A 55,221-nucleotide genomic window follows, 5' to 3' on the forward strand; every position below is an offset into this window, starting at 1 on the left:
ACCCATTATCGGCCCGAAACGGAACCAACGGCACAGATTCAACGTCTAATTAGGGTTGGGCGTTTTGGCGTCGTCAAGCAAAGGGCCCCGTGTTCGCCTGTGGCGAACACGGGACTACCGGGGCCAAACGCGCGTTAGAGTAGATGAAAACTCACGAGTAGAAGGGGCAACCATGTTTGAGAGGTTCACGGACAGAGCACGGCGCGTTATCGTGCTTGCGCAGGAAGAAGCGCGCGAGCTTAACCACAATTACATGGGTACTGAGCACATCCTGCTCGGCCTGATTAAGGAAGGCGAGGGCGTGGCCGCCAAGGCGCTCGAGTCCATGGGGATCAACCTGGACGATGTGCGCCGCGAGGTCATCGACATTATTGGCCACGGCTCGCAGCCGGTGACCGGGCACATCCCGTTTACCCCGCGCGCCAAGAAGGTGCTTGAGCTGTCGCTGCGCGAAGGCCTGCAGATGGGGCACAAGTACATTGGCACCGAGTTCCTGCTGCTCGGCCTGATCCGCGAGGGCGAGGGTGTCGCCGCGCAGGTGCTGACCAAGCTCGGGGCCGACTTGCCGACGGTGCGTCAAACCGTCATCCAGCTGCTCTCCGGCTACGAGGGCGGCGACAATCAGAACCCCGAGACCCCGCAGGCGGGCCCCGGCCCGGGCCCGCGCAGCGGCGGCCAGCAGGGTGAGCGCTCCAACTCGCTGGTCCTGGATCAGTTCGGCCGCAACCTGACGGCCGCGGCGAAGGAAGGCAAGCTCGACCCGGTGGTCGGGCGCGACAAGGAAATCGAGCGCATCATGCAGGTGCTCTCGCGTCGCACGAAGAACAACCCGGTGCTCATCGGTGAGCCCGGCGTGGGTAAGACCGCCGTGGTCGAGGGCCTGGCGCTGGACATCGCCAACGGCAAGGTGCCGGAGACGCTGAAGGACAAGCAGGTCTACTCGCTGGATCTGGGCTCGCTGGTTGCGGGTTCGCGCTACCGCGGTGACTTCGAGGAGCGCCTGAAGAAGGTGCTCAAGGAGATCAACCAGCGCGGCGACATCATCCTGTTCATCGACGAGATTCACACGCTCGTCGGCGCGGGCGCTGCCGAGGGCGCGATCGACGCGGCGTCGCTGCTGAAGCCGAAGCTGGCCCGCGGCGAGCTGCAGACCATCGGCGCGACCACGCTGGACGAGTACCGCAAGCACATCGAGAAGGACGCCGCGCTCGAGCGCCGCTTCCAGCCGGTGCAGGTCGACGAGCCAAGCATCGAGGACACCATCCAGATCCTCAAGGGCCTGCGCGACCGCTACGAGGCGCACCACCGCGTCTCCTACACGGACGACGCCCTCAAGGCCGCCGCGAACCTCTCGGACCGTTACATCAACGACCGCTTTCTGCCGGACAAGGCCGTCGACCTGCTCGACGAGGCCGGCGCACGCATGCGCATCAAGCGCATGACCGCCCCGGAGGAGCTGCGCGAGGTGGACGATCGCATCGCGGAGGTCCGCAAGGAGAAGGAAGCGGCGATTGACGCCCAGGACTTTGAGAAGGCCGCTGGCCTGCGCGACACCGAGCGCAAGCTGGGCGAGGAGCGCGCGGAGAAGGAAAAGAAGTGGCGCTCCGACGACCTGGAGGACATCGCCGAGGTGGGCGAGGACCAGATCGCGGACGTGCTCGCGCACTGGACTGGCATCCCCGTGTTCAAGCTCACCGAGTCCGAGTCCTCGCGCCTGCTCAACATGGAGAGCGAGCTGCACAAGCGCATCATCGGCCAGGACGAGGCTGTCAAGGCTGTCTCGCGTTCGATCCGTCGTACCCGCGCGGGCCTGAAGGACCCGAAGCGCCCGTCTGGCTCGTTCATCTTCGCCGGTCCGTCCGGTGTGGGTAAGACGGAGCTGTCGAAGGCGCTCGCGGAGTTCCTCTTCGGCGACGACGATTCGCTGATCCAGGTGGACATGGGCGAGTTCCACGACCGCTTCACTGCCTCCCGCCTCTTCGGCGCGCCTCCGGGCTACGTCGGTTACGAGGAGGGCGGCCAGCTGACGGAGAAGGTGCGTCGTAAGCCGTTCTCGGTCGTGCTTTTCGACGAGATCGAGAAGGCCCACAAGGAGATCTACAACACGCTGCTCCAGGTGCTCGAGGAGGGCCACGTCACCGACGGCCAGGGCCGCGTCGTGGACTTCAAGAACACGGTGCTCATCTTCACCTCGAACCTGGGTACCGGCGATATCTCGAAGCCGGTCGGCCTGGGCTTTACGGGCAACACCTCGACCGACGCCGAGGCACAGTACGACCGCATGAAGGGCAAGGTCCACGACGAGCTGAAGAAGCACTTCCGCCCCGAGTTCCTCAACCGCATCGACGAGATCGTGGTCTTCCGCCAGCTCACGCAGGAGGAGATCGTGCAGATGGTCGACCTGCTCATCAGCCGCGTGGACCTCAACCTCGCCGCGCAGGACATGGGCATCGAGCTTACCGACGCCGCGAAGAACCTCCTGGCGAAGCGCGGTTTCGACCCCGTGCTCGGTGCGCGCCCGCTGCGCCGCACCATCCAGCGCGAGGTGGAGGACGTGCTCTCGGAGAAGATCCTCTTCGGCGAGATTGGTGCCGGCGAGATCATCACCGTCGACGTCGACGGCGATGTGGAGGGCGACGAGAAGAACGCGAAGTTCACCTTCACGCCGCGTCCGCGCCCGCTGCCGGCCGAGACCTTCGATAGCGCCGAGGACGCTGCCGAAGAAGAGGAGGTCCGCGAGATCGACCCGGCGAAGGAGCAGCCGGAGTCTGAGGCTTCGCAGTTCCCGGACGAGACGCCCGAGAACCCGGAGCCGAATGACAAGGGCAACGGCCCCGAACCGGTCTAAGTAAACATCTGCCCCACTGCGGGCCAGAACCCCGGTGCAAGCACGGGCACGAGCGCGGCGATCACAGCCAGGATCGCCACGACGGTCGTGGCCGCGACTTGCCCGGGGTTAATCTGCTTTTCGGGCATGTACTTGGCCAGCCACTGCAGCGCGTCGCCGTAGTTGAACAGCAGGGGTGCTGCGTGCCCGGCGGCCGGGATGTTGCTGATGGGGTAGGAGCTGGCGCGGGCAAGCTTGCCGGCTTCCTCGAAAACGGGGGCGGTCAGGGAGGACAGCGGATTGGATGCCGTGCCGCGTAGCTGGACGAGTTCGTGGGTCACATCGGAGCCGTGTGCCTCGTAGTCCTTGGCCAGCTGGATGGCTTGGGGCGCGGGCACGAGGTCGTCGTCGGGGTTGGTCATGACCATGATGGGCATGGAGACGCCGACTTGGCCGAGTTTGTTGTGGTTGAGGGTGCGGGTGAAGCGTTCGTCTTCCAGGGCAAGCTCGGCAAGCGTGCGACCTCCGGTGAGGATGTCGCCGTGGGGGATGGGGGCGTCGGTGATGCAGTGGTGCTCGAGGGCGGCGAGCCAGCGGTGGCCTTCCTCGGTGAGGTACTCGTCGAGCGCGTCGCGGAACTCAGGGTAGGTGGAGGCGTAGCTTACCGTTGCGTATCCGACGACGGTGTCGAGCATGCCTGCGGTGCCCTGCTGCATCACGGCGAGCGGGTCGGCGGGTGGGGCGCCGGCGAAGGTGGCGCGCACGTCGAGTTCGGGCGCGTAGTCGGCGACAAGTTCGGCGGCTGCAGCGGCCGCGCCCCCGCCTTGGGAGTAGCCCCAAAACGCGATGGCTTCGTTGTCTTTGGCGGTGGCGCGGGCGGCGTCGATAAGCGCGTGGCCCTGCTCGATGCGATTGAGGTAGGTGTGGGTGCCGGGGGTGCCTAGCCCGATGTAGTCGGTGACGACGACGCGGTAGCCGGCGCGCGTGAGCTGGCCGACTAGGGGTGCTTCGTAGTTGATGCCGATGGAGTCGCCCTCGATCGAGGAGAGCATCGCCGTGCCTGCCGACGGCGCACAATGATCCGCCATGCCGCGGGTGCCGGGCGCGAGCGCGATGAGCCCGCGCGCGTGCGGCGTGTCGTAGAGTGCGCCGGAAACTTCGACGGTCTCGCCGGACTCAGTGGTGCTGGTGTAGCGGATGCGCTGGCCTTCGCTCGCCGGGACTGTGCTTGTGGAAATCAGTGTGCCGGGGGCCTCGCTCGCGACCGCCGGTGGCGCGAGCGCGAGGACGGCGGCGAGGGCAGTTGCGCGCAAAAAGGTCTGTTTCACACCTTGGATGCTAAGCCAACATGAGCAAGCTCGCGGCCATAAGCCCCATGCCGCCCATCATCCAGTAAACGGAGACGTGGTGATGGCCAGTCTGGATCGCGTTTGGCATGAGCTTGTCGACGCTGATGAACACCATGATGCCGGCGACGGCGGCGTAGGAAAAGCCCATGGTCTGCGGGCCGAGGAACGGCGAGATCAGCGCGAAGCCGAGAAGCGCGCCCGCCGGTTCCGCGAGCCCGGACAGGGTGGCCCAGCCGGCGGCGCGCCAGCGGCACCGCCACGGCCACGCCCTCCGGGATGTTGTGCAGCGCGATGGCGACGGCGATCGGGATAGCGAGCTTCGGGTCGGTGTAGGCGGCCATGAAGGTGGCAAAACCCTCGGGGAAGTTGTGCAGCGCGATCGCGATGCCGGTCATCAGTCCCGCGCGGCGCAGCGTGGTTGCCTGCGCGGCGGTCGAGGTGCTCGGCTCGTGCGGGTTGATGTCGTCGGGGACCAGCCGGTCGATCACCGCGATCAGTGCGACGCCGAAAAAGAAGGCGGCGATGGCGGACCAGTCGTTGTCCAGCGCCTCCATTGCCTCGGGCAGAAGCTCGACGAGCGAGATGTAGATCATCACCCCGGCAGAGAAACCGAGCGAGCCGGCGAGGAAGCGGTCCCCGATATCGCCCTTGAGCGCCACAAGCACGCCGCCGAGGCCGGTGGATAAGCCGGCGAGCAGCGTGATAGCTAGGGCGGTCGTGAACATGCGATGAGTATAGCCCTAGCTGGGCAGCCGGAACCTGCCGTCTGCGTCTTGCACGGCGAGGCCGTCTTCGAGCAGGGAAAACAGGGCGCGGTGGGTTTGGGCTGGGTGGGGCCAGGTGGCGTCGATAAGCGACTGCTCCACGGGCCCGGTGGCCTCGCGCAGCACGCGCATGATCTTGCCGCGGACCTGGCGGTCGGTGCCGGCGAACTTCTGCGTGCGCGGGGCGAAGTCGGCGGGCGGTTGGCCGGCGGCGAGCCACGCGCAGTCGACCACGGGGCATTCGCTGCATTTCGGCGCGCGCGAGGTGCACACGAGCGCCCCGAGCTCCATGAGCGCGACGGAGAGTTCCGGCCCGTGGGGGATTTCGGTCAGCTCGCGTTTACTCGGCCGCACCTGGGCGACGCCGCGCACCGCACGCGCGTGGACGCGCCGCACGTTCGTGTCCACCACCGGCACGTCCTGGCGGAAGGCGAAGTTCGCCACGGCGCGCGCGGTGTAGTCGCCGATGCCGGGCAGCGCGAGTAGCGCGTCGACATCCGCGGGCACCTCGCCGCCATGCTTCTCGACGATCACCCGCGCACACTCCAACAACCGCAACGCCCGCCGCGGGTAGCCGAGTGTGCCCCAGGCGCGCAGCACCTCGTCGGTGCCCGCCTGGGCGAATGCGTGCGGGGTGGGCCAGCGCGCGATCCACTCCTCCCAGATCGGGGCGACGCGCTCGACCTGGGTTTGGTGGCTCATGACCTCGGAAAGCAGCACTCCCCAAGCGCTCGTGCCCGGCTTGCGCCACGGCAGGTCGCGCGCGTTGCGGCGATACCACGAGACCAAATGCTCATATTGCTTCGAAACTTCCACGATGAGTGACAGAATAAACATATGACTGAACAAACAGAACTCGACCCGTCCACCCCCGCCGAAGTGTGGGCCGCGCTGAAGGCGGGCAACGAGCGCTTCGCCACCGACCAGACTCTCGCCCCGCACCGCGACTCCGCCCGCCGCAGCGCCCTGACCTCCGGTCAGAACCCCTTCGCCGCCGTCATCGCCTGCTCCGACTCGCGGGTACCCGTCGAGCTGCTTCTCGACGCCGGGTTCGGCGACGTCTTCGTCATCCGCAACGCCGGCGGCTGCATCGATTCCTCCGTCAGTGGCTCGGTGGAGTTCGCCGTCGAGGACCTGGGTGTCTCTCTCGTTCTCTTCCTGTCGCACGAGCGCTGCGGCGCGATCGGCGCGGCGATCCAGGGCGTGAACAGCGCGGCCCTGCCGACGAATCTGACTCGCGTGTTTGTGGAGAAGATCGCGCCGTCGGTAATCAGCGCCCAAGCAGACGGCCCGGTCGATAGCGCGGAGATCGAGCGCACCCACGCCAAGGTCACCGCCGAGCACCTCATCGCCCGTATCCCCGCACTCCGCAAGGGCATCGACGAGGGCACCGTCGCCATGGTTGGTGCGCGTTACCGGCTCGAAGACGGCCGCGTCGAGACCGTGTATGAGAACTTTGGCAACTAAGGTGAAGGCATGACACACCAGCGCCCCCCAGCACGGCCCCCGCGGCGGAAGCACGCACCGGAGATCTACATGCGACGACGCGTCCTCGCGCTCGTCCTGCTTCTGCTTGTGGTGGCGCTAATCATCTGGGGCATGGTCGCCTTCGCCAAGGCGGTCGGCGGCTCGGGCAAGGACGAAAACCCGGAGAGCTCGGAGACAGTCGCCACCGCCACCGAGGACGCGCCGGTGACCGAGGACGCGCCGGTGACCGAGCCGACCGTGCCGGAGCCGAGCGACGCGCCCGCTTCGCCTTCTTCCAGCGCAGCACCAAGCGAAGAGGCGAAGGAGGAGGACACCGCCACGGCGGCCGCGCCGGAAAACCCCGGCGAGTGCTCGCTGAAAGACCTGCGGATCACCGCGATGACGAACCAGCCCTCCTACCCGGCGGGCACCGAGCCGGTGCTCTACATGGAGGTGGAAAACCCCACCGAGGTGGACTGCGAGATCGACCTGGAGGCCTCGCCGCTGCGCTTCGAGGTGTACTCCATGGGCACCAACGACCGCATCTGGTCGGACACGGACTGCAACGCGCCGATGCTCACCGGCAGCGAAACCTTCGCGCCGGGTGAGACCCGCGGGTTTGAGGCGCGCTGGTCCGCCACCAACTCCGCGCCCGATGCGTGCGAGAACCGCGCGCCGGTGCCGGCGGGCTCCTACTTCCTGCACGCGGTGATTGGCGATAACGCCTCGGACCCGGTGCCGTTTAACATCACCTAGCGGGGGAGATGGCCGCAATCGCTTGGGCAAGCGTTGCGGCCTCGGTGATTTCCATGCCGTCCACGGAAGCTTCCGCGCCCGCGGGGACGATGGCGCGCTCGTAGCCTAAGCGGGCGGCCTCCTGGAGGCGGCGCTGCAGGTTGGGCACGCGGCGCAGCTCGCCGGCCAGGCCGACTTCGCCGATGACCACGGTCTTCGGCGGCAGCGGGGTCTCGTGCAGGCTGGACCAGGTAGCGAGTGCGACCGCCAGGTCGGTCGCCGTCTCGGTGATCCGGACACCGCCGACGGTGGCCACGTAGGCGTCCTTGTCGTTGGTGCGCTGCCCGCAGCGGGCCTGCAGCACGGCAAGCACCATCGGCACGCGGTTGAAATCCAGGCCGGTGACGACGCGCCGCGGGCTCTTGTTCACCGGATCGACCGTGAGCGACTGCACCTCGGCCAGGATGGGGCGCACCCCGTCCATCGCCACGGTCACCGCGGAGCCGTCCGGCGTGTTGCCGCGGTGGGAGAGGAAGAGCCCGGAGGGGTCCGGTACTTCGCGGATGCCCTCGGAGGTCTGCTCGAAGCAGCCGACTTCGTCGGTCGCGCCAAAGCGGTTCTTGATCCCGCGCAGCATGCGCAGCGAGGAGTGGCGGTCGCCCTCGAAGTTGAGCACCACGTCCACGAGGTGCTCGAGCACGCGCGGGCCGGCGACGTTGCCGTCCTTGGTCACGTGCCCCACGAGCAGCACCGGCATGTTCGTCGTCTTGGCCAGGGTGGTCAGTGCGGCGGTCACGGCGCGGGACTGCGCGACCCCGCCGGCGACTCCCTCGACGCCGCTGGCTTGCATGGTCTGCACCGAGTCGACGATCAAGAGCGAGGGCTTGAGCTCCTGGACGTGCCCGAAGACGACGTCCAAGTTGGATTCTGCAGCGAGGTAGAGACTGTCTTTCAGCGCGCCGGTGCGCTCGGCCCGGCCGCGAACCTGGCCCGCGGACTCCTCGGCGGTGCAGTACAGCGCCTTGCGGCCTTGCTCGGCCCAGCGGGAGGCAACTTCGAGGAGGAGGGTGGATTTGCCCACGCCCGGCTCGCCCGCCATCAGCACGACGGAGCCAGGGACCACGCCGTTGCCCAGCACCCGATCAAGTTCGGTGATGCCGGAGGCGATGGTGTGGGTCGACGCCGCGTCGACAAGCGTGATGGGCTTCGCGCTTGACGCAGGCGTCAGCGGTGCGGAAGGGGCTGGCGCGCTTTCCTGCAGGGTCCCCCACGACCCGCATTCGGGGCAGCGCCCGAGCCACTTCGGCGAGGAGTACCCACACTCGGAACAGGTGTGGATACTGCGCGGCTTCTTAGCGATCTGCTTCGCGCTCCTGCTCGCCCGACTGCAGCGTCGGCGCGGACACAGCGACCTCAACCTCGAGCGAGGTGCTGTCGAACTCGAACTTCACCGGCACGACGCCGCCGTACGCGAAGTCCTGGTTCTCCAGCGAGGTGACCACGTACTGGATGGAGCCGTCCTTGGACTTCGGCATGTTCTTCAGGCCCTCGGCGGAATCCGCGACCAGCGAACCGTTGTACGTGATCGGGCGGGTGCTGCCGAGCGTGACCGGGGTGCCGTCGACGGTGACGGACTCGAGCGTGTGGTCCTTCATGCTGCGGTCCTGGTTGGTCACGGTGAACTTGACCGCGGCCTGGCCGTCCTCGGCGAGGATGACGGTGGCGTCCTGCACCGAGAGCTCCCTGTCCTCGGTGAAGGCGGTGGCGCCGTCGACCGCAGCAACCTGGTTCGAGGTCTGGGTGATCTGGCCGGCGGAGCAGCCGGTAAGTGCCAGTGCGGAGGCGACTGCGACAGCGGCGAGCGGCTTCAGGGACTTCACGTGGGTGTCCTCCATCGTTTATGTAGAGCGCGTAGTTTTCTCCGCTTTACCTTAGCCGGAGCTGGTGTGGTTTTCCCAGTTTCCTTGCCCTTCCCAGGGCCGCCCAGGCCAATCGGGGGTAAACTTTGGTTGCGGTTTTTGGGCCTGCCGGGAGGGTGTGGTGGGCGTGGCGCGAGTAAGCACGTGCGAAAACGCTACGGTGGTAGGGTTGGGCAACGATGACTGAAGGAGCTTCAATGGAATTCAAGGTCGGCGAAGTCGTGGTTTACCCGCACCACGGTGCGGCGAAGATCGCGGATATCGAGCAGCGCGAGATCGGCGGGGAGACCCTCGACTACCTGGTGCTGCAAATCCTCCAATCCGACCTGGAGGTCCGCGTGCCGGTGAAGAACACTGAGCTCGTCGGCGTGCGCGACGTGGTCAACGAGGAGGGCCTGCAGAAGGTCTTCTCCGTGCTGCGCGAAGAGGACGTCGAGGAGGCGGGCAACTGGTCCCGCCGCTACAAGGCGAACCAGGAGCGTCTCGCGTCCGGCGACATTAATAAGGTGGCCGAGGTCGTGCGCGACCTGTGGCGTCGTGACCAGGGCAAGGGTCTGTCGGCGGGCGAGAAGCGCATGCTGGGCAAGGCCCGCCACATCCTCGTCGGCGAGCTGGCGCTGGCCGAGCCGGTGGATGAGAAGAAGGTCGAGGAGATGGAAGAGGCCATCCGCAAGATCATCGATGAGCAGGTCAAGGCCGGGATCTCGATCGCGCCGGAGCCTGCGGACGATGACGAGGATGACCTGGACATGGAGGACCTCTCCTTCGACGACGAGAAGTAGCCGTGTCTCGTAGGGTCGTCGCCGTTGTCGCGGCCGCAGGTCAGGGCACCCGCCTGGGCGCGGATGTGCCGAAGGCGTACGTGCCGCTGCGCGGCCGCAGCCTGCTCGAGCGTTCGGTGACCGCGATGGAGACCGCCGAGATCGTCGACGCGATTCATGTGGTAGTCAGCCCCGCGATGGAGCCGGTAGCCCGCCGCGCTCTGCAGGGCCACGACGTCACCTTCGTCCACGGCGGTGCCGAGCGCGCCGATTCCATCTATGCGGCGCTCCGCGCAATCCCGCTTGCCGACGCCTGCGTGCTCGTCCACGACGCCGCCCGCGCATTAACCCCGCCCGGGATGATCGCGCGCGTGGCCCGCGCAGTCCTCGACGGGGCCGATGCCGTGGTGCCGGTGCTGCCGGTCGCCGACACGATCAAGGAAATCTCCGCCTCTGGTGCAGTGGTGGCCACCCCGGACCGCTCGCGCCTGCGCGCCGTGCAGACGCCGCAGGGCTTTGACCTGCGTAAGCTGCGCGCGGCGAACGAGGCGTACTTCGCGGGTGAGCAGGACTTCGTCGCCACCGATGACGCCTCGCTGATGGAATGGTTCGGCACAGAGGTCGCGACCGTACAGGGCGACCCGATGGCGTTTAAGATCACGACCCCGATCGACCTACGCCTGGCCACCAGCATCACCGACGAGGCCGAGCCGACGATCTTCGAGGTACCGGGCAACTAGGGGCAACTCGCGCGGGTAGTGTGGCGGGCATGACTCAAGACTTTGCCAAGCTGCGCGTTGGAACTGCCTTTGATGCCCACCAGATCCAGGAGGGTAAGCCTTGCTGGATCGCGGGCATTTTGCACGAGGGCGTCGACGGGTGCGAGGGGCACTCGGACGGGGACGTAGTCGCGCACGCGGTGGTGGACGCGGTGCTGTCCGCAGCTGGTTTGGGGGATTTGGGCTCGTTCGTCGGTGTGGGTCGCCCGGAGTACGACGGGGTGATGGGCACCCAGCTGCTGAAGGAGTTGCGCGAGCTGCTGCAGCGCGAGCGCGTGCGCGTGGTGAACGTTTCCGCCCAGCTGATCGGGCAGAGCCCGAAGATGGGCCCGGTGCGCGATAAGGCCGAGCAGGCCTTGAGCGAGGCGCTGGGCGCGCCGGTGTCGGTGTCGGCCACCACCACGGACCACATGGGATTTACGGGTGCGGGCCAGGGGAGGGCTGCGATTGCGACGGCGCTGGTTGAACTAAGCTAGCGGGCGTGACTCAACGCATCTTTGATACCAAAACCCGCACGCTGAAAGACTTCGAACCCCTGCGCGAGGGGCACGTGTCCATTTACCTGTGTGGTGCGACGCCGCAGTCCGCGCCGCACATCGGGCACTTGCGCTCCGGCGTGGCTTTCGACATTGTGCGTCGCTGGTTTTTGGCCAAGGGGCAGGACGTGGCGTTTGTGCGCAACGTCACCGATATTGATGACAAGATTTTAAACAAGGCCGCCGAGAACAATCGCCCCTGGTGGGAGTGGGTGTCTACCTACGAGCGCGAGTTCACCCGCGCCTACGACACACTTGGTGTGCTGCCGCCGTCGGTGGAGCCGCGCGCCACGGGGCACGTCACCCAGATGGTCGACTACATGCAGCGCCTGATGGACCGCGGCTTCGCGTACGCCGCCGACGGCTCCGTCTACTTCGACGTGGACGCGTGGGTCGCCGCCGAGGGGTCCGATTACGGCTCGCTGTCCGGCAACCGCCCGGAGGACATGGCGCGCGGGGACGCGGGCGCGGGCAAGCGCGGCCCGCTTGATTTCGCGCTGTGGAAGGCGGCGAAGCCGGGCGAGCCGAGCTGGCCGACTCCGTGGGGCGAAGGCCGCCCGGGCTGGCACCTGGAGTGCTCGGCGATGTCCACCTGGTACTTAGGTCCCGAGTTCGACATCCACGGCGGCGGCCTTGACCTGCAGTTCCCGCACCACGAGAACGAGCAGGCCCAGTCCCACGGCGCGGGCGACGGTTTTGCGCAGTACTGGATGCACAACCACTGGGTGACCATGGCGGGCGAGAAGATGTCGAAGTCGCTGGGCAACGTGCTCTCCATCGACAACATGCTTGAGGCCGTCCGCCCGGTCGAGCTGCGTTACTACCTGGGCAGCGCGCACTACCGCAGCGTGTTGGAGTACTCGCCGGAGGCGCTCCAGGAGGCGGCCGCGGGGTATCGCCGCATCGAGGACTTCGTGCACCGCGCAGGCACGCCGGAGCCATCCACCTGGTCGGAGGCCTTCGAGCAGGCGCTTGACGACGATTTCGCGGTCCCCAAAGCCCTCGCCGAAATCCACAACACGGTCCGCGCCGGCAACAGCGCACTCGTCGCAGGCGACACCGAGAAGGCCACCGAGCTGGCTGCGCAGGTGCGCGCGATGGCTGCCGTGTTGGGTGTAGACCCGGGCGCGTGGGACAATGACGCAACTGGCGGCGCGGCCGATCAGGCGCACCACGCGCTGGACACGTTGGTGCAGGCGGAGCTCGCTCGCCGCACTGAGGCCCGCGCGAACAAGGACTGGGCGGTTGCCGACGAGGTACGCGACCGTCTCAAAGCGGCGGGCATCGAGGTCACCGACACCGCCGACGGCCCGACCTGGCAGATCAAGGAGTAGGAGACGAGATGGCAAAGCCGTACCAGCGTCCAGATAAGCAGAAGACGCACAAGAAGGGGGCCACGAAGGGCTCCGGTGGGCAGCGCCGCCGCGGGCTGCGCGGCAAGGGCGCAACCCCGAAGGCGGAGGATCGCGTCTACCACGCGGCGCACAAGCGGAAGCAGGCGCGCGACCGTCGTAACCAGGGCCGCCACGAGCGCGAGCTGGCGGATATGGTGGTCGGCCGCAACCCGGTCATCGAGTGCCTGCACGCGAAGGTGCCCGCCGAGGCGCTGTACGTGGCGCAGGGCACCGGACACGACGACCGCTTAAGCGAGGCGGTTGCCATTGCTCAGTCGCGCGGCATCCCGGTCTCCGAGGTGCAGAAGCGCACACTGGACGAGATGACCGGCAACGGCATGCACCAGGGCATCGGCCTGAAGATCCAGCCCTACAAGTACGCCGACGTCTTCGACCTGATGAGCAAGGTCGACGGCAACGGCATGTTCGTGGTGCTGGACAACATCACGGATCCGCGCAACCTGGGTGCGGTGATCCGCTCAGCGGCCGCGTTCGGCGGCGACGGCGTGATCATCCCCGAGCGCCGCTCCGCCCAGGTCACGGGCGTGGCCTGGCGCACCTCTGCCGGTACCGCGGCGCGCCTGCCGGTGGCGAAGGCTACCAACCTCACCCGCACGATCAAACAGTTCAAGGACAACGGATACATGGTCGTCGGCCTGGATGCTGGCGGCGAGCACACGCTCGATACCTTCGACGGGGCGTGCGACCCGGTAGTCATCGTCGTCGGTTCGGAGGGCAAGGGCATTTCCCGCCTCGTGCGCGAGAACTGCGACGTGATCATGTCCATCCCCACCGAGGACTGGGTGGAGTCGCTCAACGCTTCGGTTGCCGCCGGAGTGGTGCTCAGCGAGTTCGCGCGCCAGCGCCGCGCGGCGAAGTAGGCGTTAGCGCGCCGTAATCCGGCGCGCCTGCCACGCCCCGATCCCGCGGCAGACCACGTAAATCCCGAAAGAGACGAACGCGACGAGCACGCTGACCGGCAGCCCGGGCGCGAGCGAGAGGATGAAGCCGCCGACGGCCGCGACCTCGGCGAAGATCACCGACAGCAGGACCGCGAGTTTCGGGTTGGCGGTCACGGCGACGGCGCTCGCGCCGGGCGTGATTAGCAGCGCCATGACCAGCAGCACGCCGACGATCTGGACACTGTTCGCCGCGGCGAGGCCGACAAGGACCGCGAAGACGGTCGCCATGGTGCGCACGCGCACACCGGTCGCGGCGGCCATCACCGGGTCGATCGAGGAAAACAGCAGCGGCCGCCACAGCGCAACCACTGCGGCCACCACGACCACGGTGGTGATTGCCAGGGCCCACACGCTTGCCTGCGCCACGCCGACCACCTGCCCCGTCAGCAGCGACATCGCGATGCTGGAGTTGCCTGGGTACAGGTAGATGCACAGCACGGAGATGCCCATGCCGAAGCTCATGACCACGCCGACGGCGGAGTCATTGCCGCCCTTGAACCCCAAAAGCGCGAGCGCGATGGCGGCGGCGATTGAGCCTGCCACCGCGCCAAGCGAGACGTTGAAGCCGATGACCAGGGCGGCTGCGGCACCCATGAGCGCGAGCTCGGAGGTGGCGTGGACGGCAAAGGACATCTGCCGCATCACGATCAACGGAGCGAGTACCCCGGAGAGGACGCCGAGGAAGGCGCAGGCCACCAGGGATGTGATGACGAAGTCTTGGGAGAGCAGGTAGACGGTGGTGTCCCACATCAGATGATCACCGTCTTCCCGCCGGCGCGCACGACCTGGACGGGTGCGCCGTAGAGCTCGGAAAGCACGTCGGATTGGAAGACCTCGTCGGCGGTGCCGATGACGTGGCCGTTCGGCCCGATGTAGAGGACTTTGTCCACGATGTCGATGACGGGGTCGATGGAGTGGGTGACCATGGCCACCGCCGCCCCCGATTCCTGGAAACGGGCGATGGTCTGGCGCTGGCGTGCGACATCCAGGGAGAGGAAAGGCTCATCGGCCAGGATGATTTCGGGGTTTTGCGCGAAGGCTTGGGCCTGGCGTACGAGTTGTTGTTGGCCGCCGGAGAGGCGGCCGACGTGGGCGTCGATAAGCGAAGGGGCCCCGACGTAGGCGAGCAGGTGTTCAGGCTCACCCCCGGCGAGCGAGACGAGGTCGCGCACGCGCGCCGGGAGGTGGGCGGGGAACATTTGCTGCTGCGGGATGTAGCCCACGCGGCCGCCGAGTTCGATCGTGCCCGCCTCGAGGCGCTGCATGCCGAGCGCGCCCCGCAGCAGCGTCGATTTGCCGGAGCCGTTGGGGCCGAGAATGGCGAGGAACTCGCCGGGGGCGAGCTCGCACGTGATGTCGCGCCACAGGGGCGCAATGGTTGCGTTACGCAGCTGCAGCATTGAGCTGGTCAACGATTTCCTGGAAGTAGTCGAAGAAATTCTTGCCGTCCTGCGGGGTCTCGGTGATGTCCACGACCGGCACGCCGGCCTCCTCCGCCGCGGCGACAAGACGCTCGGAGACGGCATTGGGGGACTGGGAATTATTGATCAGGATATCAGCATCCTTGATCGCCTCGAGCGCCTCGGCGACGGCGGCCGCGGACGGCTCGGAGTGGTTCAGCGTTGCGTGGCGGTAGGACTCCGGGGTGGCGTCTACCAGCGCGGACTCCTCCACGATCGCATCAGCGATCGGGTGGGTCTGGATCACGTTGGCCGCAGGCAGCTTGGCCAGGGACTCGTCGATGCCGGCGAGCTTGTCGTCGAGCGAGTTACCGCCGATCTGCGCGGCGACGTCGCGGATGGCCTCAGTGGAGTACCAGATGTGCTCGTTTTCTTCGCCGTGTGCGTGATCGTGCGCGTGGTCATGGTCGTGTTCGCCGTGATCGTGATCATACTCATGGCCGTGCGCCTCGGCCGGCGGCAGCGCGGTGATGAGCGTGCCCTTCGCGGCCGTGTAGAGGGCTGCGTCGTAGGCACCGCCGTTGGCCACCACGGTTGCGGCCTGGGCGATCTTGGCCAGGTCGGCGGCGGTGGGCTCGTACTCGTGGGGGTCGGTCGAGGGGTTGCTGATGATCGCTTCGACCTCGTCGCCAGTGACGGCAGACGCGACATCGGCCCACACCTGGGTGGTGGCGACCATGGTGCCGTCGCCGACCTGCTCAGCGTCCTGAGCGGTGTCCTGCTCGGCGTCCTGCGCGCCGCAGGCGGTGAGGGTAAGGGCGAAGGCGACTGCTGCGATCCGTTTCATCATGCAGCCCATCCAACCACTAATGGAAACGGTTTTCAAAATGGGAGGCGGGGTAGCATGGCTGCATGCCCGCGACGCTCGCCTCCATCGCCGCCGACCTCGGCATCTCTCGCACCACGGTCTCCAACGCGTACAACCACCCGGACCAGCTCTCGCCCGCGCTGCGCCGCCGGATCCTCTCGTACGCCGAGTCGCGCGGGTATGCGGGCCCCAACCCGCACGCGCGCTCGCTGCGCACTCAGCACACCGACACGCTTGGGGTGGTGCTCACCGAGCACCTGAGCTTCGCCTTCGAGGACCGCGCCTCGGTCGACTTCCTCGCCGGCGTGGCGGACTCCAGCGAGTACGCGCTCACACTCATCCCGACGGGCGCGAGCGTGCATGATGCGATTGTGGACGGCGTCATCGTCTATTCGGTGCCCGAGAACGCGCAAATGCTTCTCGACGCCAAGACGCGCCACCTCCCCCTCGTCATCTGCGACCAGCCGACGAATGTCCCGGACGTACCATTTGTGGGCATCGACGACGCCGCCGCGATCGCGCCGGCGGCCGAAGCGCTCGTCGCAAACGGGCACCGACGCATCGGGATCCTGGCGAAGCGCCTGTTCAGCACCCCCACCAACGGTTTTGTGGAGCCCGCGGCTCTCGACGCCGCCGACCTGCACCTCCAGCGCGCCCGCATCCGCGGCGCACTCGATGTCTTCGGCGCCGCCGGGATCAGCGACGTCCCCGTGGTCACACGCGACCAGAACGACCTCGCCGCCGCCACCGACGGCGCACGCGAGCTCATCGAGTCTCACCCAGAGCTGACCGCGGTGCTGTGTACGACGGACTCCATGGCGCTCGGCGTGATCGAGTACTGCCGCGGCCGCCGCGCCATCCCGGAAGAGCTGTCGGTGACCGGCTTCGACGGCATCGGCGTGCCGGGGCTGACCACGGTGGAGCAGCCCAATAGGCGCAAGGGGGAGGTCGCGGCAATGCTGGTGCGCTCGCTAATCGAGGGCCGCCCGCAGCGACGCGAGCGCGCGCTGTTGCCTACGAGGTTTCTGCCAGGTACGAGCGTCGCGCTTGCGCCAGCTGGCTAAGCAGCTGCGCCATCTCGGCCACGTTTGCAACCCGGTAGCGCGCCGCGCTGTCCTGCGCGCCCACCTTCACGCCCACGTCCGGGCCCTGGGTGAGCACGGCCATGGCGGTTTCGTCCGTGGTGTCGTCGCCGGCGAAAAGCGTGGCGGCAAAGGCGCGTTTGCGCTGCGCGAGCCAGGAACCTTTGGTCACGTCGACGGCGGAGAACTCCACCACATTGTGGCCTGGCGTGACCGACCGCGAACCGGTGTCTAAGGCGCGGGCGGCGCGCAGCATTTCGCGGGCGCGCTCCGGGTCGGAAGCCGCGAGCGGGGCGACGTGCAGCACGCGCTGATACGGCTTTTCCTCCACGTAGGCGGGCGGGGTGGCGATCCGCTCCAGCTCGTTGCCGATGCGCTCGAGGTAAGCGGCGTCCTCGGGTAAGAGCGTGGGGCCGGGCTCAGCGCCGTGGGAGCCGACGCGCACCAACCCCTGCAGCGAAGGCGTCTCGGGAAGGACCTCGGCGAGTCCCTCGAGGTGGCGGCCGGTAAGCACGGCGACCTCCGTGTCCGGGAGGGTAAGGAGGCAGGCGATCGCGTCGAGCGCCTCCGGGTGGGCGCGCACGGCATAAGGGTCGGTGTTGAGCTCGGCGAGCGTGCCGTCGAAATCTAGGCAGACCAGCAGCGACTCGGCGCGGGCGAGGTGGGCGATGGCGTCGTCAAGCGGGCTCACAGCGACATCAGCCGCACACTCGGCGGATCAACTTCGTCAGAGGTGGAAGTCCACAGCAGCTCGGTGTCGGTGAGCTGCTCCGTGCGGAATTGCGCACCGGGGACGAGGATGCCGGTCAGCTGCTCGTGGACGTGTCGGGCCCCGCCCTCGCAGTTGCCTGCGTCGCCCACCTCGACCTCTTCGATGGTGAAGGTGTCGTCCTCGGTGCGAATCGACGCCTGCAGGTCAGCGCACGCGGTGTTGCCGTCGAGTTCGGTGTCGGAGATGTGGAAGTTGGCCAGCCCCGCGGCGTCGGCAAGCAGGGCCCCGGGCTCGGCGGGATCCGTGTGGACGGCGACCACCTGCCAGGTCGGAGCGTCGCTGCACGCGGCGAGCGGCAACGCGAGGGCGAGCGCGAGGGCGTGGACGGGTTTCATAGTGCCTCCAAAAACGACGCCGCCCAGGCGTCAACATCGTGCGTGGTCACCCACTCGTACATGGCGCGCATCCGCTGCGGGTCGGGGTCGGCCGCGGCCTCAATCGCGCGGACGATCGAGTCCACGTCGAAAGGATTGCACAGGTAGGCCTGGTCAAGCTCCACGGCGGCGCCTGCGAACTCGGAAAGCACAAGCGCGCCGCTGCCGTCCGGGTGGCACGCCACGTACTCCTTGGCCACCAGATTCATCCCGTCCTTAAACGGCGTGACCAGCATAATGTCGGCCGCAGCGTAGTAACTGCCCAGCTCCTCCTTGCCCACCCCGTGGTGGACGTAGTGGATCACCGGCCGGCCAACGCGGCCGAAACGCCCGTTGATGCGCCCGACCGCCGCCTCCACCTCGCGGCGGGTCTCGCGGTAGTGCTCGATGCGCTCGCGCGAGGGCGTGGCCAGCTGAATCAGCGTGGCTTGGTGGCCCGCCTCGAGGATCCGCTCGAAGGCGAGGAGGCGCTGCAGGATGCCCTTCGTGTAGTCCATCCGGTCGACGCCCAGCATGAGCAGCTCCGGGTTGCCCACCAGCTCGCGCACCCGCGCCGGGTCGCCTGGGGCCACGGCCTGCGGGTCGATGGAGATGGGGAAGGTGCCGGTGCGCACGCGGGCGTCGGCAAGCAGCAGCCCGCGGAAGTTCTGCTCGTCGGTGCCGCGCTGGAAGCCGATCAGATCGCAGGCCTGAAGCGAGCCGAGGATCTCCTCGCGCCACGGCAGCTGCCGGAACAGATCCGGCGAAGGGAAGGGGATGTGCAGGAAGAACCCGATCTTGAGATCCGGGCGGCGCTCGCGCAGAAGTCCCGGAACCAGCTGCAGCTGGTAGTCCTGCACCCACACCGTGGCACCGTGCGCCGCTTGCTTTTCGACGCTCGACGCAAAACGCTCATTCACCGCCACGTAACGCTCCCACCACGCCTGGTGGTACTGCGGCGCAACAATCAGATCGTGGTAGAGCGGCCACAACGTGGAGTTGGAAAACCCCTCGTAGAAGTCGGTGTAATCCGCCTCATCGAGGGGTACGGGCACAAGCTCGATCCCGCCCGCACTAAAAGGGGCAAGCGAGGTGTTGGTCTCGCCAGGCCACCCCACCCAGCAGCCGCCGCGGGCGCGCAGCACCGGCGCGAGCGCGGCAACCAGCCCGCCCGGGGAGGCCTGCCAGCGATCCCCCACGCGGTCGACGGGCAGCCGGTTGGCCACCACCACAAAGTCGTACACGCTTAAGACTTCTTCGCCGTCGTCTTCTTCTTGGTGGCCTTCTTCTTCGTAGCCTTTTTCTTCGTGGCCTTCTTCTTGGTGGCCTTCTTCTTCGTAGCCTTTTTCTTGGTCGCCTTCTTCTTGGTGGCCTTCTTCTTCGTCGCCTTCTTCTTGGCGGTCGAGCCGGTGGCTTCCTCTTCCTCGTCGCCCAGGATCTCCTCGGCGTACTTCTTGTAGTTAAAGCCCTTCGGCTCCACGCCCAGCATGGACATCAGGGTCACCCCGTCGAAGAAGTCCTCGGCGTACGTTGCCACGATTCGCCGGGCGCCGGAAGCGGTCTGCTCCTCCATCTCATTGATGGCCTCTGGCGAGGGGCGGGAGTCGGTGATCTTCGGTGGCACTACGGGTTCCTCCTTGAATAAGACACAATCTCAAACCGCGATTCTACGCCAAAGCTAGTGGCGGCGACGCCTCGGCCGCCGGGCGGCCGCCTCCGCGCGGCGAATCTGCTGGAAAGTCAGACGGCCCGCGCGCTTAAACGCCCGGTACGGAATGTAGAGCTGCGGACGGCGGATCCGGCGGGCCACCCACTCGCCGAAGATCACACCGCCGGCCAGCGCCATACAGGTGGCGATCGCGGTGAAGATGTTGGACAGGCCCACCACCATCTGCTCGTTGAGCACCGCGTAGAGGCCGCGGTAAATCCCGGAGCCCGGCAGGAAGGGGGTCACGCCCGCGACCGCGGTGATCACCGGGTTGATCAGCAAGCTACGAGAGATCAAACCACCGGCCAGGCCAATCACAATCGCGCAGGCCGTGGTGGCGAGGAAGGCGTCCGTGCCCAGCGGGATGAGGAAGACGTAGTAGATCGTGGAACCCACCGCGGCGGTCAGCCCTGAGACGATGACGGCCTGGCGCTCCGCAAAACACGTCACAGCGAACGACGCCGAGGCCAGTGCCCCGCCGAGGATGCGCCAGCCCGCGCTGCCCAAGGAGGGCTTGCCCAGCATCGTCTCGAGCGGTGGTAGCCCGACGCCCATGCGCTCGGCGAAGTACAAGCCGATCGCCACGCCGGCAACGATGCCGCCGGAGGACAGCATGGTCTGGAAGAAGCGGGAGGCGGCGGTGACAGGCGAGCCCGTGATGCCGTCGAAAAGCGATTGCACCAGTGTGAGTCCTGCGAGCAGCACAATAATGCCCGAGGCGATGACCTGGCTCGGCACGATCGTGTGGCCGATGGATGCCGAGAAGTCGTAGAAGAGCGCGGCCGGGATCGTGGCGAGGAAGCCGCCGAGGACGCAGTGGTAGAAGTAGGGCAGCGAGTTGTGCGACAGGACCTTGTTGAAGCCCATGATAAGGAAGGCGGTCAGCCCGCCGACCAGCGCCATGAGGAAGTCGCCGCCGAGCAGGATGGACACGGAAGCGCCCATGACCGTCCAGCCCGCGAGGTTGCGGGCGTTGCGGTGCGGGATGGGCTCGTTCTCGATGTCGTCGAGGATCTTCTCCGCGACCTCCGGGCGAGTGGCGCCGGCGCGGATCGAGCGCATGAGCCGGTCCGCCTCCTGGAGCTTGCGGTAGTTCTCGCTCATCATCGTGACCACGCGGAAGACGTTGACCGGCGTGCGGCGCTCAATGCCGATGATCGTGTTCATCGTGATCGTGTTGACCGTGATGTCCACGTGGCAGTAGTGCAGGCCGTAGGCAGAAATGACCGTGCGGATCTGCGCGATCGCGTCCGAAGACGTCGTGCCGTTAGCAATGAGAATCTCGCCGATGCGGGCGCCGATGTTCATCACCGCGGCCACCTGCGTGGGGTCGGTGAGATCGACCGGGGCGAGGACCGATGGGGGCGGGGAGGTACGCGCCGCGTCAATCGTTGCGACGTGGCTGCGCGACCCCCGCATCTGCTGCCAGAGCTGCTCTACTTTCCTCACAGCCGAAACACTATCTGGTGGCGCTATTTCGCGCACCCACGGGGCGGTGTGTAGAATTTGTGGGCACTGCTGGAGTGGCGCAATCGGTAGCGCAACGCACTTGTAATGCGTAGGTTGCGAGTTCAAGTCTCGTCTCCAGCTCGGCTGTTGGACCCCTCACCCTCGGTGAGGGGTTTCGCCGTCTGTGCTCTTTGACTTTACCCCCGCTATTAACCGTCACCCCCAAGACAACGTTCAGGAAACGTACAGTGGTGAGGAGTTAAATGGTCACTTGCTGTTCCCACAAAAAGGAGTACTAGACATGGCTGATACCAACCAGGGCATCAAGGTCCTCGTGGTTGATGATGAACCGAATATCGTCGAGCTGATTGCCGTCTCCCTGAAGTTCCAGGGCTTCGAGGTGGAAAGCGCAAACTCTGGTCAGGAGGCGCTCACCATTGCCCGCGAGTACCGCCCGGACGCCTACATCCTGGACGTGATGATGCCGGGCATGGACGGCTTCGAGCTGCTGGGCAAGCTGCGCCAGGAAGGCCTCGACGGCCCGGTGCTCTTCCTCACCGCTAAGGACGCGGTGGAGGACCGCATCCACGGCCTGACCATCGGTGCCGACGACTACGTGACTAAGCCCTTCTCCCTCGAGGAAGTCATTACCCGCCTGCGCGTGATCCTGCGCCGCGGCAACGTCACCGACGACGAGAACCAGGACGGCACCATCCGCTACGCCGACCTGACGCTTAACGACGAGACGCACGAGGTGACCAAGGCCGGCGAGATCATTGACCTCTCTCCGACCGAGTTCAACCTGTTGCGCTACCTCATGCTCAACGCAGAGGTCGTGCTGTCCAAGGCGAAGATCCTGGACAACGTCTGGCACTACGACTTCGGCGGCGACGGCAACGTGGTCGAGTCCTACATCTCGTACCTGCGCCGCAAGATCGACACCGGTGATGTGCCGCTGATCCAGACCGTCCGCGGCGTCGGCTACGTGCTGCGCACTCCACGCCAGTAGTTTCAAGGGTCTATGACGGTCAACCGCCTCACTGCCAAGTCATACAACCAGGCGACCAAGCCGCTACAGAAGCAGCTCGTCACCATGGTGGTCTTCGTGGCAACGCTTGGCATCCTGCTGAGCTTCGCCACGGTCTACTTCCTCATGCGCGGCATTCTGACGCAGCGCGTGGACGAGCAGCTCGAAGAGGGGATCGACACCTGGGCGGGGCAGGGTACCTGGATCCCGTCGATCGGCGTGCCTAGCGAGTTCGCCCAGGCCACGTGGTTCCCCGGCTACCCGTACCCCTTCTCCCGCTACACCCCGCGCGGCAACCCGCCGGACTGGGAACAGCTCACGGTGCTGGACTCGCCGCGGACGATCAACTCCAAGAACGTGGATAGTTCGGAGGAGCTGGTGAAGTGGAGGGCGTTGGCGTCGAAAAGCGACGACGGCACCATCACGCTGGTGGCCAAGCGACTCGAATCCGAGGAGCGCATCCTGCGCTGGCTCGCGGTGGTAGAGGCCAGCCTGGGGCTTACTGCGGTGATCGGTATTGCGCTGGCCGCGCGCACGCTGGTGCGGCGCTCACTGGCGCCGCTGCGCGAGGTGGAAGAGACTGCCCTGGCCATTGCATCTGGCGACGTCGACCGGCGCGTGCCCGCGTGGTCGCGCGAGACCGAAGTGGGCAAGCTGTCGTACGCGGTGAACACCATGGTCACCCAGCTGCAGGAATCCGTCAACGACGCGCAGGCGAAAGAGGAACAGATGCGTCGCTTCGTCGGCGACGCCTCCCACGAGCTGCGCACGCCGCTGACCAGTGTGCGCGGCTACGCCGAGCTTTACCGCAAGGGGATGGCACCCGATGCGGACATGGTCATCGACAAGATCGAAGAGGAATCCGGCCGCATGCAACTGCTGGTCGAAGACCTCCTTGCGCTCACCCGCGCGGAGGGCACCCGACTGGACCGGAAGACCGTGGAGATGCAGAAGGTTGTCGACACGGCCGTCTCCTCGGCACGAGCGGCGTATCCCGAGCGCTCCATCGAAGTGGATGACCAGTGCCTGCGTGCCGCCGAAGTCAACGGCGACCCGGACCGCCTCCACCAGGTGCTGATGAACCTGATCAACAACGCCTTCAAACACGGCGGGCCCGAGGTGGACGTGGTGATTACGCTGCGCGAAAACCTCGACCGCATCGTGTTGGAGGTGGCGGACAACGGCAAGGGCATGTCCGAGGAAGACGCGGCGCGCATCTTCGACCGCTTCTACCGCGCCGATGCTTCCCGCAACCGTGCCGGTGGCGGCGGCTCCGGCCTGGGGCTGGCGATCACCAAGTCGCTCATCGAACAGCACGAGGGCACCATCACCGTCGAGACCTCCCCGGGCGAGGGCGCGACCTTTGTCATCTCCCTGCCGCTGCTCCACAAGGTGGAGGAGGAGGCTCCTGCGGCGGGTGCGAAGGACAAGGCGAAGGGGAAGACGGCGAAGTCGAAGACGAAGTCCAAGGGTACGAAGCGCGGGAACAAGGAGAACAACGAGGGCGAGCGTTAGGGGGTCGCTGGCGGTTCCGGGGGTTTTGAGTGGTGCCTGCTGGCGGTTTTGGCGTTGGTGTAAATGGAGCTAGCTCCGTTTGGAGTTTTTGGTTTCGCGCGACCTGCGGTTTTGGTGGTGGGGTGGGTGTAAATGGAGCTAGCTCCATTTGGAGTTTTCGGTTTCCCGCGACCTGCGGGTTTGCCAGCGGGGCACAACAAAAGGAGCTAGCTCCATTTGGCACAACCGGGATCACGTGACCTGGGGGTTTCCAGGCCGCTCCCGTGCAAATGGAGCTAGCTCCGTTTAGAAGACTGTCTAACCGTCTACCCGATCGCGCCCCGCAGCGTCTCGGCGGCTGCGTCCATCTTCGCCGGGTCCGTCTCGTCGGCGCGCATGACGCTGGCGAGGTTGTAGCCGGACATGTCGTTGGCGGGGAAGACGTGGATGTGCGCGTGCGGGACCTCGAAACCGGCGATGAGGTAGCCGGCGCGCTCGCAGTCAAACTCTCTCACGATGGCATTGCCGATGCGCTGTGCCACCGCGTTCATCTTGGCCCACAGCTCGGGCTCGAGGTCGGTCCACTTGTCCACCTCCTTGACCGGCACGACGAGCGTGTGGCCGTAGGCGATCGGTTCGATGGTGAGGAAGGCGGCGACGTCCTCGTCCTTGTACACGAAGCGGCCGGGGATCTCGCCGTTGATAATTTTTGTGAAGACTGTGCTCATACTCTCAAACCGTACCTGTAAGTTTGAGGCCATGCGCATCCTTGTTATCGGTTCGGGCGGCCGTGAACACGCCCTGCTCAAAGGACTTGCCGGCAACGAACTCTTCGTCGCACCCGGCAATGCAGGTATGGAATCGCTGGCGAAGTGCCTGCCTATCGACGCTTTAACGCCCCAGCCAATCGTCAACCTGACCAAAGAGGTTGACGCGGAGCTCGTCGTTATCGGTCCGGAGGTCCCTCTGGTCGCGGGCGCTGCCGACGCGTTGCGTGAGGCGGGCATCCCCGTCTTTGGCCCGACGCAGGAGGCGGCCCAGCTCGAGGGGTCGAAGGCCTTTGCCAAGGACGTGATGGCCGCCGCCGGTGTGGCGACGGCCCGCGCACTGCGTGTCACCCCGGAGCAGGGCACCGCGGGCGTGGAGGCTGCGCTGGAGCAGTTCGGCCCGAACTACGTGGTCAAGGACGACGGCCTGGCCGGCGGCAAGGGCGTCGTGGTCACCACCGACCGGGCGGAGGCCGCAGCCCACGCGAACGCGGTGCTAGAGGCGGGCAACCCGGTGCTGTTCGAGTCCTTCCTCGAAGGCCCCGAGGTGTCCCTGTTCTGCCTGGTTGATGGCGAGACCGTCGTGCCCTTGCTGCCCGCGCAGGACCACAAGCGCGCCTACGACAACGACGAGGGCCCGAACACCGGCGGCATGGGGGCCTACACCCCGCTGCCGTGGCTGCCCGAAGGTGGCGTGGAGCGCATCGTCGACGAGATCGCCCGCCCGGTCGCGCGCGAGATGGTCAACCGCGGCATCCCCTACCAGGGCCTGCTGTACGTGGGCGCGGCCTGGGGTGCCGAAGGCCCGTCCGTGGTGGAGTTCAACGCCCGCTTCGGCGACCCGGAGACCCAGCCGGTGCTCTCGCTGCTGAAGACCCCGCTGGATCAGGTGCTCTACGCCGTGGCCACCGGCACGCTCGCGGACCTTGCGCCGCTGGAGTGGGAGGACGGTTACGCTGCGACGGTCGTGCTCGCCGCGGAGAACTACCCGGCCAGCCCCGCCAAGGGCGATGTGATCACGGGCGCGGAGCTGGACAACCCGGACAAGGTGCTGCACGCTGGCACGAAACGCACGGACGAAGGCTATGTCTCTGCAGGCGGGCGCGTGCTCAACGTGCTCGGCCACGGCGCCACGCTGGAGGAGGCGGTGGCGGATGCCTACCGCGTCATCGAGGGGATTGAGATGCGCGGGTCCTTCTATCGCAAGGATATTGGGCGGCGTGCGGTGGCGGGTGAGGTGAGCGTCGAGAAGCAATAGCCCCTGATGTGCGATAATTGGGCGCGTGACTGAAAAGCCTGCAAACCCCAATGTCCTGTCCAACCGCTACGCTTCGCCGGAGATGGCGAAGCTGTGGAGTGCCGAGCATAAGATCATCCTCGAGCGGCAGCTGTGGATCGCCGTCATGCGCGCGCAGCGTGAGCTCGGTGTGGAGATCCCGCAAGAGGCTATCGACGCCTACGAGTCCGTCATCGACCAAGTCGATCTCGACTCGATTGCGGCCCGCGAGCGCGTGACCCGCCACGATGTGAAGGCACGCATCGAGGAGTTCAACGCGCTGGCCGGCCACGAGCACATCCACAAGGGCATGACCAGCCGCGATCTGACCGAGAACGTCGAGCAGCTGCAGATCGTGCGCGCGCTCGAGCTCGTGCGCAATAAGTCCGTTGCGCTGCTTAAGGCTGTGGGCAACCGCGCCGATGCATATAAGTCGCTCGTGATGGCTGGGCGCTCTCACAACGTGGCCGCCCAGGCCACCACGCTGGGCAAGCGCTTCGCCTCTGCGGCCGACGAGATCCTGGTGGCGGTCGCCCGCATCGAGTCGCTGCTCGACGGCTACCCGCTGCGCGGCATCAAGGGCCCGATGGGCACCGCCCAGGACATGCTCGACCTGATGGACGGCGACGAGGCCAAGCTCGCCGAGCTGGAAACCAAGGTCGCGCGCCACCTGGGCTTCGACACCGTCTTCGATTCGGTGGGCCAGGTCTACCCGCGCTCGCTGGACTTCGAGGCGATCTCCGCGCTCGTGCAGCTTGCCGCAGGTCCCTCCTCACTGGCCACCACTATCCGTCTCATGGCGGGCAACGAGGTCGTCACCGAAGGCTTCAAGGAGGGCCAGGTCGGTTCCTCGGCCATGCCGCACAAGATGAACGCGCGCTCCTGCGAGCGCGTCGGCGGCTTCCAAGTCATCCTGCGCGGCTATCTCACCATGGTCGCCGACCTGGCGGGCCAGCAGTGGAACGAAGGTGACGTGTTCTGCTCCGTGGTGCGCCGCGTCGCGCTGCCGGACGCCTTCTTCGCCATCGACGGCCAGCTGGAAACCTTCCTCACCGTGCTCGACGAGTTCGGTGCGTTCCCGGCGATGATCAACCGCGAGCTCGACCGCTACCTGCCGTTCTTGGCCACCACTCGCATCCTCATGGCGGCAGTGCGCGCCGGGGTCGGCCGCGAAACCGCACACGAGGTGATCAAGGAAAACGCGGTCGCCATGGCGCTGGACATGCGCGAGCACGGCGCCGAGCAGAACCTGATCGAGCGCCTGGCTGACGACGAGCGCCTGCCGCTCGACCTCGCCCAGCTGGAAGAGGCGCTGGCGGACCGCCACGCCTTCATCGGCGCAGCCGAGTCCCAGGTGGACCGCGTGCTCGCACGCATCGACGCCGTGGTGCAGAAGTACCCGGACGCCGCCGACTACCGCCCGGGCGAGATTCTCTAAGGGCTCGCTAGCGTTTTTCGCTAGCGCGCCTCCCAGCGCACGTTGGCGTCCTCGAGCGCCACGCCGGTCGCCGGCTCGCCGGGGTCCACGCGGCGCTCCCAGGAGGCGAGCACTGTGGTGTAGGCGCGCCCTTCCTCCAAGTCGGGCGTGTAGCCGGTGGGCGCGCCGCTGCCGATGTCGCAGTACGCCTCGGCCGCCGAGCGCAGCGCCACCTTTGTGCCCCCACTCGGCTGGTGCGCGGAGCCGGGAGCTGCCGGCACGGAGTTCGCGCGCAGCGTCGTGGTTACGGGTGCGCCGTCGGCGTCACGCACCACGGACTCCTGCGCTGTGACGAGCGTCAGCTCCGGCACCGGGACGGTTGGCTGCGAGGGGGCGGTGCCCACGCGCACGGGGGTCAGCGTGACGGGGTAGCAGTAGAACGCGCTGAAGCGTTGCGGTTCCGGGGAGCGGATGTTGTTGGCGGCTTCGGTGCCGGAGATGCGCTGGGGTGCCTCGACGGCGATTTCCCACTCGACTTGCGTGCCGGTGGCGGGATCCGTGGTGGTCGTGCGGGCGCTTTCCCCGAAGGTGAGGACGCGCTCCTCGCGCACTTTCTCAGCCGCGGCCGGGGCCTGCTCGCTGGGCTCGTGCGAGCAGCCGACAAGGGCTGCGCACAGGCTGGTGATCAGCGCGGCGGAAAGGGCGCGCGAGGCGTGGCGTTTGACCATGCGGAACATGGTAGTGGTGGGGTATATGCTTGGTGCCATGCGTCCAGAGCTTTCTGACTACACTCACCTTTCCGGCGGCAAGGTCCGCGAGATTTACCAGGTCGATGAGGACACGCTGCTGATGGTGGCCAGCGACCGCATCTCCGCATTCGATTTCTCGCTGGAGCCGGCGATCCCGGATAAGGGCCGAATTCTCACGGCCACGTCGATGTTCTTCTTTGACCTGCTCGCCGGGGTGCCGAACCATCTCGCAGGCCCGATCGATGACCCGCGCATCCCCGAGGAGGTGTTGGGGCGCGCGATGGTGGTGAAGAAGCTGGACATGGTCCAGTTCGAGTGCGTCGCGCGCGGCTACCTCACCGGCTCGGGCAAGAAGGAGTACGACGAGCATGGCATGGTCTGCGGCGTGAAGCTGCCTGACGGCCTGGTCGAGGCCTCGAAGCTGCCGGAGCCGATTTTCACCCCGGCGACGAAGGCGGAGCAGGGCGACCACGACGAGAACGTGTCGTTCAACTACATGGCTGGCAAGATAGGCCAGGACCTGGCGGAACGCCTGCGCGAGCGCACCCTGGAGGTCTACACCCGCGCCGCCGAGTACGCAGAGTCGAAGGGCATCATTCTGGCAGACACGAAGTTCGAGTTCGGCCTGGATGCCGACGGGGAGCTCGTGCTTGCCGACGAGGTACTCACCCCCGACTCCTCCCGCTACTGGCCCGCGGATACGTACAAGGAGGGCCAGAGCCAGCCGAGCTTTGACAAGCAGTACGTGCGCAACTGGCTGACCGGTCCGAAGTCGGGCTGGCGTCCCTCGGAGGGCACGCAGCCGCCGGAGCTGCCGGGCTCGGTGGTGGAGGCCACGCGCGATCGCTACATCGAAGCCTACGAGCGCCTCAGCGGCGAGAAGTTCGCGGACTGGCCGGGCGCGAACGCCTAAGCGCCGTGCTCTAGGCTTAGGTGCCTATGGAATTCCCGAAGGCACCCAAACACCCGATTACCCGCTCCTTCCACGGACGCGAGTTCGTGGACGATTACGAGTGGCTGCGCGACAAAAACAGCCCCGAAACGATTGCGTACCTGGAGGCGGAAAACGCCGCCACCGAGCACGCCACGCAGGGCTTTCGTGGGCTCGCCGATGCCATCTACGGCGAGATTAAATCGCGCGTCAAAGAGACGGATATGTCCGTCCCGCAGCGCGCGGGCGACTGGTGGTACTACGGCCGCACGATCGAGGGCAAGAACTACGCCCTGTCGTGCCGCGTGCCGGCCACCGGCGAGCCGTGGACCCCGCCCGAGGTCTCCGAAGAAATGCCCGGGGAGCAGGTGCTTCTCGACGCCAACGAGCTCGCCAAGGGCCACGACTTCTTCTCCCTCGGCGCGTCTTCCGTCACCACGTCCGGCCGGTTGCTTGCCTACTCGGTGGATACCACGGGTGACGAGCGCTTTGACCTGCGCATCAAGGACTTAGACACCGGCGACCTGCTCCCGGACGTGATCGAGGGCGTCTTCTACGGCGCGACCTGGGCAGGCGAGGACTACCTGTTCTACATCCGCGTGGATGACGCATGGCGTCCCTACCAGGTGTGGCGCCACAAGGTTGGCACCGCTGCCGCAGACGATGTGCTGGTCTACGAGGAGAAGGACGAGAAGTTCGGCGTCGGTGTGGGTGCCGACCGCGCGGAGCGCTTTGTGTACATCATCTCTTCTTCCTCGCTGACCACGGAGTACCGGGTTACCCCGCTTGCAGCGCCGACCGAGCCCTTTGAGGTGCTGTGGCCGCGCACCGAAGGCGTGGAGTACCACCCGGACTACGCCAAGCTCGGCGAGGACGAATACTGGGTCATCACGCACAACCGCCGCGGCCCGAACTTCGCCGTGAGCACCACCCCGCTTGCAACCGAAGATCTGCCGGACCTGCGCGATCTGCCGGTCATCGTGCCGCACTCGGACACGATGCGGATCGAGAGCATCGACACCTACCGCGACTTCATGTTCATGTCGTACCGCCGCGGCGGTATCTCCCGGCTGGCGGTCGCGCCGCTGACTGGTGGAGACTTCGCCCCGTTTAAGGAACTGGAGTTTTCCGAGGAGCTCTACACCGCGGGCCTCGCAGGCAACCCGGAGTGGGACGCCCCGGTCGTCCGGGTGGGCTACACCTCGTACACGCAGCCCTCGCAGCTTCTGGACTACCACGTCGCTGATGGAACGTTCACCCTGCTTAAGGAGCAGGAGGTTGAGGGCGGCTACAACCCGGACGACTACGTCGCGGAGCGGATCTGGGCGAAGGCTGAGGATGGGGTAGAGGTGCCGGTGTCGGTGGTGCGTCGCAAAGCAACTGCTCCGGGCGTAGCCCCCACCTTGCTCTACGGGTACGGCTCCTACGAAGCCTCGATGGACCCGGGCTTTTCCATCGCGCGCCTGTCGCTGCTTGATCGCGGCATGGTGTGGGCGTGCGCGCACGTGCGCGGCGGCGGCGAGATGGGGCGCAGCTGGTACGACCAGGGCAAGATGCTGCACAAGAAAAACACGTTTACCGACTTCATCGCCTGCGCCGACACGCTTATCGAGCTCGGCATCACCGACCCCGAGCACCTCGTGGCGGAGGGCGGCTCCGCCGGCGGGCTGCTCATGGGCGCGGTGGCGAACATGGCGCCGGAGAAGTTCGCGGGTATCCAGGCGATCGTGCCGTTCGTGGACCCGCTGACCTCGATACTGAAGCCGGAGCTGCCGCTCACGGTTGGCGAATGGGAGGAGTGGGGCGACCCGTACCACGACCCGGAGGTTTACGACTACATGTCCACCTACGCGCCCTACGAGAACATCACGGCGCAGGACTATCCGGACATCCTGGCTGTGACCAGCCTCAACGACACGCGCGTGCTCTACGTCGAGCCCGCGAAATGGGTGGCCAAGCTGCGCGAATACGCCACCGGCGGCGAGATCCTGCTCAAGACCGAGATGTCCGCGGGCCACGGCGGGGTGTCCGGCCGCTACGCCAAGTGGAAGCAGACCGCCTTCGAGTACGCGTGGACGCTGGTGAAGAGCAAAGCCGTGCCGGATGTGGGAGAATAACCCGTATGTCCGGTCGCCTTCTCGTCTCCATCTCATCCATTTTTGATGACACCCTGGATGATGTCATCCCGCTCGTCAAAGGCCTCGACCGCAAGGGGATCCCGGTCTCCCTGCTGGTTGCGCCGCATATTGATAAGCGGTGGCACCTGGCCAAGGACGGGCGCATGCGCGATTGGCTGCTGGAGCAGGCGGAGCACCGCGCCGTCCTGCTCAACGGTTTTGACCAGGCAGTGCAGGGGCGCCGCTCCGAGTTTGCCACCCTCGGCGAGCACGAAGCCCGCCTGCGCCTCAAGGGCGCGACCCGGCAGATGGAGGCGCTCGGCTTCCACCTCGACATGTTCGCGCCCCCGCGGTGGCAGATGTCGGAGGGCACCCTCGCCGTCCTCCCGGAGTTCGGCTTCCGGCTCGCTGTGTCGACCAGCGGCATCTACTCGCTTGTCGACGCCCCCGCGACCCCCTTCCTCCGCTGCCGCAACCTCTCCGTCGGCGAAGGCTACGGCACGGCCAAGTGGTGGCGCCGCAACATCATCGCCGCCGCCGTCCGCGGGGCAGAGAAGGGCAACACGATCCGTCTGTCTATCTCAGCCCGCGAGCTGCACAAAAAGAAGGTCCGCCGCGACTTCACCGCCGCGATCCTGTGCGCCCAGGCCAACGGCGCGGAGCCCGCGGACTACCGGGCGTTCCTTTAGGGCGTGGTTGTTGACTGGTTTTGCGCCGGTCGAACGCTGATGACTGTTTTTGATTTTTGGAGAAACAGTCATCAGCGAGCCGGGCGTGCTAAAACCGCAGGTCAGGTCTTCGGAATCCGGGTGAAAAAGCGTTGACGACTGTTTTGTGCTGTTGGCAAAACAGTCGTCAGCGTTTTTCGTGGATGGATCCCGCTAGCGCAGGCCCACCTGCTTCAGCAGTTCGTTGACCTGCTGCGGCATGAAGTGGTACGCGGCGGCGATCCTGTGCTCCCAGGCCAACGGTGTGGAGCCCGCGGACTACCGGGCGTTCCTGTAGGGCGTGGTTGTTGACTGGTTTCGCGTCGGTCGAACGCTGATGACTGTTTTTGATTTTTGGAGAAACAGTCATCAGCGAGCCGGGCGTGCTAAAACCGCAGGTCAGGTCTTCGGAATCCGGGTGAAAAAGCGTTGACGACTGTTTTGTGCTGTTGGCAAAACAGTCGTCAGCGTTTTTCGTGGATGGATCCCGCTAGCGCAGGCCCACCTGCTTCAGCAGTTCGTTGACCTGCTGCGGCATGAAGTGGTGCGCGGCGGCACCGCCGAGACCGAGCGCCGCGAGCAGTGCTGCGATGATGCCGAGAACCGTGCCGAAGGTGGAGCTACCGTTCGTCGACGTCCCCTGGTCACCGCCATCCTGCACCGGGCGCTGCACCTGACCAGCATTCTGGGTGGTGCCGTCGGTGAAGGTGATGACCAGGTTGCCCTCGTCGTCTACTGCAACCTTCTCTACGCCGCGGCCGTCCTTGCCGTCTTCGCTGTCGCTTCCTGCAGCCACGTCATTGCCAGCGATCGGGCCAACCTTCCGCACCGTGCCATCGGTGTAGGCAACTACGAGCACACCGTCGACGATCTCGAAGCTCTTGACTCCGCGACCAGCAGCGCCGTCCGTGCCGGTTTCGCCTGCGGCACCGTCAGTGCCGTCCTTGCCATCAGCACCGCCGTCGCCCTTGTCGCCCTTCGGGCCGCGCTCTCCGTCCTTGCCATCAGCACCGGCGTCGCCCTTGTCGCCCTTCGGGCCGCGCTCGCCGTCCTTGCCATCGGCGCCGTCTGCGCCATCGGCACCATCGGCACCAGCTTCGCCCTTATCGCCCTTCGGGCCCTGCTCGCCGTCTTTACCGTCCTTGCCATCGTTCCCGGTGACCTTGCCAGCGCTTTCGGACTTGCCGTCGGTGTAGGTGATGATCAGCTCGCCGTCCTCGTTGATCGAGACGGATTCGATGCCGCGGCCGTCGCTGCCGTCCTTGCCAGCAGCGCCGTCCTTACCGTCTGCACCGTTCTTGCCGTCGCTGCCATCCTTGCCATCGGCACCGGCGTCACCCTTGTCGCCCTTCGGACCCTGCTCGCCGTCCTTACCGTCGGCACCGTCGGCACCGTCCTTACCGTCGGCACCGTCCTTGCCGTCCTCGCCGGTGACCTTGCCCAGGTCGACTGGGTTGTCTGCATCGTCGGAGTAGGTGACCCACAGGTGGCCGTCTTCACGGACTTCAGCCTTGATGATGGTGCGGTCTGCTGCGGGCTCCTCACCAGGCTCCTCGCCCGGCTCTTCCTCGGTAGCCTTCAGGTTGAAGCCGACCTTGATCGGGTCGTGGTCGGAGGAGCGGAACGGGTTGCCGTAGCCGTAGAGCGGATCGGCACCGTCGCCGAGGAAGTTCTGCACGTTGGCCATGTGGCGGGAGTACTCGAAGGCGACGGACTCGTCGCCGTTGATGTTCCACACAGCGGAGTCTTGCACGAGGTCGCTCGCGGCGGTGTTGGCCAGCACGTGATCGAGCGAACCGAGGCGGCCACCGAACTGGTAGGAGGCCTGGTCGAAGTCCTTCTCAGAGTGGACCAAGGTGAAGCCGCCCTGCTCCAGCGCCGTGATTGCGTCCTCGCGGGAGTAGGAGTTCAGGTCGCCGATGATGAAGGTCGGCAGGTCAGCCCAGGCATCTTCCTTCTTCAGGTGGTCGAGGAGGGCCTGCGACTGCGCCTTGCGCACGTTCGCGTTGTTGCCCTGGCCGTCGCCAGAGTCTGCGTCGTTTCGCGCGACGGAGCCCTTGGACTTGAAGTGGTTGACCACGGCGACGAAGTTGCCTTCGCCCTCGACCGGTGCAAATTCCTGGGCGAGCGGCTGGCGGGCGGTACCGGTGTAGGCGGGGTCGTCGAAGATCTTGGACTCGCCAACCGGGCGGACCTTGTCCTTCTTGTAGATGAAGGCAACGCGGATGACGTCCTCGTTGGTGCCGAGCTGAGTCGGGGAGGCCACGAGCTCCCACTGCTCCTTGCCCGCGGCCTTGTTCAAGGCGTCGACGAGGTTGCGCAGGGTTTCGTCGCGCTTGGCGACGTCGCCGGTGACAGCGGCAGTGTTCTCAATCTCAGACAGGCCGAGCACGTCGACGTCGAGCGTGTTGATCGCGGTGACGATCTTCGCCTGCTGGTTGCCGAATGCTTCCGCGGTGTACGCGCCGCGAACCTTGCAACGGTTCGCAGTAATGGGGTTGCCTTCCTTGTCGTTGTGGGCCTTGCACCCCTTCTCGTCCTTGCCGAGGGAGGAGAAGTAGTTGAGCACGTTGAAGAAGCCAATGGAGTAGTCGCCCTCGACCTGGCTCGGCACGCCGATGGAGGTAGCGCGCGAGTCTTCCCAGGTGATCGGGAGCTCGTCTGCGACGTTCTTGCCAGTGATCGGCTGCAGCGGCTGGTAGCGCCACTTGTCGAAGGAGTAGTCCACCACCACGTCGGTCTGGAACTCAACCTGGTCGGTGGTGCGGATGGACTTGACCCCCTTGTCGGAGGTGACCAGGTAGGGCAGCAGCGTAGTTTTGTCGGTCTTGAAGTAGTTGCGAGTGCGCCCGTCGTCCAGGTAGACCGCACGCGCTGCGGCATCGGCTTCGTAAGCAGCAAAGCCGCTCTTGCTCGGGGTGTTGATGTCGGTGAAGTTGTACAGTGCCTTGTCACCTGCGACCAGGCCGAGGTCGCCGGTGTTGTTCAGCGAGTAGTTGTCGGTCACGGTGTGAGTGCCGGGGCGGACCAGCATGCCCTCGTAGGGCTCGCGGGCGTCGTCGCCAGCCGGAAGCTCATCAATCGCGATTGCCTTCGGCGCCTCGAGCGCCTCATCCAGTTTCTGCTTCGATGCCAGGGTGAGCTGGGTCTGGTTGTTGTACTCGGAGACCTTGCCGGTGACCTTAAGGGAGTCGCCCCGCTGCGGGAAGTCCTGGTTGCCGCCCATGTAGACGAAGATGGCGTCGGAAGCGTCGCCGACCTTCTTCTCCGCGCCGCCGGTGCCTGCGGTCTGGAGGAAGAAGCCGTTCTTGCCGCCCTCGTCAAACACGGCGGTAACGACGCCCTCGGTGGTCACGGTCTGGCCGTCGAGAGGGGAGGCCGTGCCGGTGCCCTGGATCTCGGCGATCGGGGTGACCTCGCCCGGGGCCGGCGGCTGTACCGGCGGGTCATTCGGCTCAGAAGGCTCGCCCGGCTCCACCGGAGCATTGCCGGAGCCCTGCGGGGTCGGGGTGGCCACCTCGAAATCGGCGGCGTTGTTATCAGTGTCTTTGCCGACCTCCTTGCGCTGGACGGAGGTGGAGTTCGAGGTGCCCTTGGCAGGCGCGCCCTCAGAGTTTTTCGCCCCGCCCCAGCCGACGAGGTCGACTTGGTTGCCGGAGGCGTCGTGAAGCACGGCGCTAGCTTCCTTGCCACCGAAGTTGAAGGTGCTCTCGAAGTCGGCGTTTTCGAGCGGGTTGTCCTTGTTGGAGCCCGCGGCACCCTTGATTAGAAAGTAGCCGCCTGCAGGCACGGTGCCGGCAAGCGTCGTCTGGTTTCCGGAGTTACCGCTGGCGGACTGCTGGTCGAGCACCCACCCGGTGATGTCGATGTCGGCGTCGGTGGGGTTGTACAGCTCGACGAAGTCGTTGGAGATAGTGGCACCGGAGTTGCCGCCGCCTCCGTAGACCTCGTTGATGACAACGTTGGAGCCATCCGGCGCGGCATCGGCGGTGGGGACAGTCACGGTGCCTGCGGCGAGCGCGATGACAAAAGCGGTGGTGAGGCGGTGGGCAGAACGCATTGGCAATCCTTCAAAAGCACAGAAGCGGGTACATTCCCAGCCAAGCTAACGTCACATGCCCGCCTTCGCACGGCGAGAGCCCAGGGAAAACACAAAGTTCAGCAAGTGTTCACCTCGAAGACCGCTACAAGTTCTCCCCAGGCGTCGGATATACTTGCCCACGTCTGCTGACCTCTGACTAATGAAGGAATCTCATGGCACGTGTCGTGGTAAATGTCATGCCGAAGGCTGAAATCTTGGATCCGCAGGGCCAAGCGGTCCAGCGCGCGTTGGGGCGAATCGGGGTGAACGGGGTTGAGGATGTCCGCCAGGGCAAGCGCTTCGAAATCGAGGTGGACGACTCCGTCACAGACGAGGAGCTTGAGCGCGTGGCCGAGACCCTCCTGGCAAACACTGTGATCGAGGATTTTGAGGTTATTCGATGACGGCAACCATTGGCGTAATTACGTTTCCTGGCACGCTTGACGACGTCGACGCGTTGCGCGCCGTACGCCTCGCAGGTGCCGAGCCGAAGCAGCTCTGGCACGCCGATGATGATCTGACCGGCGTGGACGCAGTCGTCGTGCCGGGTGGCTTCTCCTACGGCGATTACCTGCGCTCCGGCGCGATCGCCGCGCAGGCACCGATGATGGGTGCCGTGGTGGAGGCCGCGAAGAAGGGTATGCCCGTCCTCGGCATCTGCAACGGCTTCCAGATCCTCACTGAGGCTGGCCTGCTGCCGGGCGCGCTGACCCGCAACCAGCACCTGAACTTCCACTGTGTGGACACCTACCTGGAGATCGCCAACGCGGACACCGCGTGGACCTCTCGCTTTGAGTCCGGCCAGAAGATCCTTGTGCCCGCGAAGCACGGCGAGGGCCGCTTCCAGGCCGACAAGGAGACTGTGCACCAGCTGGAGCAAGAGGGCCGCGTGGTCTTCCGCTACACGGACAACTTCAACGGCTCCGCGAACGCGATCGCCGGTGTGACCAATGAGACCGGTCGCGTTGTCGGTCTCATGCCGCACCCGGAGCACGCCGTTGAGGTGCTCACCGGCCCGTCCACGGACGGGCTTGGCCTGTTTGAATCCGCCATCGACGCTATTTCGAAGATCGGAGCGTAGACGACCATGACTGTGCACGACGACACCGTCGAGAACGCGCAAGCAACCCCCGACCTTGAGCAGCCGTATGCGGAGCTGGGTCTGCGCGACGAAGAATACGAAAAGATTAAGTCCATCCTGGGCCGCCGACCCACGGACGCTGAGCTGACCGTCTACTCCGTGATGTGGTCCGAGCACTGCTCGTACAAGTCCTCCAAGGTGCACCTGCGCTACTTTGGCGAGACCATGACCGAGGAGATGGCCTCCAAGATCCTCGCCGGCATCGGCGAGAACGCCGGCGTGGTGGACATCGGCGACGGCGACGCGGTGACCTTCCGCGTGGAGAGCCACAACCACCCGTCGTTCGTGGAGCCCTACCAGGGTGCCGCGACCGGCGTGGGCGGCATTGTCCGCGACATCATGGCGATGGGCGCGCGCCCGATTGCCGTGATGGACCAGCTGCGCTTCGGCCCGGCTGACGCCGAGGACACCAAGCGTGTTCTGCCGGGTGTGGTCCACGGCATCGGCGGCTACGGCAACTCGCTGGGCCTGCCGAACATCGGCGGCGAGACCGTCTTCGACGCAGCCTACGCGGGCAACCCGCTTGTTAACGCGCTGTGCGTGGGCACGCTGAAGGTCGAGGACCTGAAGCTCGCCTTCGCCTCCGGCACCGGCAACAAGGTGGTGCTCTTCGGCTCCCGCACCGGCCTTGACGGCATCGGTGGCGTCTCCGTGCTGGGCTCGGCCACCTTCGAGGAAGGCGAGGAGCGCAAGCTGCCCGCAGTCCAGGTCGGCGACCCGTTCGCGGAGAAGGTGCTTATCGAGTGCTGCCTGGAGCTTTACCACGCTGGCGTGGTCGTGGGCATCCAGGATCTCGGCGGCGGCGGCCTGGCGTGTGCGACCTCCGAGCTGGCAGCGGCTGGCGACGGCGGCATGCGCGTCAACCTGGACAACGTGCCGCTGCGCGCCGAGGACATGTCGGCCGCGGAGATCCTCGCCTCCGAGTCCCAGGAGCGCATGTGCGCCGTGGTTACCCCGGAGAACGTGGATCGCTTCATGGAGATCTGCGCGAAGTGGGACGTCGGCGCTGCCGTCATCGGCGAGGTGACCGACGAGAAGGACCGCTACGTGGTCACCCACGGCGGCAAGGTCGTGCTGGACGCCCCGCCGTCGTCTATCGACGAGGGCCCGGTCTACGAGCGCCCATTCGCCCGCCCGGACTGGATTGACGGGGTTCGGGAACGTGGGGGCGTCGATAAGCAAGAGGCGCTGTCTGCTGCCTGGCTGAAGATGGTGGCCTCGCCTGCGCTGTGCTCGCGTGACTACATCGTGCAGCAGTACGACCGCTACGTGCGCGGCAACACCGTGCAGGCGCATGGTGCGGACTCTGGCGTGCTGCGCATCAACGAGGAGACGAACCGCGGCGTCGCCATCGCTACCGACGCCTCCGGCCGCTACACCTACCTCGACCCGAACACGGGCGCGCGCCTCGCGCTGGCCGAGGCCTACCGCAACGTCGCGGTCACCGGCGCGACCCCGGTCGCGGTGACCAACTGCCTCAACTTCGGCTCGCCTGAGAACACCGACGTGATGTGGCAGTTCCGCGAAGCGGTGCACGGGCTTGCCGACGGTGCCGCGGAGCTGAACATCCCCGTCTCCGGCGGCAACGTGTCCTTCTACAACCAGACCGGCGAGACCCCGATCCTGCCGACTCCGGTCGTGGGCGTCCTCGGTGTCATCGAGGACGTGTCGAAGGCGAACCCGCACGACGTGCCTGCATCCGATGAGGAGTTCTCCCTGGTCCTGCTTGGCGAGACCTTCGACGAGTTCGGCGGCTCCGTCTGGCAGGACATCTCCGGCGCAGGCCTTGGCGGCGTGCCGCCGAAGGTGGACCTGGCCAACGAGGAGCGCCTGGCGCAGTTCTTCGCCGACGCCGCGGACAACGGCGGCGTAACCGCCGCGCACGACCTGTCCGAGGGCGGCCTGTCGCAGGCGGTCTTCGAGATGCTGCAGACCTCCGGCAAGGGCGCTGACCTGGACCTCGCGGCCGTGCACGAGGACGCGTTCACCGCGCTGTTCTCCGAGTCCGCATCCCGCGTCCTGGTCGCCGTGACCACCGATCGCGCCGACGCCCTGGTCGAGCGCGCGGGTGCCGCAGGTGTCCCGGCCGCGCTGATCGGCCGCACCAACGCCGACGGCGTCCTGCGTTTCGGTGGCGAGCAGCTGGAGATCGCCCAGCTTCGCGACGCCTGGGCGTCTACCCTCCCGTCCCACTTCGCTGCGGCGCACGCGCCCAACGCAGCGGTGTAGCGCGCAGGCGGGCGTCACGTGGTTGCACTACTGCTGACGCTCGCCGCGGTCTTCGGCCTGTCCGTCGTCGCCGGTGCCACTGGTGCCGGTGCGGCGGGCTTTGTCATTTCTGCGACACTGCTGGGGTTCGGGTTGGCGCCCTTCGTCGGCGACTCGCTGCAGCGTCTACTGCCGTGCTCAGTGTGGGATAGGTTTTCTCTCTCCGCCGGTGTTTCGAGGCGTTTGGGCGTGGACCACTTCAACGCGTTTCTCACCCGGGTCGGGTGGAACCGGCAGGTTCTGGCCATGCGCGGGTCTGGTGCTGGTGGCCGCAGGAATCCGCGGCACATGCAGGCGGCAGCTGCCGGACATGCGTGGGCGTTGGTGCTCCACGTCGTTGCCGCGGTGTGGGCGGCGTTGGCCGCTGGGTGGGTGGCCGCCGTTGTTTTGCTGGTGGTCGGAGTCGTCGGACACCTCTATCCGGTGCTGCTGCAGGTTCGGGTGCTGACGCTGCTGCGGGAGGCGACTACAGGAGGGCGGCGTACAACGTAGCGGCTAAAGCGTAGCCCCTAGAACGTAGTCTTTCGGGTCGGACCCTTGTCTGTGACGAGTCACGTACCCGCTTTACCCGAAAGGCTACGCTTTGGAGGCTACGTTCTAGGGGCTACGCAAACGGAGCTAGCTCCATTTGGATCAGACCCGCCCGCAAATCCCGAGGTCGCGCGAAACCGTGAACCCTAAACGGAGCTAGCTCCATTTAGACCAGACCCGTCCACAAAACCCCAGGTCGCGTCCGACCGTAAACCCCAAACGGAGCTAGCTCCATTTAGACAAGGGGGTTACGCAGCAAAAACCCAGCGGCGCAACCCCCATCAACCCCCGTCAACCCCCAGCCATCAACCCCCTCAGCACACCACCGAACTAGTCCACCCGCTGTGCCGCCTCGGGCCGCTCGACCAGCGGTTCCGGCTCGTACTGCGCGCGCAGGTCCTTGAGCGTTTGGGTGTGCTCCCAGAGTCGCTTGTCCTCGTCGGTAACCGGCACAAACTGGCGTGCAGGCAGCGGGTTGCCGTCGATATCAATGCCGATGTAGGTGGTCGTAGCGTGGATGGCGTTGGTCAACTGCTCGCGGCCGCCGCGGGGGTCGCCGGAGCGGACGAAGGTGGAGACGTGGATCGAGCGGGAGTCGGTACGCGTGATGCGGGTTTCCACCTCGATGAGGTCGCCGATGTGGATGGGCTTGTAGAAGCGGATGCCGCCGGCGTAGACGGCCACGGTGCGCTCGCCGGACCATTCCATGGTGCAGGCCACGCCGGCCTCGTCGATCCATTCCATGGCGGTGCCACCGTGCACGTTGCCGCCCCAGTTCACGTCCGTTGGCTTGGCCAGGAAGCGGTGGACCAGGCGCGGTGCGGTGGAGTCGTCGGTGTAGGTCTGCTCCTCCATGGAGGCCTCGATGGCTTTGCGCAGGTCGATGCGGGACTTCGCCGCGCGCTCGACTCGGCGCTGCTCGTCGGTCACCGGCACGAAGGAGGGCACGGCCATGGGCTTGCCGGTCTTGGTGTCTTTCGCCACGAAGATGACCAGGCAGTCGCAGGCGCGGGTAAACACGCCTTCGCGGGGGTCGGCGGAGAGCACCTCGTTGACAATGTGCATGGAGCTACGCCCGGTCATGGCGATGGTGGAGCGCACTTCCACGATGTGCCCGGAGGGGATGGGTCGGGTGAAGTGGATGTGACCCACGTACGCGGTCACGCAGTAGGTGGCGGACCACTGCGCGGCGCAGGCGTAGGCGGCCTTATCGATCCACTCGAGGACGCGCCCGCCGGAGACACCTTGGGCACCGGCGTGAAGCACGTCGGTGGGCGATGCCATGAACCGCAGCGTGACGGAGGGCGACTTCTCTACCAGGGGCTTGTTGGTCATGAGTAGGCATCTTAGTATGGGGCGCATGGCATCTGGCAGAAGCTCCAAGCAAGACCCGCAGAAAACACGCGAGGCGGTTGACGCCGTCGCCGCCTGGCTCGACGGCGATGACCCACAGCCCGCCCGCGCCCTGCTTGCCGACGCCTGCCGCCGCACCGCCCGCACCCTCGCCGAGGAACTTCCGGGCAAGACGGTGGAGCTGCGCGTGCCCCCGTTTGTGGCGGTGCAGTGCGTCGAAGGCCCTGCGCATACTCGCGGTACTCCGCCGAACGTGGTGGAGATGGCCCCGGAGACCTGGCTGCGTGTGGCCACGGGCCGAGCCGATTTTGCCCAGGAGGTGGCCGCGGGCGCGATCGAGGCGTCCGGCTCGCGCGCCGAAGAGATTGCCCGCGGGTTGCCGGTAATTGCCCGATCCTAGGTCGAGTCCGTTAAAGTAGGGGCCGTGCATACCGTGAGCATGGAAAACTGCGGGGACTCTCGGGCCCAGCTCGACGACGCACCGCGCGATGAGTGCGGCGTGTTCGGCGTGTGGGCACCCGGCGAAGACGTCTCCAAACTGTCCTATTTCGGCTTGTTCGCCCTCCAGCACCGCGGCCAGGAGGGCGCGGGCATTGCGGTGGGCGACCACGACAATATCGTGGTGTTCAAGGACACAGGCCTGGTCAGCCAGATCTTTGACGAGTCCGTTTTGGACGCGCTGCAGGGCGATGTGGCGATTGGCCACACGCGCTACTCCACTGCGGGCGGCAATTCTTGGGATAACGTGCAGCCGATGTTTCGTACGTCGCCAAACGGCACCGACGTCGCGCTCGCGCACAACGGCAACTTGACCAACTACCAGGAGCTGCAGGCCGAGGCGATTTCCCGCAAGCTGATCCCCTCCAGCGGGGTGCAGGGACAGGGCTCTTCCTCGGACACGGCCGTCGTGTCCGCGCTGCTGGCCGATGAGATCCGTGATGAGCGCACGCTTTTCGACGCCGCGTTGGACCTCCTCCCGCGCATCGAAGGTGCCTTCTGCCTCATGATCACCGACGGCGACACCTTGTACGCCGCCCGCGACCCGCACGGCGTGCGCCCGCTGTCGCTGGGCCGGCTGGAGCGCGGCTGGGTCGTCGCTTCCGAGACGTGCGCCCTGGACATCGTGGGTGCGTCGTTTGTCCGCGACATCGAACCGGGCGAGCTGGTCGCCATCGACGCCACGGGTATCCGCTCCGAGCGTTTCGCCGAAGCGCCGCGCGAGGCGCGCTGCGTCTTCGAGTACGTCTACGTCGCCCGCCCGGATTCCGTGCTGGACGGGCAGACGGTCAACGCCAGCCGCGTGGAGATCGGCCGCAGGCTGGCCCGCGTCCAGCCGGTGGAGGGCGACCTGGTCATGCCGGTGCCGGAGTCCGGTACCCCGGCCGCGATCGGCTATGCCGAGGAGTCCGGCATCCCGTTCAAGCAGGGGATGATGAAGAACGCCTACGTGGGCCGCACCTTCATCCAGCCCTCCGATACGCTGCGCCAGCTGGGCCTGCGTCTGAAGCTGAACCCGGTGCGCACGGTCATTGAGGGCAAGCGCCTGATCGTGGTGGACGACTCGATCGTCCGCGGCAACACGCAGCGCAAGCTCATCCGCATGCTGCACGAAGCAGGCGCCGCCGAGGTGCACGTGCGCATCGCCTCGCCACCGGTGAAGTGGCCGTGCTTCTACGGCATTGACTTTGCGAGCCCGGGCGAGCTCATCGCCAACCACGGGCGCGGCGGCACCGACGAGGAAGTCGCCGAGTCCATCCGCACGATGATCGGTGCCGATTCCTTGGCATTCGTGCCTATCGACGACATGATCGCCGCCTCCAACCACCACGCCGAGACCCTCTGCGCTGCCTGCTTTGATGGCATGTACCCGCTCGGCCTTCCCGACGGCAACCCGAACGCCGACCTTGTCCGCCGCATCCAGAAAGGTGACACCCACCATGACTAACCAGAACTCCGACCCTGCTGTTTCTTACGCCGCCGCGGGTGTGGACATCGAGGCCGGTGACCGCGCCGTCGAGCTGCTGAAGGACCACGCGAAGCGCGCGTCCCGCCCGGAGGTCAAGGGCGGCATCGGCGGCTTCGCCGGGCTGTTCGCGCTGGGGAAGTACCGTGAGCCGCTGCTGGCGGCGGGCTCCGACGGTGTGGGCACCAAGCTGGCGGTTGCCCAGGCGATGGATAAGCACGACACCATCGGCATCGACCTGGTCGCCATGTGCGTTGACGACCTGGTGGTCTGCGGCGCGGAGCCGCTGTTTTTGCAGGACTACATCGCTACCGGCAAGGTCGTCCCGGAGAAGATCGCGGACATCGTCGGCGGCATTGCCGAGGGCTGCGTCCAGGCTGGGTGCGCCCTGCTGGGCGGGGAGACCGCGGAGCACCCCGGCGTGATGGACCCGGACGACTACGACGTCTCCGCAACCGCCGTCGGCGTGGTCGAGGCCGACGAGCTGCTTGGCCCGGACCGCGTGCGCGAGGGCGACACGATCATCGCCATGGCCTCCTCTGGTCTGCACTCGAACGGCTACTCGTTGGCACGCCACGTCCTGCTGGAGAAGGCCGGCCTGCCGTTGGACGGCCACATCGAGGAGTTCGACCGGACGCTCGGCGAGGAGCTGCTCGAGCCGACCCGCATCTACGCCCGCGACTGCCTGGAGTTGGCCTCTGAATGCGAGGTGCGTACCTTCTGCCACGTCACCGGCGGTGGCCTGGCGGGCAACATGGAGCGCATCATCCCTGAGGGCCTGGTCGCAGAGATGCGTCGTGCCACCTGGACGCCGGGGCAGATCTTCCGCACCATCAAGACGGTCGGCCAGGTGCCGGACGCGGAGATGGAGAAGACCTTCAACATGGGCGTCGGTATGGTCGCCGTTGTCGCTCCGGAGGATCGCGACCGCGCGCTGGCCATCCTGACCGCCCGCCACGTGGATGCGTGGGTGCTGGGCGAGGTCCGCGCTGCAGAGGACGGCGAGACCGCCCGCGCCACCCTGGTTGGCGAGCACCCCCAGTACTAGGGTCCGCAGGGCATGAGAAAAGGCACCCGGGCTAACCGGGTGCCTTGCTCAAACGCCCAAACGATAGAGGTACGGGAGGACCGGGCGGACTTAGTTCCGGTCGTCTTCGTCGTCGTAGTCCCAGTCCGCGTAGTCTGCGTACTGGTCATCCACCTCGTACTCGTCCTCGTCCCAACTGCGCCGCGGAGCCTTTCCTGCCAGCTCACGCTGCAGGGAATCGAGGTCCATTTCAGGAGAGTTGTACTTGAGTTGGCGAGCAACCTTGGTCTGCTTTGCTTTGGCGCGTCCGCGGCCCATGGCATGACCCCCTTGAGGTGGTTCTAGGGCGGCCTTTCAAAGAAGGCGGCCTCATACTTTCGATTAGTTATTGTCCTGGGGGACATAATAGCCTGTGTGTCAAAAAAATGCTCACCCGGCCCGCGAACAGGCCTTATTGCCCGCGGCGAAGCTTCTCGACGGCGAGGCGTCCAAGTTTCTCGCCCTCGTCTGTGGGCAGTGAGTCTTTATCCACGCTCGCGGCCACCCCGTCGATGTCCAGGGGTGCCTCGAGCGCGGAGCGTTTCACCAGTGCGAGCGCGATCGGGCCGTAGTCTGCGTCGTGGACGACGGTGCCGAGGCGGCCGACCTTGCGGCCGTTTGCGGTAATGGTGTCGCCGGGTTGCGGCTCGTTGGGGGCGGAGCCGTCGAGCTGCAGCATGACGAGTAGGCGAGGGGAGCGGCCGAGGTTTTCCACGCGCGCGACGGTCTCCTGTCCGCGGTAGCAGCCCTTGTTCAGGTGGACTGCGCCGACGTGCTCGCCACGGTTGATCAGGCGCGGTACCTCGTGGGGGATCGACTTTTCGTCCAGGTCGACGCCGAGCTCGGGCTCAACGTTGCGCACGCGCGCGGCAGTAAAGGCCATCAAACCGGCAAAGTCCACCCCCGCCTCGTCGCGCAGGCGTTGTGCTACCGCAAGCGCCTGGTCCCTGGGCACGGCGAAGTCCATGCGTGCAGGTACGAAAGCATCGACGCGGCGGCTAAAAGTGGCTTCCGGTACTTCCGGGAATTCGCCGTCAGACGACAAGATCGTCAGCACCGCCAGGTCCGCCTCCTTGACGGTGACCTCGGACCAGAAGACCATCTTGCGCAGGTAGTCGGCAAAAGAGTCGAATTGGGCGGCGGGTACGTCGAGGTAAAACGTCCCGTCGACAAGCGCGATGTCGGCGTGGTGCAGGATGTGGCCCTGGATGTCCAGGTCGAGGGCTGAGGCGGAAAAGGACGACGGGACGTCGACAAGCTTTTGCGAAAGTAGGTTGTGCAAGAACTCCGCCGCATCCTTGCCCGCGACCGCGATGACGCGGCGGTGCGAACGGTCGATCAGCCGGGTGCCCTGCTGCTCGGCGAGCGGGTTGCCGTAGTGCCAGGCCACGCCCTCGGCGAGCGGGTTGCCTTCGATGGGGGTGGCGCCGGGCAGTTGCAAAAGATCAGACGAATACGACATAGATCCCGATCATACGGGCATAATGGGACAGTATGGTCTCCTTGCTTCCTCCCGCCCCCGTCATTTACCTCATCGAGCCCTTCGGTGGCTCCATCCGCAGGCAGAACGCCAACACGCCCCACATCTTCTGGGACGACGCGGCGGTGACCCGCGGCGACGGGATCTTTGAAACGATCCTCATCCGCAAGGGCGAGCCCGCGAACCTTGACAAACACATCGAGCGCTTCCGGCGCTCCGCCGCCACTCTCGACCTGCCGGAACCCTGCGCGGAGCACTGGAGTAACGCCACCCGCGAGGCCATCGCCGATTTTGTGCGCGAGCGCGGCGTGGCCCCCGAAGAGGTGGACGCGAAGTGCAGCTGGACCATGTCCCGCGGTCGGGAAACCACCGGTGTACCCACCGCTTGGCTGACTATCCGGCCGCTGTCGGAAGAGGTGCTGTCCCAGCGCAAGAATGGCGTGAGCGCGGTGACCACCTCGCGCGGCTACAGCATCAACCGCGGCAAGGACGGCGAGGCGGAGGTGCCCTGGATGCGGGTCGGCGCGAAGACGCTGAACTACGCGGCCTCTATGGCGGCGCTGCGCTGGGCGCGCGCCGAGGGCTACGACGATGTGATCTACATCGACCCGGAGACGGAGCGCGTGCTCGAGGGCGCGACTTCGACCGTGGTGATTGTGAAGAAGGGCGGGCGGCTGCGCACCCCGAAGCCGGGGCCCGGCATCCTGCCCGGCACCACCCAGGCCGCGCTGTTTGCGCACGCGGAGAAGCAGGGCTGGAAGTGCAAGCAGAAAGACGTCTACCTCAGCGAGCTGCACAAGGCCGAATCGGTGTGGCTGGTTAGCTCCACGCGCATGTACGCGCGCGTGCGCAAGCTGGACGGGAAGAAACTTTCCCGCCCTGACAACGCCGACGAGATCCAGCAGCTGATCGTGGACGCGCTGGATGCCTCCCTGCTTAAGGACTAGCCGGCGATGCGCTTGAGCTCGCCGGACATGTAGGGCACCATCTCGCCGTCGACGAGGCGCTCGTCAACCCAGCCCAAGTTGTTGTTCGGCATGAGCCCGTAGAGGCGCTTGCCCGGCCCGTGCTTTTCCGGCCCGGACTCCGTGGCCAGGGTGGAGGCGCTCTGCAGCTGCCAGCCGCGCTCGTTGACGGGCTCGCCGTACATCACCTCGACCAGGCCGCGGGAGTTGGTCAGCGTGACTTCGATCTCGTCTTTGAGCGAGATGCGCCAGAAGCCGACCTCGCGCTGGTCTGCGCCGGTGGCCTCCCCATTCTCGTCGAGACGCCAGATGCGGGACTCAAAACGCAGGTAGTTCTCGCCGTCGTGAGAGACGACCAAGCGCTGGCCGAAGGCGTACTCGTCGCCGTTGTCGTTGGCCTGGCCGGTGCCAGTCCACACGCCCACGAGCGGGAGCAGGGCGAGCAGCCCGTCGTGCAGATTCGGGCCCTGGCGCAGGTTCGCGGTGTCCTCGTGGAGCGGGAAGTCCGGAAAGCCCAGCTCCGGGATGTTGCGGTGCGCGGTGTTCTTCGACTGTTCCGCGGCGAGGTTCACGGCCTCGTTGCCGCTGAGTGAAGCCTGCTGGTTGTCGGGGGTCTGTTCATTCTCAGCCATGCCACCCAAGGGTAGTCGTTCGTCGCAATACGCGGCACGCGCCCCGGCTAGTTGTCGGCCGCCTCGTCCGCGTCCGAGGCCAGCGGCGAATCCTTCGCCTCCTGGTGTGCCGTATCGTCGGCAGCGTCGTGCGCAAGGGGAGTGAGGTCAGATTCTTCGATGGTGGTGTTGATGCGGTCGCGGGAAAACTCGATTGACCCGCCGGTCAGCTGCACCTTGTCCGCGGGCCCGCCGAGCGGGAGATCCGCGGTGTCGCGGCGCAGGCTAAACGCAGCTACAGCCTGGTCGGTGAGCGCTGGTGGCACGTCGAGAAGTTCGCTGGGCCGCATCGCAAACTCCGAGCCCTCCAGCCGCAGCGTGACGATCACGGTGACAGGCTGCTCCGCGTCGGGCAGTGTGCCGGTCAGCCGCGCCTCGCTCGCGCCGCCGCCGGAGGGCGAGATGTCGTAGGGGCTGGCGATGTCCAAATCCGTCATGCCGAGAAGCTGGCCAAAGGCCACGCCGTCGAGGCGTACGCTGCGGCGCACGAGACTCGCTTTTGAGCCGGGGAGGTCTTCGGTGATGGAGCTGGAGCGGGGGTGTTTGAGCGTGACGTCGACAAGCTCGATGCCCGCATTGCCCACGCCCACACTCGCGACGGGCACATCGAGTGCGTCGAGGCTGATGCGGGGAATCGTGTTGCGAAACGGTAGTCCGCCCACATAGGCGGCGGGCGCGGTGGACAGGTCGCCGAGCTGCGCGGCGTGCACCGACAGCTCGTGCTCCGCGCGCATGGCGAGGGCGGTATCAGCCAGGTAGGCCACCAGGCCCGCGCCGATGAGGGCCGCGGCCACGCTTCGCTTCACATGCATACTTTTACCGTAGCCTTAGGGCATGACAGATCACAGCGCACTGATTTCTCAAGCCACCGCAGCCGACGGCGTCGCCCCCTTCTCGGAGGCCTTCGAGCAAGCGCTTGTCGACGCCACGTTGCACCACACCCACCTCACCACCGAAAACCCCGACGCCCCGGGTGAGATAGTGGGGCTGGCCGGCATCGCCCCCGACGGTTCTGCGGAGCTTGTCATCCACCCGGACTTCCGCCGCCGCGGCCTTGGCACTGAGCTGGCGCGCCGGGTACTTGACGAGCGTCCCGATGCCGGACTGTGGGCCCACGGCAACCTGCCCGCCGCGCAGGCGCTCGCTGCATCGCTTGGCCTGGAATCCACCCGCGAGCTGTTAGTGATGTCCCTGTCCGGCGAGTTGCTGAGCGGCACCGAGCTGGAGCTGCCGGAAGGGATGCGCGAACTCACGCTCGAGCAGGCGAGCGATGAGTTCGGGCGCGAGGCGGTCGAGCGCGATTGGCTGCGCGTGAACAACGAGGCCTTCTCCTGGCACCCGGAGCAGGGCGGCTGGGATACGGCGCGCCTGCACCGCGCGATGGATACAGAGTGGTTCGACCCGGCGGGCGTGCTCTTCCTCTACGGCGGCGAGAAGGCGGAAGAGCTGGCCGGATTCATGTGGACGAAGGTACACCCGAGCGGGGAGGGCGAGATTTACGTCGTCGGGCTGGCCTCCGCGTTCCGCGGCAAGGGCCTGGGCGGTGCGCTGGTGCAGATGGGGCTGGTCCACCTGCGCCGGGTAGGGGTGCCGAAGGTGATCCTGTACGTGGAGGCGGACAACGCGCCTGCGGTGCGCCGCTACGAGCAGCTTGGGTTTGAGGTGGCCGAGCGGCATGTGGTCTATGCGGCGCGAGTCAAGAGGCAGTAATGTGATCTTCATCGCATTATGCGGAAACTAACAGGCAATATGCGGCGTGTTTGGGAAGTTCACTGATTGTTCACCTCCCGGTCCATTGACTATTAACCGGCGCGCCTTAGGTTGTTGAACCGTGAGTAATCGGAAAAGGATTGCGCCTGCGTTCAGCGCAGGTGAGCCGGCCGTGATGAAAGGCACCGATGCTCGAGTGGTAAACGACCTAAGCACCGGAAAGGTATTCCCCGTGATCCGTAACTTTAAGCGCACCGCCGCAGTCTTCGGCGTCGTAGCAGTTTCCTCCGCAGCCCTCGTTGCTTGCGGCGACTCTGAGTCCACCGACTCCGCAGATACCTCCGCTGAGGCAACCGCAGAGTCCACCGACGGTGCCGAGGGCACTGGCTCCGAGCTGACCGGTGAGACCGGCCAGCTGGTCGCCGAGGGTGCAACCTCTCAGCAGAACGCAATGGACTACTTCGCGTCCCGCTACGCTGAGGAAGTTCCGGGCGCAACCCTGGCATACAACGCCACCGGTTCCGGCTCCGGCATCAAGCAGTTCCTGGGCAACACCGTCGCTTTCGCTGGCTCTGACTCCCCGCTGAAGGACGACGAGGTGGAGAAGGCGGCAGAGCGTTGCGGCGGCAACGAGGCATGGCACCTGCCGTTCGTGATCGGCCCGGTTGCTATCGCCTACAACCTCGAGGGCGTCGACGAGCTGAACCTCACCGTTGACAACATCGTTGACATCTTCCAGGGCAAGATCACTAACTGGAACGACCCGGCTCTGGCCGAATCCAACCCGGACGCTGAGCTGCCGGATCAGGAGATCAAGCCGTTCTTCCGCTCGGATGAGTCCGGCACCTCCGACAACTTCCAGAAGTTCCTCGCTGCTGCGTCCGACGGCAAGTGGACCGGCGAGGGCAAGGCCTTCCCGTCCGAGGTGGGCACCGGCGCGAACGGCTCCTCCGGCGTGGCTTCCGAGGTCGCTGCGACCGAGGGCGCTATCACCTACGTCGAGGCCGGCTTCGCTGACAAGAAGGCCAACATCGACTTCGGCTCCGGCCCGGTCGAGCTGACCGACGAGGCTGTCGCTGCTGCACTGGACTCCATGGAGTTCACCACCGAGGGCCACAACATGGCCGTCGACGCAGAGGCACTCTTCGCCTCCGACGCAGAGGGTGCATACCCGCTCGTGCTGACCACCTACGAGATCGTCTGCTCCGCAGGTTACGACGAGGCGACCTCCAACATGGTCAAGGACTTCCTCAACGTCGCCCTGGACTCCCAGGACGAGGAGCTGGCCGGCGAGGGCTTCATCCCGGTCACCGGCGCACACGCAGATCGTCTGCGCGAGGCAGTCAACGCCATCCAGTAACAGGCTTCACGGCCGCTTTGGTGCCCCCCAACACGGCGAAAGCCGTCGCGGGGGGCATGCCCATGTTGGGGCATGGTGAACACCAGGTGTGCACCGCGTTACCAACAGGTTGATAAGTCACGTAGCGGCAGTTTGCCCCACCACCTTTTTCCAAACCGCTTAAAGGATCAGTAACTATGGCTGACAACGATATGACCCCGGCCGACGGCCTTCGCGCGGGTCAAGCGGCACCGACTGCGGAGCCGCCCGCCCCGTCTTCGACGGGCACCCCGTCCCACAACACTGACAACAACCCGGGGACTGCGAATCCCCGCACCGGCGTGAAGCGTCCGGGCGACCGAGTCTTTGAGATTCTCTCCACCGCCTCGGCGGCGCTGATCACGGTCATCATTATCGCGATCGGCCTGTTCTTGGTCATCCAGGCGATTCCGCCGCTGAGCAGGAACGAAGGTGGGGTCCTCGGCTTCTTCACCTACACCGGTAATTGGCAGACCGCGAACCTGGACGCGATGCAGTTCGGTATCCCGAACCTATTCCTGTCCACGGTGATGATCTCGCTGCTCGCGCTGATCATGGCCATGCCGGTCGCCCTTGGCATCGCGCTGTTCCTGTCCAACTACGCGCCGAAGAAGCTCGTGCGCCCGCTGGGCACCCTGGTGGACATGCTCGCCGCGGTCCCCTCGATCGTCTACGGTCTGTGGGGCGCGCAGGTGCTCGGCCCGGCCCTGGGCAAGTTCTACGAGTGGATCAACTCCTGGGGCGGCGGCTTCTTCCTGTTCGCCACCTACCAGAACTCCCCGCCGTTCGCGACCTCCCGCAACATGCTCACCGGTGGCATCGTCCTGGCGATTATGATCCTGCCGATCATTGCCGCAACCGCCCGCGAGATCTTCGTGCAGACCCCTCCCGGCCAGATCGAGTCCGCGCTCGCACTCGGCGCGACCCGCTGGGAAGTCATCCGCATGACCGTCATCCCGTTCGGTCTCTCCGGCTTCATCGCCGGTTCCATGCTCGGCCTCGGCCGCGCACTCGGCGAGACGATGGCGCTGTACATGGTGGTCGCTCCCGCCAACGATTTCCGAGGTTCGCTGTTTGACGGTGGCACCACCTTCGCCACCGCGATCGCGAACGCATCCGCAGAGTTCAACAACCCGATCTCCGCTGGTGCCTACATCGCGGCAGGCCTCGTCCTGTTCATTTTGACCTTTGTTGTCAACTCGATCGCCCGCGCGATCGTCAACAAGAAGTAAGGCAGGCAAGCGAATGTCTACTGCAGTTTCCAATACCTCGGGCGCTGGCGGGGCCGGGAAGGCGTCGGCAAGCAAGGGCGCAAAGCAGACGCCCTTCACCGACATCGCACCCGGCCGCAAGTCGCTGAACTCTTTCATGGGCGCGCTGATGTGGCTATGCATGATCCTCGCCCTCATTCCGCTTCTTTGGCTGCTCATCACCGTGGTCATGCGTGGTGCCCCGGCGGTGTTTGACGCCGGCTGGTGGACCAACGACATGGTTGGCGTGCGCATGTCCAAGGAAGGCGGCGGTGCGCTTCACGCGATCGCCGGTACCCTGATGCAGACGTTTATCGCCTCGATTATCTCCATCCCGATCGGTGTGTTTACCGCCATCTACCTGGTGGAGTACTCCAACGGCAACAAGCTGGGCCGCCTCACCACCTTCATGGTGGACATCCTGTCGGGTGTGCCTTCGATCGTCGCCGCGCTGTTCATCTACGCCCTCTGGATCACCATCCTGGGCATGGACCGCTCCGGCTTCGCCGTGTCGCTCTCGCTCATTCTGCTCATGGTCCCGCTCGTGGTGCGCAACACCGAAGAGATGCTGCGCGTCGTGCCGATGGACCTGCGTGAGGCGTCTTACGCACTGGGTGTGCCCAAGTGGAAGACGATTGCGCGCATCGTGTTGCCGACCGCCCTGTCCGGCATTGTGACAGGCATCATGCTCGCTATCGCCCGCGTGATGGGCGAATCTGCCCCGGTCCTGATCCTCGTCGGATCCACCCCGGCGCTGAACGTGTTCGGGCTCTTCGGCCAACCGCAGTCCTCGCTGCCGCTGTTCATGCTTGAAATGTGGAAGTCCGGTGCCACCGGCTTTGCTGCCGACCGTCTCTGGGGCGCAGCGCTGACGCTGGTCGTCATCGTGGTGGTGCTCAACCTGCTGGCCCGCCTGATTGCCAATAAGTACTCCGTGAAGAAGTAAAACCGCCCCACACCACCACTAGAGGAGAAACCCCGATGTCCAAACTCGAACTCAACGACGTCAATATCTACTACGACGACTTCCACGCCGTCCGCGACGTCAACATGAAGATCCCTGCCCAGGCCGTGACCGCCTTCATCGGCCCCTCCGGCTGCGGCAAGTCCACTGTGCTGCGCACGCTCAACCGCATGCACGAGGTCATCCCGAACGCCTCGGTTAAGGGCGAGATCCTGCTCGACGGCCACAACATCTACGGCAAGAACGTCGACCCGGTCTCCGTGCGCAACACCATCGGCATGGTGTTCCAGAAGGCGAACCCGTTCCCCACGATGTCCATCGAGGACAACGTAGTCGCTGGCCTGAAGCTGTCCGGCGAGAAGGACAAGAAGAAGCTCAAGGAAGTTGCTGAGCAGTCGCTGCGCGGTGCCAACCTCTGGGACGAGGTCAAGGACCGCCTGGACAAGCCGGGCGGCGGCCTCTCCGGTGGCCAGCAGCAGCGCCTCTGCATCGCGCGCGCGATCGCCGTGCGCCCCGAGGTGCTGCTCATGGACGAGCCCTGCTCCGCGCTCGACCCGATCTCCACGCTCGCCGTGGAGGATCTCATCCACGAGCTGAAGACCGACTACACCATCGTGATCGTGACCCACAACATGCAGCAGGCTGCCCGTGTGTCCGACAAGACGGCGTTCTTCTCCCTCGAGGCCACCGGTAAGCCGGGCAACCTGGTCGAGTTCAATGACACGACCACCATCTTCGAGAACCCGGAGAAGAAGGAGACCGAGGACTACATCGCCGGCCGCTTCGGCTAAAGCCTCTAGCTCCGTTTACCACTCGGTGCACGCCGCTGCCTTTGTGTAAGGCAGCGGCGTTTTCCATGTTGCTGGGTTAGCGCGGCTGTGTTAGCGCACGTTTTTGAACCGCGCCTCGATCTCGCGGAATTTCGCCTGCATATCAAACTCGCCCTCGCGCACGTACTCATCGGGCTGAAGCCCCGTCACAAGAAAGACGATGCGGTTGCCCACGTTCACGCAGCGGTCGGCAAAGCGCTCGTAGTAGCGCACGAGCATGGCAAGGTCCACGGCTTCGCGCGTGGTGTAGGGCCAGTCCGGCTCGGAAACCAGGTTGAGCAGGTAGGCCTTCATGTCGTCCATGCCGTCGTCAATACTGTGCAGCTTGACGGCCTCGTCCGCGTCGGGGTGCAGCAAAAGCTCGCGGGTCTGCTCCACCATGGCGTCGGCAAGCCGGCTCATCTCCTCGATGTAGCGGCTGAGCTCCTTGGGCACGACCGCGTGCGGGTGGCGGGCGCGGGTGAGCGTGGCGATGTGCATGGACAGCGCGGCCATGCGCGAGAGATTCTCCACGATGTAAATCGAGGAAAGCACTTGGCGCAGGTCGGAGGCCACGGGACTTTCGAGCGCTAGCAGGCTCACGCTGCGCTCTTCGCAGCGCGTGGTGATCTCGCGCATGCCGTCGACCTCGGTCAGCGCATCCTCGGCCTTGCTCAGGGACTGAGTCAGCAAGCTTTCCGACGCCAACCGCATCGCCGCCTGCACCCGCTCGCAAAGCTCGAGCAAGTCGGCATTGAAGGCCTCGAGGTGCTCGCGGTAGACGGTGCGCAAGCGCACGCCCGGAGCCTTGTTGCTTGTCGACGCCCCGTCGTCCCCGCTAGCCTCGTCCCCAGACTCAGTGGCCTCAGTGGCCTCAGCGGTTTCGTCGCTTGGGTTATCCGCCGTTGTTTTCGATCTCTGCGCCCTGCGGGACCGATTCATCTTCGGGATCATCTAACCATCCTTCCGGCAGCGCGACTTTCGCGGAGCTTCCCTGGCGGCCGCGCGCGCTGTCTGCTTCTTCCGCCAGCTGCTGAGAATCTGCGATTGGAGCCAGCCGCTCGCGCAGCTGGGCGAGCGAGGTGACTTGCGCAAGCTCCTTGCGGAACTCGCCGCCAACGGGAAAACCGCGCAGGTACCAGCCTGTGTGCTTGCGGATGTCACGGCACGCGTGGTCCTCGCCATCGTGCGCGGCGAGCAGCTCCGCGTGGCGGTACATGATGCGCGAGACTTCCCCCAGCGTCGGCTCTGCGGGGATGGGCTCCCCGCGCAGCTGGGCACCGAGCTGGGCGAACAGCCAGGGGCGCCCAAGGCAGCCGCGCCCGACCTCCACGCCGTGGCAGGCGGTCTCATCCATCATCCGCTGCGCGTCCTCGGCAGCGAAGATGTCGCCGTTGCCGATCACCGGCACGCCCGTGCCGTCCATGTGCTCGACGAGCCGGGCGATCTCGTTCCAGTGGGCCGCGCCCGAATAACGCTCTGCTGCGGTGCGCGCATGCAACGCGACCGCGGCCGCGCCCTCCTCCGCGGCGATGCGGCCTGCGTCGAGGTGGGTGTGGTGCTCGTCGTCGATACCGATGCGGAACTTCACCGTAATCGGGATGCCGGAGCCCTCGGCGGCGCGCACGGCGGCTGCGACGATGTTGCCAAACAGGCGGCGCTTGTAGGGGATAGCGGAGCCACCACCCTTGCGCGTGACCTTTGGCACTGGGCAGCCAAAGTTCATGTCCACGTGGTCGGCGATGTCCTCCTCGACGATCATGCGCACTGCCTCGTACGTGAACTTCGGGTCCACGGTGTAGAGCTGCATGGAGCGCGGGGTCTCTTGCGGCGCGAAGCTGGTCATGTGCAGCGTCTTCTGGTTCCGCGCCACCATCGCGCGCGCGGTGATCATCTCGCAGACGTAGAGCCCGGAGCTCGTCCCGGTGAGTTCCTGCTCAATCTCGCGGCACAGCACGCGAAAAGGCATGTTGGTCACCCC

At 66.0% G+C, this 55,221-nt stretch carries 51 protein-coding genes, 1 tRNA gene and 1 pseudogene (1 of these 53 running past the window's edge); 30 read left to right on the plus strand and 23 right to left on the minus strand.

Features of this window, described 5'->3' with window-relative positions:
- The first annotated feature begins 172 nt into the window (after positions 1–172).
- A complete protein-coding gene (locus tag HMPREF2990_RS09070) occupies positions 173–2,848 on the plus strand; it encodes an ATP-dependent Clp protease ATP-binding subunit (protein ID WP_070764251.1) in 2,676 nt (891 codons plus the stop codon).
- On the opposite strand, the gene HMPREF2990_RS09075 is transcribed toward HMPREF2990_RS09070, so the two are convergent.
- The 3 genes and pseudogenes from HMPREF2990_RS09075 to HMPREF2990_RS09085 all read right to left on the minus strand — a co-directional run bounded on the left by HMPREF2990_RS09075 (position 2,845) and on the right by HMPREF2990_RS09085 (position 5,777).
- Positions 2,845–4,155 carry a lipase family protein gene (locus HMPREF2990_RS09075; protein ID WP_070764253.1) on the minus strand — a complete coding sequence of 437 codons (1,311 nt, stop codon included), beginning with the start codon at positions 4,153–4,155 and terminating at the stop codon, positions 2,845–2,847. The genes HMPREF2990_RS09070 and HMPREF2990_RS09075 overlap by 4 nt on opposite strands.
- Positions 4,156–4,165: 10 nt before the next feature.
- Positions 4,166–4,901 (minus strand): annotated as a pseudogene (gene zupT, locus HMPREF2990_RS09080) (zinc transporter ZupT).
- 15 nt (positions 4,902–4,916) lie between these two features.
- Positions 4,917–5,777, minus strand: coding sequence for an HhH-GPD family protein (locus HMPREF2990_RS09085; RefSeq protein WP_070764255.1), 861 nt, complete (start codon positions 5,775–5,777; stop codon positions 4,917–4,919).
- Between HMPREF2990_RS09085 and HMPREF2990_RS09090 the strand changes: the two genes are divergently transcribed.
- Both HMPREF2990_RS09090 and HMPREF2990_RS09095 read left to right on the plus strand, forming a co-directional pair.
- Complete coding sequence (locus HMPREF2990_RS09090; RefSeq protein ID WP_070764257.1) at positions 5,778–6,407, plus strand: carbonic anhydrase; 630 nt, start codon at positions 5,778–5,780, stop codon at positions 6,405–6,407.
- Between the two features lie 9 nt (positions 6,408–6,416).
- Entirely contained in the window at positions 6,417–7,163 is a 747-nt protein-coding gene (locus HMPREF2990_RS09095; protein ID WP_070764259.1) for a hypothetical protein, read from the plus strand.
- On the opposite strand, the gene radA is transcribed toward HMPREF2990_RS09095, so the two are convergent.
- Entirely contained in the window at positions 7,156–8,502 is a 1,347-nt protein-coding gene (gene radA / locus HMPREF2990_RS09100; protein ID WP_083317119.1) for a DNA repair protein RadA, read from the minus strand. The two genes, HMPREF2990_RS09095 and radA, sit on opposite strands and share 8 nt — an antisense overlap.
- Complete coding sequence (locus tag HMPREF2990_RS09105) at positions 8,495–9,037, minus strand: hypothetical protein (RefSeq protein WP_070764261.1); 543 nt, start codon at positions 9,035–9,037, stop codon at positions 8,495–8,497. Before HMPREF2990_RS09105 ends, radA begins: the two co-directional genes overlap by 8 nt.
- A 221-nt stretch (positions 9,038–9,258) precedes the next feature.
- Here HMPREF2990_RS09105 and HMPREF2990_RS09110 point away from each other — a divergent pair, with 221 nt between their 5' ends.
- The 5 genes from HMPREF2990_RS09110 to rlmB are packed head-to-tail and all read left to right on the plus strand — an operon-like array spanning position 9,259 to position 13,412.
- Positions 9,259–9,843 (plus strand): CarD family transcriptional regulator, encoded by a 585-nt coding sequence (locus tag HMPREF2990_RS09110; protein WP_070764263.1) that lies wholly within the window; start codon positions 9,259–9,261, stop codon positions 9,841–9,843.
- A gap of 2 nt (positions 9,844–9,845) precedes the next feature.
- Positions 9,846–10,562 carry a 2-C-methyl-D-erythritol 4-phosphate cytidylyltransferase gene (ispD, locus tag HMPREF2990_RS09115; RefSeq protein ID WP_070764265.1) on the plus strand — a complete coding sequence of 239 codons (717 nt, stop codon included), beginning with the start codon at positions 9,846–9,848 and terminating at the stop codon, positions 10,560–10,562.
- A 29-nt stretch (positions 10,563–10,591) separates the two neighbouring features.
- Complete coding sequence (gene ispF / locus HMPREF2990_RS09120; RefSeq protein WP_070764365.1) at positions 10,592–11,077, plus strand: 2-C-methyl-D-erythritol 2,4-cyclodiphosphate synthase; 486 nt, start codon at positions 10,592–10,594, stop codon at positions 11,075–11,077.
- A 5-nt stretch (positions 11,078–11,082) separates the two neighbouring features.
- Positions 11,083–12,471: a cysteine--tRNA ligase gene (gene cysS, locus HMPREF2990_RS09125; protein ID WP_070764267.1), complete on the plus strand. Its 1,389-nt coding sequence runs from the start codon at positions 11,083–11,085 to the stop codon at positions 12,469–12,471.
- Positions 12,472–12,479: 8 nt separating this feature from the next.
- The gene (gene rlmB, locus HMPREF2990_RS09130; RefSeq protein WP_070764269.1) at positions 12,480–13,412 is read left to right on the plus strand and encodes a 23S rRNA (guanosine(2251)-2'-O)-methyltransferase RlmB; all 933 of its coding nucleotides are present in this window, start codon (positions 12,480–12,482) and stop codon (positions 13,410–13,412) included.
- A 3-nt stretch (positions 13,413–13,415) separates the two neighbouring features.
- On the opposite strand, the gene HMPREF2990_RS09135 is transcribed toward rlmB, so the two are convergent.
- From HMPREF2990_RS09135 to HMPREF2990_RS09145, 3 genes are read right to left on the minus strand one after another with little or no spacing between them, the layout of a single operon-like run.
- Entirely contained in the window at positions 13,416–14,243 is an 828-nt protein-coding gene (locus tag HMPREF2990_RS09135) for a metal ABC transporter permease (protein ID WP_070764271.1), read from the minus strand.
- Positions 14,243–14,893, minus strand: a complete 651-nt coding sequence (locus HMPREF2990_RS09140; protein WP_070764273.1) for a metal ABC transporter ATP-binding protein — start codon at positions 14,891–14,893, stop codon at positions 14,243–14,245. The genes HMPREF2990_RS09135 and HMPREF2990_RS09140 overlap by 1 nt, the downstream gene beginning before the upstream one ends.
- Positions 14,877–15,743, minus strand: coding sequence for a metal ABC transporter solute-binding protein, Zn/Mn family (locus HMPREF2990_RS09145; RefSeq protein WP_168167137.1), 867 nt, complete (start codon positions 15,741–15,743; stop codon positions 14,877–14,879). Before HMPREF2990_RS09145 ends, HMPREF2990_RS09140 begins: the two co-directional genes overlap by 17 nt.
- Positions 15,744–15,805: 62 nt before the next feature.
- Between HMPREF2990_RS09145 and HMPREF2990_RS09150 the strand changes: the two genes are divergently transcribed.
- Positions 15,806–16,825 carry a LacI family DNA-binding transcriptional regulator gene (locus HMPREF2990_RS09150; RefSeq protein WP_070764278.1) on the plus strand — a complete coding sequence of 340 codons (1,020 nt, stop codon included), beginning with the start codon at positions 15,806–15,808 and terminating at the stop codon, positions 16,823–16,825.
- Here HMPREF2990_RS09150 and HMPREF2990_RS09155 read toward each other — a convergent pair.
- Genes HMPREF2990_RS09155 through HMPREF2990_RS09175 form a run of 5 tightly spaced genes read right to left on the minus strand, consistent with a single transcriptional unit; the run spans position 16,776 to position 21,095 of the window.
- Positions 16,776–17,534 carry a trehalose-phosphatase gene (locus HMPREF2990_RS09155; RefSeq protein WP_083317109.1) on the minus strand — a complete coding sequence of 253 codons (759 nt, stop codon included), beginning with the start codon at positions 17,532–17,534 and terminating at the stop codon, positions 16,776–16,778. The genes HMPREF2990_RS09150 and HMPREF2990_RS09155 overlap by 50 nt on opposite strands.
- A complete protein-coding gene (locus HMPREF2990_RS09160) occupies positions 17,531–17,950 on the minus strand; it encodes a hypothetical protein (protein WP_083317110.1) in 420 nt (139 codons plus the stop codon). Before HMPREF2990_RS09160 ends, HMPREF2990_RS09155 begins: the two co-directional genes overlap by 4 nt.
- The gene (locus HMPREF2990_RS09165; RefSeq protein ID WP_070764280.1) at positions 17,947–19,212 is read right to left on the minus strand and encodes an alpha,alpha-trehalose-phosphate synthase (UDP-forming); all 1,266 of its coding nucleotides are present in this window, start codon (positions 19,210–19,212) and stop codon (positions 17,947–17,949) included. Before HMPREF2990_RS09165 ends, HMPREF2990_RS09160 begins: the two co-directional genes overlap by 4 nt.
- A 2-nt stretch (positions 19,213–19,214) precedes the next feature.
- Positions 19,215–19,592: a hypothetical protein gene (locus HMPREF2990_RS09170; protein ID WP_070764282.1), complete on the minus strand. Its 378-nt coding sequence runs from the start codon at positions 19,590–19,592 to the stop codon at positions 19,215–19,217.
- 54 nt (positions 19,593–19,646) lie between these two features.
- Complete coding sequence (locus tag HMPREF2990_RS09175) at positions 19,647–21,095, minus strand: threonine/serine exporter ThrE (RefSeq protein WP_070764284.1); 1,449 nt, start codon at positions 21,093–21,095, stop codon at positions 19,647–19,649.
- A gap of 98 nt (positions 21,096–21,193) precedes the next feature.
- Here HMPREF2990_RS09175 and HMPREF2990_RS09180 point away from each other — a divergent pair.
- From HMPREF2990_RS09180 to HMPREF2990_RS09190, 3 genes are all read left to right on the plus strand, one after another.
- A tRNA-Thr gene (locus HMPREF2990_RS09180) sits at positions 21,194–21,266 on the plus strand.
- Positions 21,267–21,426: 160 nt separating this feature from the next.
- Entirely contained in the window at positions 21,427–22,134 is a 708-nt protein-coding gene (locus HMPREF2990_RS09185; RefSeq protein ID WP_070764286.1) for a response regulator transcription factor, read from the plus strand.
- A gap of 12 nt (positions 22,135–22,146) precedes the next feature.
- Positions 22,147–23,667: a sensor histidine kinase gene (locus tag HMPREF2990_RS09190; RefSeq protein WP_070764288.1), complete on the plus strand. Its 1,521-nt coding sequence runs from the start codon at positions 22,147–22,149 to the stop codon at positions 23,665–23,667.
- Between the two features lie 305 nt (positions 23,668–23,972).
- Here HMPREF2990_RS09190 and HMPREF2990_RS09195 read toward each other — a convergent pair whose 3' ends face one another.
- On the minus strand, positions 23,973–24,374 hold the full coding sequence (locus HMPREF2990_RS09195) for an HIT family protein (RefSeq protein ID WP_070764290.1): 402 nt from the start codon (positions 24,372–24,374) through the stop codon (positions 23,973–23,975).
- A gap of 31 nt (positions 24,375–24,405) precedes the next feature.
- Between HMPREF2990_RS09195 and purD the strand changes: the two genes are divergently transcribed.
- Positions 24,406–25,671: a phosphoribosylamine--glycine ligase gene (gene purD / locus HMPREF2990_RS09200; RefSeq protein WP_070764292.1), complete on the plus strand. Its 1,266-nt coding sequence runs from the start codon at positions 24,406–24,408 to the stop codon at positions 25,669–25,671.
- A 25-nt stretch (positions 25,672–25,696) separates the two neighbouring features.
- Positions 25,697–27,127 (plus strand): adenylosuccinate lyase, encoded by a 1,431-nt coding sequence (gene purB, locus HMPREF2990_RS09205; RefSeq protein ID WP_083317111.1) that lies wholly within the window; start codon positions 25,697–25,699, stop codon positions 27,125–27,127.
- 20 nt (positions 27,128–27,147) lie between these two features.
- Here the strand turns inward: purB and HMPREF2990_RS09210 are convergent, their stop codons facing one another.
- A complete protein-coding gene (locus HMPREF2990_RS09210) occupies positions 27,148–27,834 on the minus strand; it encodes a hypothetical protein (protein WP_141757865.1) in 687 nt (228 codons plus the stop codon).
- Positions 27,835–27,871: 37 nt separating this feature from the next.
- On the opposite strand from HMPREF2990_RS09210, the gene HMPREF2990_RS09215 reads away from it, so the two are divergent.
- The 3 genes from HMPREF2990_RS09215 to HMPREF2990_RS09225 are packed head-to-tail and all read left to right on the plus strand — an operon-like array spanning position 27,872 to position 31,592.
- Positions 27,872–28,768, plus strand: a complete 897-nt coding sequence (locus HMPREF2990_RS09215; RefSeq protein WP_070764373.1) for a phosphoribosylaminoimidazolesuccinocarboxamide synthase — start codon at positions 27,872–27,874, stop codon at positions 28,766–28,768.
- Between the two features lie 26 nt (positions 28,769–28,794).
- On the plus strand, positions 28,795–30,903 hold the full coding sequence (locus HMPREF2990_RS09220; protein WP_070764295.1) for a S9 family peptidase: 2,109 nt from the start codon (positions 28,795–28,797) through the stop codon (positions 30,901–30,903).
- A gap of 5 nt (positions 30,904–30,908) precedes the next feature.
- Positions 30,909–31,592, plus strand: a complete 684-nt coding sequence (locus tag HMPREF2990_RS09225) for a DUF2334 domain-containing protein (RefSeq protein WP_070764297.1) — start codon at positions 30,909–30,911, stop codon at positions 31,590–31,592.
- A 508-nt stretch (positions 31,593–32,100) separates the two neighbouring features.
- On the opposite strand, the gene HMPREF2990_RS09230 is transcribed toward HMPREF2990_RS09225, so the two are convergent.
- Positions 32,101–35,670 carry an ExeM/NucH family extracellular endonuclease gene (locus HMPREF2990_RS09230; RefSeq protein WP_070764299.1) on the minus strand — a complete coding sequence of 1,190 codons (3,570 nt, stop codon included), beginning with the start codon at positions 35,668–35,670 and terminating at the stop codon, positions 32,101–32,103.
- A 194-nt stretch (positions 35,671–35,864) separates the two neighbouring features.
- Between HMPREF2990_RS09230 and purS the strand changes: the two genes are divergently transcribed.
- Genes purS through HMPREF2990_RS09250 form a run of 4 tightly spaced genes read left to right on the plus strand, consistent with a single transcriptional unit; the run spans position 35,865 to position 39,592 of the window.
- The gene (gene purS, locus HMPREF2990_RS09235; protein WP_038592356.1) at positions 35,865–36,095 is read left to right on the plus strand and encodes a phosphoribosylformylglycinamidine synthase subunit PurS; all 231 of its coding nucleotides are present in this window, start codon (positions 35,865–35,867) and stop codon (positions 36,093–36,095) included.
- Complete coding sequence (gene purQ / locus HMPREF2990_RS09240) at positions 36,092–36,772, plus strand: phosphoribosylformylglycinamidine synthase subunit PurQ (RefSeq protein ID WP_070764300.1); 681 nt, start codon at positions 36,092–36,094, stop codon at positions 36,770–36,772. The genes purS and purQ overlap by 4 nt, the downstream gene beginning before the upstream one ends.
- Positions 36,773–36,778: 6 nt before the next feature.
- On the plus strand, positions 36,779–39,061 hold the full coding sequence (purL, locus tag HMPREF2990_RS09245) for a phosphoribosylformylglycinamidine synthase subunit PurL (RefSeq protein ID WP_070764302.1): 2,283 nt from the start codon (positions 36,779–36,781) through the stop codon (positions 39,059–39,061).
- 18 nt (positions 39,062–39,079) lie between these two features.
- Positions 39,080–39,592: a glycosyl-4,4'-diaponeurosporenoate acyltransferase CrtO family protein gene (locus HMPREF2990_RS09250; protein ID WP_070764304.1), complete on the plus strand. Its 513-nt coding sequence runs from the start codon at positions 39,080–39,082 to the stop codon at positions 39,590–39,592.
- A gap of 369 nt (positions 39,593–39,961) precedes the next feature.
- Here HMPREF2990_RS09250 and HMPREF2990_RS09255 read toward each other — a convergent pair whose 3' ends face one another.
- Complete coding sequence (locus HMPREF2990_RS09255) at positions 39,962–40,966, minus strand: acyl-CoA thioesterase (RefSeq protein ID WP_070764306.1); 1,005 nt, start codon at positions 40,964–40,966, stop codon at positions 39,962–39,964.
- A 16-nt stretch (positions 40,967–40,982) separates the two neighbouring features.
- Here HMPREF2990_RS09255 and HMPREF2990_RS09260 point away from each other — a divergent pair, with 16 nt between their 5' ends.
- The 3 genes from HMPREF2990_RS09260 to purM are packed head-to-tail and all read left to right on the plus strand — an operon-like array spanning position 40,983 to position 43,995.
- Positions 40,983–41,384, plus strand: a complete 402-nt coding sequence (locus HMPREF2990_RS09260; RefSeq protein ID WP_070764308.1) for a sterol carrier family protein — start codon at positions 40,983–40,985, stop codon at positions 41,382–41,384.
- 39 nt (positions 41,385–41,423) lie between these two features.
- Complete coding sequence (gene purF / locus HMPREF2990_RS09265; RefSeq protein WP_070764310.1) at positions 41,424–42,929, plus strand: amidophosphoribosyltransferase; 1,506 nt, start codon at positions 41,424–41,426, stop codon at positions 42,927–42,929.
- Complete coding sequence (purM, locus tag HMPREF2990_RS09270; protein WP_070764312.1) at positions 42,922–43,995, plus strand: phosphoribosylformylglycinamidine cyclo-ligase; 1,074 nt, start codon at positions 42,922–42,924, stop codon at positions 43,993–43,995. Before purF ends, purM begins: the two co-directional genes overlap by 8 nt.
- 90 nt (positions 43,996–44,085) lie before the next feature.
- Here the strand turns inward: purM and HMPREF2990_RS09275 are convergent, their stop codons facing one another.
- Together HMPREF2990_RS09275 and HMPREF2990_RS09280 are read right to left on the minus strand one after the other, a co-directional pair.
- Entirely contained in the window at positions 44,086–44,292 is a 207-nt protein-coding gene (locus tag HMPREF2990_RS09275; protein ID WP_038592313.1) for a DUF3073 domain-containing protein, read from the minus strand.
- Between the two features lie 133 nt (positions 44,293–44,425).
- Positions 44,426–45,475, minus strand: a complete 1,050-nt coding sequence (locus HMPREF2990_RS09280; protein ID WP_070764314.1) for a CAF17-like 4Fe-4S cluster assembly/insertion protein YgfZ — start codon at positions 45,473–45,475, stop codon at positions 44,426–44,428.
- A 32-nt stretch (positions 45,476–45,507) separates the two neighbouring features.
- Here HMPREF2990_RS09280 and HMPREF2990_RS09285 point away from each other — a divergent pair, with 32 nt between their 5' ends.
- Complete coding sequence (locus HMPREF2990_RS09285; protein ID WP_070764316.1) at positions 45,508–46,440, plus strand: aminodeoxychorismate lyase; 933 nt, start codon at positions 45,508–45,510, stop codon at positions 46,438–46,440.
- Here the strand turns inward: HMPREF2990_RS09285 and HMPREF2990_RS09290 are convergent.
- Positions 46,437–47,090 carry a heme-binding beta-barrel domain-containing protein gene (locus HMPREF2990_RS09290; protein ID WP_070764318.1) on the minus strand — a complete coding sequence of 218 codons (654 nt, stop codon included), beginning with the start codon at positions 47,088–47,090 and terminating at the stop codon, positions 46,437–46,439. The genes HMPREF2990_RS09285 and HMPREF2990_RS09290 overlap by 4 nt on opposite strands.
- 47 nt (positions 47,091–47,137) lie before the next feature.
- A complete protein-coding gene (locus tag HMPREF2990_RS09295; RefSeq protein WP_070764320.1) occupies positions 47,138–47,941 on the minus strand; it encodes an LmeA family phospholipid-binding protein in 804 nt (267 codons plus the stop codon).
- A 22-nt stretch (positions 47,942–47,963) separates the two neighbouring features.
- On the opposite strand from HMPREF2990_RS09295, the gene mshD reads away from it, so the two are divergent.
- From mshD to pstB, 5 genes are all read left to right on the plus strand, one after another.
- Positions 47,964–48,839 carry a mycothiol synthase gene (gene mshD, locus HMPREF2990_RS09300; protein ID WP_070764321.1) on the plus strand — a complete coding sequence of 292 codons (876 nt, stop codon included), beginning with the start codon at positions 47,964–47,966 and terminating at the stop codon, positions 48,837–48,839.
- A gap of 232 nt (positions 48,840–49,071) precedes the next feature.
- Positions 49,072–50,199, plus strand: coding sequence for a phosphate ABC transporter substrate-binding protein PstS (gene pstS, locus HMPREF2990_RS09305; protein WP_070764323.1), 1,128 nt, complete (start codon positions 49,072–49,074; stop codon positions 50,197–50,199).
- A 176-nt stretch (positions 50,200–50,375) separates the two neighbouring features.
- The gene (pstC, locus tag HMPREF2990_RS09310) at positions 50,376–51,449 is read left to right on the plus strand and encodes a phosphate ABC transporter permease subunit PstC (protein WP_070764325.1); all 1,074 of its coding nucleotides are present in this window, start codon (positions 50,376–50,378) and stop codon (positions 51,447–51,449) included.
- Positions 51,450–51,462: 13 nt separating this feature from the next.
- Positions 51,463–52,413, plus strand: a complete 951-nt coding sequence (gene pstA, locus HMPREF2990_RS09315; protein WP_083317114.1) for a phosphate ABC transporter permease PstA — start codon at positions 51,463–51,465, stop codon at positions 52,411–52,413.
- Positions 52,414–52,448: 35 nt separating this feature from the next.
- Entirely contained in the window at positions 52,449–53,222 is a 774-nt protein-coding gene (gene pstB / locus HMPREF2990_RS09320) for a phosphate ABC transporter ATP-binding protein PstB (protein ID WP_070764326.1), read from the plus strand.
- A gap of 90 nt (positions 53,223–53,312) precedes the next feature.
- Here pstB and HMPREF2990_RS09325 read toward each other — a convergent pair whose 3' ends face one another.
- Positions 53,313–54,194 carry a phosphate signaling complex PhoU family protein gene (locus HMPREF2990_RS09325; RefSeq protein WP_246817511.1) on the minus strand — a complete coding sequence of 294 codons (882 nt, stop codon included), beginning with the start codon at positions 54,192–54,194 and terminating at the stop codon, positions 53,313–53,315.
- On the minus strand, positions 54,136–55,221 hold the 3' portion of the coding sequence (dusB, locus tag HMPREF2990_RS09330; RefSeq protein ID WP_070764328.1) for a tRNA dihydrouridine synthase DusB. 111 nt of this gene lie beyond the right edge of the window; 1,086 of the gene's 1,197 nt are visible here — the last part of the coding sequence; the start codon falls outside the window, past its right edge; its stop codon occupies positions 54,136–54,138. Before dusB ends, HMPREF2990_RS09325 begins: the two co-directional genes overlap by 59 nt.

It is taken from the genome of Corynebacterium sp. HMSC071B10, assembly GCF_001814825.1.
Taxonomy (GTDB): Bacteria; Actinomycetota; Actinomycetes; order Mycobacteriales; family Mycobacteriaceae; genus Corynebacterium.

Coding starts and splice junctions, on each gene's coding strand:
- HMPREF2990_RS09070 (WP_070764251.1), top strand. CDS start 173: ATGTTTGAGAGGTTCACGGACAGAGCACGGCGCGTTATCGTGCTTGCG.
- HMPREF2990_RS09085 (WP_070764255.1), bottom strand. CDS start 5,777: ATGTTTATTCTGTCACTCATCGTGGAAGTTTCGAAGCAATATGAGCAT.
- HMPREF2990_RS09090 (WP_070764257.1), top strand. CDS start 5,778: ATGACTGAACAAACAGAACTCGACCCGTCCACCCCCGCCGAAGTGTGG.
- HMPREF2990_RS09095 (WP_070764259.1), top strand. CDS start 6,417: ATGACACACCAGCGCCCCCCAGCACGGCCCCCGCGGCGGAAGCACGCA.
- HMPREF2990_RS09105 (WP_070764261.1), bottom strand. CDS start 9,037: ATGGAGGACACCCACGTGAAGTCCCTGAAGCCGCTCGCCGCTGTCGCA.
- HMPREF2990_RS09110 (WP_070764263.1), top strand. CDS start 9,259: ATGGAATTCAAGGTCGGCGAAGTCGTGGTTTACCCGCACCACGGTGCG.
- ispF (WP_070764365.1), top strand. CDS start 10,592: ATGACTCAAGACTTTGCCAAGCTGCGCGTTGGAACTGCCTTTGATGCC.
- rlmB (WP_070764269.1), top strand. CDS start 12,480: ATGGCAAAGCCGTACCAGCGTCCAGATAAGCAGAAGACGCACAAGAAG.
- HMPREF2990_RS09135 (WP_070764271.1), bottom strand. CDS start 14,243: ATGTGGGACACCACCGTCTACCTGCTCTCCCAAGACTTCGTCATCACA.
- HMPREF2990_RS09140 (WP_070764273.1), bottom strand. CDS start 14,893: ATGCTGCAGCTGCGTAACGCAACCATTGCGCCCCTGTGGCGCGACATC.
- HMPREF2990_RS09145 (WP_168167137.1), bottom strand. CDS start 15,743: ATGATGAAACGGATCGCAGCAGTCGCCTTCGCCCTTACCCTCACCGCC.
- HMPREF2990_RS09150 (WP_070764278.1), top strand. CDS start 15,806: ATGCCCGCGACGCTCGCCTCCATCGCCGCCGACCTCGGCATCTCTCGC.
- HMPREF2990_RS09160 (WP_083317110.1), bottom strand. CDS start 17,950: ATGAAACCCGTCCACGCCCTCGCGCTCGCCCTCGCGTTGCCGCTCGCC.
- HMPREF2990_RS09175 (WP_070764284.1), bottom strand. CDS start 21,095: ATGCGGGGGTCGCGCAGCCACGTCGCAACGATTGACGCGGCGCGTACC.
- HMPREF2990_RS09185 (WP_070764286.1), top strand. CDS start 21,427: ATGGCTGATACCAACCAGGGCATCAAGGTCCTCGTGGTTGATGATGAA.
- HMPREF2990_RS09190 (WP_070764288.1), top strand. CDS start 22,147: ATGACGGTCAACCGCCTCACTGCCAAGTCATACAACCAGGCGACCAAG.
- HMPREF2990_RS09195 (WP_070764290.1), bottom strand. CDS start 24,374: ATGAGCACAGTCTTCACAAAAATTATCAACGGCGAGATCCCCGGCCGC.
- purD (WP_070764292.1), top strand. CDS start 24,406: ATGCGCATCCTTGTTATCGGTTCGGGCGGCCGTGAACACGCCCTGCTC.
- HMPREF2990_RS09210 (WP_141757865.1), bottom strand. CDS start 27,834: ATGGTCAAACGCCACGCCTCGCGCGCCCTTTCCGCCGCGCTGATCACC.
- HMPREF2990_RS09215 (WP_070764373.1), top strand. CDS start 27,872: ATGCGTCCAGAGCTTTCTGACTACACTCACCTTTCCGGCGGCAAGGTC.
- HMPREF2990_RS09220 (WP_070764295.1), top strand. CDS start 28,795: ATGGAATTCCCGAAGGCACCCAAACACCCGATTACCCGCTCCTTCCAC.
- HMPREF2990_RS09225 (WP_070764297.1), top strand. CDS start 30,909: ATGTCCGGTCGCCTTCTCGTCTCCATCTCATCCATTTTTGATGACACC.
- HMPREF2990_RS09230 (WP_070764299.1), bottom strand. CDS start 35,670: ATGCGTTCTGCCCACCGCCTCACCACCGCTTTTGTCATCGCGCTCGCC.
- purS (WP_038592356.1), top strand. CDS start 35,865: ATGGCACGTGTCGTGGTAAATGTCATGCCGAAGGCTGAAATCTTGGAT.
- purQ (WP_070764300.1), top strand. CDS start 36,092: ATGACGGCAACCATTGGCGTAATTACGTTTCCTGGCACGCTTGACGAC.
- purL (WP_070764302.1), top strand. CDS start 36,779: ATGACTGTGCACGACGACACCGTCGAGAACGCGCAAGCAACCCCCGAC.
- HMPREF2990_RS09255 (WP_070764306.1), bottom strand. CDS start 40,966: ATGACCAACAAGCCCCTGGTAGAGAAGTCGCCCTCCGTCACGCTGCGG.
- HMPREF2990_RS09260 (WP_070764308.1), top strand. CDS start 40,983: ATGGGGCGCATGGCATCTGGCAGAAGCTCCAAGCAAGACCCGCAGAAA.
- purF (WP_070764310.1), top strand. CDS start 41,424: ATGGAAAACTGCGGGGACTCTCGGGCCCAGCTCGACGACGCACCGCGC.
- purM (WP_070764312.1), top strand. CDS start 42,922: ATGACTAACCAGAACTCCGACCCTGCTGTTTCTTACGCCGCCGCGGGT.
- HMPREF2990_RS09275 (WP_038592313.1), bottom strand. CDS start 44,292: ATGGGCCGCGGACGCGCCAAAGCAAAGCAGACCAAGGTTGCTCGCCAA.
- HMPREF2990_RS09280 (WP_070764314.1), bottom strand. CDS start 45,475: ATGTCGTATTCGTCTGATCTTTTGCAACTGCCCGGCGCCACCCCCATC.
- HMPREF2990_RS09285 (WP_070764316.1), top strand. CDS start 45,508: ATGGTCTCCTTGCTTCCTCCCGCCCCCGTCATTTACCTCATCGAGCCC.
- HMPREF2990_RS09290 (WP_070764318.1), bottom strand. CDS start 47,090: ATGGCTGAGAATGAACAGACCCCCGACAACCAGCAGGCTTCACTCAGC.
- HMPREF2990_RS09295 (WP_070764320.1), bottom strand. CDS start 47,941: ATGCATGTGAAGCGAAGCGTGGCCGCGGCCCTCATCGGCGCGGGCCTG.
- mshD (WP_070764321.1), top strand. CDS start 47,964: ATGACAGATCACAGCGCACTGATTTCTCAAGCCACCGCAGCCGACGGC.
- pstC (WP_070764325.1), top strand. CDS start 50,376: ATGGCTGACAACGATATGACCCCGGCCGACGGCCTTCGCGCGGGTCAA.
- pstA (WP_083317114.1), top strand. CDS start 51,463: ATGTCTACTGCAGTTTCCAATACCTCGGGCGCTGGCGGGGCCGGGAAG.
- pstB (WP_070764326.1), top strand. CDS start 52,449: ATGTCCAAACTCGAACTCAACGACGTCAATATCTACTACGACGACTTC.
- HMPREF2990_RS09325 (WP_246817511.1), bottom strand. CDS start 54,194: ATGATCCCGAAGATGAATCGGTCCCGCAGGGCGCAGAGATCGAAAACA.